This is a genomic window from uncultured Microbacterium sp. (assembly GCF_900078385.1).
Classification (GTDB): domain Bacteria; phylum Actinomycetota; class Actinomycetes; order Actinomycetales; family Microbacteriaceae; genus Microbacterium.
The window spans coordinates 503,466-550,281 of the sequence record NZ_FLQR01000006.1 but is presented as its reverse complement, the minus strand read 5'-3'; the positions used below and the strand labels follow the sequence as shown (position 1 = coordinate 550,281).

Sequence of the window (46,816 nt, the reverse complement as noted above, 5' to 3'; positions counted from 1 at the left end):
CGAGGCCTGCCCCGCACGCCCGGCGGCGAGCCATGGCCTCCCGCCGGCACCGTCGCGGCCCGCCGCGTCGCAGCGCCCGCCGCACCCGCAGAGCCGGCGGTCGACGCCGCTGTCGGCGCTCCCGCCGCCACAGCACCCGCCGCGCCCGCCACGTCCGCGACCGCCCCGACCGCAGCCACCGCGCCCGCGCCCACAGTCACCGCCACACCGACCCCCGCAGGCCCGCGTCCGCCGCTCACCGTCCCGCGCACCGTGTGGGCCGGCCGGGGTGCGACGCGCCGCCCCGCCGCGGCCGCGCCGCCCGCGCTCATCGGCCCGTTCACGAAGATCCAGTGGGCAGGCGCGGCCGTCGTCGTCGGCGCGGCGCTCCTCATCCTCGCCGGCATGGCGGTCGCGGCGGTCCGCTTCGTGCTCTCGCTCGAGGCGATGCAGGACTTCCTCACGACCTACCCGGGCGAGTACCACCTGCCCGAGGGTGCGCCCGTGGGCTTCCCGGCCTGGGTCGGCTGGCAGCACTTCTTCAACGCGTTCCTGATGGTCCTCATCATCCGGACGGGCCTGCAGATCCGCACCGAGAAGCGGCCCGCGGTCTTCTGGACGCCCCGGCGCGACCCGAAGGGCAAGACGAGCCTGACGATCTGGTTCCACCAGTCGCTCGACATCCTCTGGCTCCTGAACGGCGTGGTCTTCGTCGTGCTGCTCTTCGTCTCCGGACAGTGGATGCGGATCGTCCCGACCAGCTGGGAGGTGTTCCCGAACGCGCTCTCGGCCGTCCTGCAGTACGTGTCGCTGGACTGGCCCACCGAGAACGGCTGGGTCAACTACAACGCACTGCAGCAGCTCGCCTACTTCACGACCGTCTTCGTCGCCGCGCCGCTCGCGGCCATCACGGGCTACCGGATGAGCGGGCTGTGGCCGAAGGGCAGCGCGCGCCTCAACCGGGCGTACCCGATCGAGTGGGCGCGGAAGCTGCACTTCCCGACGATGCTGTACTTCGTGGCGTTCATCTTCGTCCACGTCGCGCTGGTCTTCGCGACCGGGGCGCTGCGGAACCTCAACCACATGTACGCGGCGCAGGGGTCCGTGGACGGCGTCGCGTACGCCGACAACTGGACCGGGTTCTGGATGTTCTTCGCCTCGCTCGTCGTCACCGCCGGCGCGTGGGTCGCGGCCCGTCCGCTCGTGCTCGCGCCGGTCGCGCGGCTGTTCGGCACGGTCAGCGGGCGCTGAGCACTCAGGATGCCGTCAGCCGACGGCATCCGCTCACTCCGACCCTGCTCGGGTCAGCGGACGAAGCGGACCTCGGTCAGCGTCTCGCCCAGGAACGGCTCGGTGTGCGTCGCGCCGTCGAGCGCGAACCCGTTGCGCGTGTAGAACCGGTGCGCGCGGGGGTTGTCGTCGGCGACCCACAGGTACAGCGGCTCGTCCGGCTCCACCGCGGCGTCGAACAGGCGCTGACCGATGCCCGTGCCGTGGAACTGGTCGAGCAGGTAGATGAAGTAGAGCTCGCGCGTGCGCGGAGCGTCGCGATCGCGGGCCGGACCGGATCCGACGAAGCCGACGATCTCTCCGCCGACGAGTGCCGCACGCATCTTGAACTCGGGTCCCTGGACGGCCCAGTGGCTCCAGAGGTCGGCCAGGCGTTTGTGCGAGACATTCTCGAGCGCGGCCTTGCTGATCAGGTGGTCGTACGTCTCGTGCCAGCACGCCGCATGCACGCGCCCCAGGGCCTCGGCATCCACGTCGCGAACCGGACGGACGACGATGTCGGTCTGCTGTTCGGCTTCCATGTGGCGACTCTACGCACGGCCCCTGCAATAGTGAAATCCGCGCCAGCCGTGACAAAAGGTCCCCTCGGCGCCGACAATCCGTGACCGCCCCGACTGTCGTCATCCGACAACCGATTCGCCCTCCGCATGCACGGAAGCGCTAGCATCGCGCTTCGTGAACGTATGGTGGCGGACCCTGCTGACGATCCTGCGCGCCAAGACGATGTTGCGCCGTCGCGGCCCCATCCCGCCGACCAGTGTCGGCCGGGTGCGGCTGCGGACGCTCCCCACCGACATCGACCTGCTCCGGCATATGAACAACGGGCGCTACGCCTCCCTCTTCGACCTCGGCCGGTTCGACCTGCTCATCCGCACCGGCATCTGGGATGCCATGAACGAACGCGGCTGGTACGCCGTCGTCGCGAACGAGACCATCAGCTTCCGGAAGTCGCTCGAGCTGTGGCAGCCGTTCACGGTCGAGTCGCGCCTCTACGGTCACGACGACAAGGCGGTCTACCAGATCCACCGCGCCGTGGTCGACGGCGAGGTGTACGCCGAGATGATCGTGCGAGCCCGTTTCCTGCGCCGCACCGGGGGCGTCGTGCCGATCGAGGAGCTCTTCTCCGCCCTGCACCGCCCCGACGACCTCCCTCCGCTGCCCGACTGGGTCGAGGCCTGGGTGACCGGGTCCGCGCTGCCCTCGACGAAGGCCGCCGCGCCGAGCCTCTGGGACTGACCTCGCCGGGCAGGCGCTCCGCGGGGCGCTAGCGTAGGGCCGTGCTGACGATGCTGCGGACTGCGGGGCGACTGGTCCTCAGCCACGGTCCGCTGCTGGTCGCGATCTACCTCGCGGGGAACCTCCTCCAGTACGTCGCCATCGAGGCGTTCGGATTCGTCGGCGCGTACTCCGCCGTCGTCGGCGCGCTGCTGTTCCCGCTCGTCATCGTCGTGCGACTCGTTGCGCTGGTGTCGATGCTGCTGGTGCTCCGCAGCGGCCTGCGCACGCTCGGCGTCATCGCGCCGCTGCCGGATGAGCCCGCGGCGCGCCGCCGCGCCTTCACCGACGCCCTGCTCGGCTCGATCCTCGTGTTCGTCGCGTTCTACGCCGCCTGGGGGTACCTGCGCGATGACGCCAACGCGTATTACTCGCGCGTGCTGGAGATCAACTCGGGACTGATCGCGAACGAGAGCATCCTCGGCCTCGAATCCGGCGGCGACGGGGCCGCCGGCGAGCTGTCGTTCTCGCCGCTGACCGTCGGCATCATCGTCGCCGCATTCGTGCTGCGCTGGGCGTACGGGCGGTACAAGGGCCGCCTCTCGAAGAGCATCGTGGTGCTCGCGGTGTACCTGGAGGCCCTCTGGGTCGTGTGGTCGGCGCTCCTGCTGTCGCAGGCGTTCGACGCCGTCGGGTCGTGGGTCGACTCGCGGCAGGCCATGGTCTGGCTCGCGGATCTCCGCGAGTGGCTCGCGGCCCAGGTCGCTCCCGTGGCATGGGTCTGGGATGGCGTCGAGTGGCTCCTCGGCGAGGCCGGCGGCATCCTCCTCCTGCCGCTCGCGTGGCTGGCGGTCGCGGGCGTCATCTTCGGCCAGGCCGTCGCGCCGCCCCCGGCGCGCGTGCGGGGCGCGATCGTCGACCGCGCGCGCACCCGCTTCGGCCGGCTTCCGGCGTGGACGCGCCGCCGCTCGAGCGACCTGTGGGGCCAGATCGTCGCCCGGTTCCGCCCCATCGTGCAGGCGGTCGTGCTGATGTGGCGGGCCGGGCCCGCGCTCATCGGCGGCTACGTGCTCCTCTTCACGATCGTGCTGGCACTCGATTCCCTCCTCGGCATCGCGCTCACCCGTCTCGTGGGGCCCCAGTCGTTCGCCGAGTTCTGGCTGCCCGCCTCCACGATCGTGTTCTCGGTGCCCGCTCTGCTCATCGAGCCGCTGCGGCTCATCGTCGTGGCCTCCGCGTACGACCGTGTCGTGGGGCGGCTGACGGCGCCCGAACTCGTCGCAGCCTGAGTCAGGGTTCGACGCGCAGGCGGGCGAACTCCGGCAGCGCATCCGCCCAGGTGAGGTCGACGTGGAAGGGGCCGGTCGCGTCCGCCGGCACGAGATAGCTCGTGACCAGGGTGAACCAGCGTCCGGCATCGGTGGGACAGGAGGTGGGGCGAGCCGTGTCGAAGGAGTCCAAGCCGAGCTCCAGCGCCGACTCGCGCCACGAGCGCTGCAGGCCGTCGGTCTCCCGCAGCACGGGGGAGAGGCACGACATGTCGTCGCCGTGCGTGTCGACGGGGAGGTGCACCGTGACGACACGGGTCCCCCGGGGAGCGCTGTCCATCCTCTCGAACTCGGCGGTCGCCGGGCCCACCGTGATCCCGGCGACGTCGACCGACCCGGAGGGCCCCGCCGTCACGGCATCCGAACCGGATCCCGCGAGGGCGGTGCGCTCGTGCTGGCTGATCCCGATCCCGCCGACCGGCACGAGCACCGCCAGCACCAGGAGGGCGATCCCGTTGCGGCGCCACCACGCGTTCACGGCCGGGCCCATTCGCGGGGGTGCAGCTCCGCCTCGGCGGAGCGCTCGATCTCGGCCATGGGCACCGGGAGCTCGATGACCGAATCGAGACGGGTCTCGCCCAGCGTCGCGAGACGCAGCACGGCTTCCTCCGCCTCGAGGTCGGCCGGCAGCTCGAAGGCGATGCTGCCGCGGCGGGGCACGCCGGCCGTGAGGCCCTGCTGGTAGAGCGAGCCGTCGGCGCGCTCGGTCGCGGCGAACGTGCGGTCGCCGACGCGGAGCGTCGCGTGGGCGAGGGTGCGGGGGCTCACCCGCGACGAGATCGACAGATCGACGACGAGCCAATTCCCCTCGGCCGACCAGCCTCCGTCGATCAGCGTGTCCGCGCGCCGGAGTCCCTCGACGGTCGCGACGATGTCGCGACCGGTGGCCTGCTCTCCGACGGATGCCGTGACGACGAAGGGCGCCTCGCGGGCGTCCTCCGGCGGCGTCGCGAACGCCACGAACCATGCGCCGACCACGAAGGCGACACCGAGGGTCCACGTCAGCCAGGGCTTCATTGGTCCCCCGGGCGGTACTCGACCGGCAGGGTCACCTGGGCGATCGGAACGGGGTCGTCCCACCACTGACCGCTCGTGACGGCCTGGCCGGTTCGCAGGGTGGGATCGCTCACGGTCACCGTGACGTCGTCGCCGTCGGCCAGCGCGTCGTCCGGGATGAGCCAGGCGACCGCCAGCTCCGCGGGAACGCCGGGCTGCAGTCGCGGGTTCGTCGTCGCGTCGTCGATCCGAGCCATCGACGTCAGCTCCGCACCGGGCGCCGCGATCGACAGCGTCTCGCGCATGCCGCTGAACCCCTCCGGCGCGGTCCACACGTTCTCCACCGTGATCCGCAGCGCCAGCACGCGCTGTCCCTCCCCGGGGTACGCGCCGGCCTCGGCGAGCTCGTCGAAGAGGAACGCACGGTCCACCGACAGCGCGTACAGCGGCCCGGTGTGCGTCTGCCCGACCTCGAGTTCGGCGACCGGCTCGGCCGCAGCGGTCGCGAGTCCGCCGAACGCCGCGGTGGCCGCGAGGAAGAGTCCCGTCGCGATCGCGGCGAACCATTTCGTGGGCACCCGGTCGGCCGCGGCCCGCAGTCGCGAGAACGACGAGACGCGCGGGCGGGCGGGGGGCTCCGTCGTCGTCACACGCACAGCCTAGGTGGACGCGTTCCTCCGTAGAGTTGTCGCCATGCCCAACACCTCTTCCGTGGCGCCACAAGCGCCCCACGCGGACCTGGCGACGCGAGCCATCGAACTCGCGCAGCGCTGGGTCGCCGAATCCGCCGACGCCGATGTCGACCCCTCCGCCGAACGCCTCGCCGGCGTCCTGAAGGATCCGAACGGACTGCCCTTCACGATCGGGTTCGTGGACGGGGTCATGCGCCCCGAGAGCCTGGCGGCGGCGGCATCCAATCTTCAGCGCGTCGCCCCGCTCGTCCCCGGCTTCCTGCCCTGGTTCCTGCGCGGCGCGGTCCGCGCGGGAGGCGCGGTCGCCCCGGTGCTGCCTGCGCCGACCGTGCCGATCGCGCGCCGCGTCCTCCGGGAGATGGTCGGACACCTCGTCGTCGACGCCCGCCCGGACAAGCTCGGCCCGGCGATCGCGAAGATCCGCGAGTCCGGGGCCCGACTGAACCTCAACCTCCTCGGCGAGGCCGTCCTCGGTGAGGGCGAGGCGCTGCGCCGGCTCGACGGCATCCACGACCTCGTCCGTCGCGACGACGTCGACTACGTCTCCGTCAAGGTCTCCGCCATCGCGAGCCACATCTCGATGTGGGCGTTCGACGAGGTCGTCGACGCCGTCGTCGAGCGCCTGCTGCCGCTGTACGTCACGGCATCCTCCGACGGGACCTTCATCAACCTCGACATGGAGGAGTACCGCGACCTCGACCTGACGATCGCCGTCTTCACGCGCATCCTCGAGGACCCCCGTCTGCAAGGACTCGAGGCGGGCATCGTGCTGCAGGCGTACCTGCCGGACGCGCTCCCGGCCCTGCGTCAGCTGACGGCCTGGGCGCAGAGCCGCGTCGCGGCCGGTGGCGCACGCATCAAGATCCGGCTCGTGAAGGGTGCGAACCTCGCGATGGAGCGGGTGGATGCCGTGATGCACGGCTGGCCGCTCGCCACCTACGGGTCCAAGCTCGACTCGGACGCCAACTACGTGCGGTGCCTGGACGAGGCGCTGCGGGCCGAGAGCACCGCCGCCGTGCGGATCGGGGTCGCGGGGCACAACCTGTTCGACATCGCCTATGCGTGGCTGCTCGCCGGTGAGCGGGGTGTCCGCGACGACATCGAGTTCGAGATGCTGCTCGGGATGGCGCAGGGCCAGGTCGAGGCGGTCGCCCGCGAGGTCGGGCACGTCCTGCTCTACGTGCCGGTTGTGTCGCCCGACGAGTTCGACGTCGCCATCAGCTACCTCGTGCGCCGCCTCGAAGAGAACGCGTCGAGCGACAACTTCCTCTCCGCCGCGTTCGACCTCGTCGAAGACCCGCGGATGTTCACCCGCGAGGAGCGGCGCTTCCTGGCCTCGCTGGAGCGCGCCGCTGACCCCGCCCTGACGACGGGCCCGCACCGCGTGCAGGACCGCACCGAGGTGACGGCCGCGGCCGACGCGCCTCGACTCACCCGCGACGCGCCGGAGGAGTCCGACCTCACGCAGGCCGTGCTGGGCATCGCGCGCTCCTCGACGGCGGAGGAGGCCGCGGAGCCCGGCGACACCCAGCCGCTCGAGCCCGCCGCGCACGAACTGCTCTTCGGGGGTGAGGCGTTCGTGGAGACCGCCGTCTTCGCGACGCGGGAGACCCGCGCCGCTGCGGGTGCACCCGGATTCGACAACGCCCCGGACTCCGACCCCTCGCTCCCGGCGAACCGGGCCTGGGCCCGCGACATCCTCGCCCGCGTCGCCACGTCGACGGCCGGGGATGCCACGATCAGCGCCGCCCGGGTGGACGACGAGGCCGCCCTCGAGGCCGTCGTCGCGCGGGCCCGATCCGCCGCCGAGACGTGGGGTGCCACTCCCGCCGCCGACCGTGCCGCGGTCCTCCAGGCCGCCGCGCGCGCCCTCGAGGACCGGCGCGGCGAGCTCATCGAGGTCGCGGCGTCGGAGACCGGGAAGGTCTTCGCCGAAGCGGACGTGGAGATCAGCGAGGCCGTCGACTTCGCGAACTACTACGCCGCGACGGCGCGCGAGCTCGACCGGGTGAGCGGCGCGGTGTTCGTCCCGGCGCGGTTGACCGTCGTCACGCCGCCCTGGAACTTCCCGATCGCGATCCCCGCCGGTGGCGTGCTCGCGGCGCTCGCCGCGGGTTCCGCCGTCGTGTTCAAACCGGCGCCGCAGGCGCGCCGGTGCGCCGCCGTCGTCGCGGAGGCGCTGTGGGCGGCCGGTGTGCCGCGCGACCTCCTGGCCCTCGTCGACATCGACGAGGGCGGCCTCGGGCAGCAGCTCCTCTCGCACCCCGATGTCGATCGCGTCATCCTCACCGGCTCGTGGGAGACGGCGGCCCTGTTCCGCTCGTGGCGGCCCGACCTCCCGCTCCTCGCGGAGACCAGCGGCAAGAACGCGATGATCGTCATGCCCTCCGCCGACCTCGACCTCGCGGCATCCGATCTCGTGAAGAGCGCGTTCGGCCACGCCGGCCAGAAGTGCTCGGCGGCGTCGCTCGCGATCCTCGTGGGACCCGTCGGCCGCTCCCAGCGGTTCAAGCGGCAGCTCGTGGATGCCGTCCGCTCGCTGCGCGTCGGGCCGCCGAGCGACCCGCTGAGCGAGGTCGGCCCGGTCGTCGAGCCGCCGCAGGGCAAGCTGCAGTGGGCCCTGACGACACTCGAGCCCGGCGAGGAATGGCTCGTCGCCCCGGAAGAGGTCGCGGCGCCCGGACTCGAGGGGCGGCTCTGGCGTCCCGGCATCCGCGTCGGAGTGCGGCCCGGGTCGCGCACGCATCTCGAGGAGTTCTTCGGGCCCGTCCTCGGGGTCATGCACGCGACCTCGCTCGCGCACGCGATCGAGTTGCAGAACGCCGTCTCGTACGGACTCACGGCGGGGCTGTACACGCAGAACCCCGCCGACCTCGAGCGCTGGCTGGAACGCGTCGAGGCGGGGAACCTCTACGTGAACCGCGGCATCACGGGGGCGATCGTGCAGCGGCAGCCGTTCGGCGGCTGGAAGCGCTCGTCGGTCGGTCCGGGCACGAAGGCGGGCGGCCCGAACTACCTGATCGGGCTCGGATCCTGGCGCCCGTCGACGGGGGCGACGTCGTCGTCGACGCTGCACCTCCGGGGTCTCGACTCGCGCATCACGGCGCTCATCGAGGCGGCCCAGCCGTCGCTGGACTACGAGGGCTTCGATTGGCTGCGCCGTGGCGCGCTGTCGGATGCCCTCGCCTGGGATCGGGAGTTCGGTCAGGTGAAGGACGTCTCGCAGCTCAAGGTCGAGCGGAATCTCTTCCGCTATCGCCCCGTGGACGTCGCGGTGCGCGCGACCGGCGACGCCCTGTGGCAGGGGGTTCTCCGGGTCGTCGTCGCCGGCCTCCGCGCCGGCTCCGCGCTGACCCTGAGCGCGCCCGTCGGGCTCCCCGCCGCCGTCCGGCGGACGCTCGGCGACCTCGGGATCCCGGTGTTCGTGGAGAGCGATGAGCAGTGGCTCGAGCGGATGACGGCGACAGGCGAGCCGCATCCGCCGCGGACGCGGCTCGTCGGGCAGCCGGAGTCGGTCGCGGCGCTGCACCGCGCCCTCGCGGAGGCCGTCGGTGGCGATCCCGACCTCGCGGTGTACGACAACGAGGTCACGACGGCGGGCCGCATCGAGCTGCTGCCCTTCCTGCACGAGCAGGCGATCACGATCACGGCGCACCGCTTCGGCAACCCCGATCGGTGGAGCGAGGGCATCATCTGACCCGGGCGCGGTAGGCGGCCTCCGGCGCCCGGTGTGCGGCATCCGGCGCCCGGCGTCCGGCGCCCGGCGTGCAGTGTCACAGAATGCGCGGGTGCCACCGCCGTGACCCGCGGATGCCGTGACACGCTGCCACGCGGTGTCACTCTTTGCGTGGGTCAGGCGGGGCACCACCCGCGTCGACTGTGACATGGAGAGGGCGCGACGGCGGAGATGCCGGCGGCGGGGCCCCGCGGCCGGCACCTATCCCAACGGCGGAGTCCTGGCGCGGCCAAGCCCCACGGCGGAGAGCGTGGCTGCGAGGTCGAGCGCGCCGCGAAGTCGGGGTGCTGCCGCCGCGACCCGCGGATGCCTTGACACCCTCCCGCGGGGGTTTCACGCTCCGCGCGGGTCGACCGACGCACCACCGCGCGAAGCGGGACACGGTGAGACGATGGACTGCGCTCCGGCGTACCGGAGCGGATCGGACGGGAGCTGCCATGACGGATGCCGGGACCAACTGGGCGGGCAACATCGCCTACGCGGCGGAGCGCCTCGTCGCGCCGCGGACGCTCGACGAACTCGTCGACGTGGTCACCTCGACGCCGAAGGTCCGCGTGCTCGGCAGTCGGCACTCCTTCAGCCCGATCGCCGACACGGACGGGGTGCTCGTCTCCCTCGCCGCCCTCGACGGCGCGCCGCAGATCGACAGCGCCCGCGGGACCGTCCGGGTGCCCGGGGGTCTGCGCTACGGCGACCTCGCCCCCTGGCTGCACGAGCGCGGCTGGGCGCTGCGCAACCTGGCGTCGCTGCCGCACATCTCCGTCGCGGGGGCCGTCGCGACCGGGACGCACGGCTCCGGCGAGCGGATCGGGTCGCTCGCGACCCAGGTCGCAGCCCTCGAGATCCTCACCGCCTCCGGCGAGATCGTGCGCCTCGCGCGCGGCGAGGACGACTTCGACGGGGCGGTCGTATCGCTCGGCGCGCTCGGGGTCGTCACGGCGCTCGAGCTCGATGTCGTCCCCACCTACGACATCGCGCAGACGGTGTTCGAAGGGGTGCGGTGGGATGCCGCGCTGCAGGGCTTCGACGAGCTGCAGCGCGCCGGCGACTCCGTGAGCCTGTTCACGACGTGGCGATCCGCGGACGTCGTGGACCAGGTCTGGGTGAAGGGGCGCGGCGTCGCGCCGGACCTCGCCGCGTTCGGCGGATCCCCGGCGCAGGGCCCCCGGCATCCGCTCCCCGGCATCGACCCGGCACCCTGCACCGTGCAGGGCGGCGAGCCCGGCCCCTGGTTCGACCGACTGCCGCACTTCCGCCTGGATTTCACGCCCTCGGCAGGGGAGGAGCTGCAGAGCGAGTACCTCGTGCCCCGGGCCGACGCCGTCGCCGCCATCGGCGCGCTGCGCACCCTCGCGCCGCGGATCGCGCCGCTGCTGCAGGTCTGCGAGGTGCGCACGATCGCCGAGGACCGGCTGTGGCTGAGCCCCGCGTACGAGACCGACGCCGTCGGACTGCACTTCACGTGGCTGCGCGACGTGCCGGGCGTGACCGCGCTGCTGCCCGAGCTCGAAGCCGCCCTGCCCCGCACCGCGCGGCCGCACTGGGGCAAGGTCTTCACCCTTCCCGGCGCCGATGCGGCCGCGCGCTACCCGCGATGGGCGGACTTCGCCGCGCTCCGGAAACGCACGGACCCGCACGGCCGCTTCGGGAACGCCTTCCTCGGCGGGCTCGGACTGAAGTAGAGAAACAATTTATCTTTCTGGACGGGGCGACATATGCCGTGCAGAGGATGGAGGCGGAGCGTCACTGGGGGGCGCTCTACGGAGGCCATTCCAGCTCGGCTCACGCCGATGGCCGAACCACCGACACGCCGGGGGGAGTGTCGCTCCGGGGTCGAGATCTCAGCGTCTCGGTCCCGGAGACCCCGGGCGTCACGCCTGCGCCGCAGCCGTCTCGACAGGCACCATGAACTCGTTCACGAGGGCGCGGACACCGAGGGCGAACAGCGTCCAGCGCCCGGTCGGTGCCTCATGCTCGGCGGTGAAATCGAACGTCGGGTGGTCGATCCCCTCGATCGCGCGCACCGCGAACCCCTCGCCCATGGCGGCCATGGCCTCCGCGAAGTCGAGGACCGACAAGCCGGTCTTCATCCGCATCCCGTACGACTCCATGAGCGAGCCGAGGAGATCCGCGAACGCCGCCATCGACTCGCGGTGCCGCTCGCGCCCCGCCTCCTTGAGCTCGGGCCACGTGTCCGCGGTCGTCCGCAGGGCCAGGGCGATCAGGAAGCCCTGGGCCTCGAGCGCCTCGGCTTCGTCGTCGGTGTCGCGCGTCGTGCTGCGGACATGCGAGAGGGCCGCCGCCCGGATGATGTCATCGCCCGGGGCGCCCGCGCGGACGAGATCCGCGACGGCCGCGCGCACGAAGTCGGTCGGGCCCGCGACCCGCATCCGCACCATCGCCACCGCGAGGTCGCGCTGATAGTCGGTCTGATCCCCCCAGAGGCGGTAGGCCGCACCGGTCGTGAGACCCGCCCGGCGCAGCACATCCTGCAGCCGGATGTGCTGCACGCCCGCCGAGACGCCGCGCTCGAGCAGCATCTGCACGCCCATCCCGAGGAGGAGCGCGCGCGTCTCCTCACCCGTCCGGCGACCCATGAGGAGAAATCTACCCACATCTCTCAGGTCCGCTGAGGGATGCGTCTGGCACAATGGATGCCGGCGTGCCCGAGTCGTCGGCTTCCCACAGCTCCGCCGGGCCTCTGGACAGCGTCCGCCGCCCCTTCCGACGAGGAGCGATATGTCCACGCAGAACCCCGCCGCCGCCACCACCACGGCAGCCCCCGCCCGCATCCAGCAGCGCCGCCGGTACCTCATGTGCCGTCCCGAGCACTTCACGGTGAGCTACCGCATCAACCCGTGGATGGAGCCGGCGAAGCCGACCGACACCGCGAAGGCCGTCGCGCAGTGGCAGACGCTTCACGACGCCTACGTCGCGCTCGGCCACGAGGTCGAGCTCATCGACGCCGTCCCGGGGCTGCCGGACATGGTCTACACCGCCAACGGCGGCTTCATCATCGACGGTCGCGCGCTCGGCGTGAAGTTCCGCGTCGACGAGCGCCGCGGCGAGGAGCAGCCGTTCATGGACTGGTTCGCCGCGAACGGCTTCGAGGTCATCCAGCCGGTCGAGGTGCAGGAGGGCGAGGGCGACTTCCTGCTCGTCGGCGACGTCATCCTCGCCGGAACCGGGTTCCGCTCGGTCGGCGACAGCCACCGCGAGATCGGCGCCGTGTTCGGCAAGGAGGTCGTCTCCCTGCGGCTCGTCGACCCGCGCTTCTACCACCTCGACACCGCGATCGCCGTGCTCGACCCGGTGGAGGGTGCCGGGGGCGCGGAGCGGGCGAACATCGCCTACCTCCCGTCCGCCTTCGACGAGGAGTCGCAGCGGATCCTCGCCGCGCGCTACCCCGACGCGATCCGCGTCTCGGACGAGGACGGTGCCGTCTTCGGCCTGAACTCCGCCAGCGACGGCCTGAACGTCTTCATCTCGCCGCGTGCGAAGGGCTTCGAGGCCCAGCTGCGCGAGCGGGGCTACAACCCGATCCTCATCGACCTGTCCGAGCTGCTGCTCGGCGGCGGCGGGATCAAGTGCTGCACGCTCGAACTGCGAGGGACCCGATGACCGCTCCGCTCCTGGATGCCGCGAGCGCCGGCATCATCGCCGCCGAAGACGCGCACGTCGCCCACAACTACCACCCGCTTCCCGTCGTCGTCGCGCGGGGCGAAGGGTCGTGGGTCACCGACGTCGAGGGCAAGCGCTACCTCGACCTGCTGTCGGCGTACTCCGCCCTCAACTTCGGCCACCGCCATCCCGCCCTCATCGCCGCAGCGACCGAGCAGCTCGGACGGCTCACGCTCACCAGCCGCGCGTTCCACAACGACCAGCTCGGCGCGTTCGCCTCCGCCCTGGCCGACCTGTGCGGCAAGAACCTCGTCCTGCCGATGAACACCGGCGCCGAGGCGGTCGAGACCGGCATCAAGGTCGCCCGCGCGTGGGCGTACCGCGTGAAGGGCGTGACGCCGGATGCCGCGACCATCGTGGTCGCCAACGGCAACTTCCACGGCCGGACCACCACGATCGTCGGCTTCAGCGACGACCCCAGTGCGCGGGACGACTTCGGCCCGTACGCCGCCGGTTTCGTGTCGGTCGCGTTCGGAGACGCCGCCGCGCTCGAGGCCGCCATCGACGAGAACACCGCGGCGGTGCTCGTCGAGCCCATCCAGGGCGAGGCCGGTGTCGTCGTCCCGCCGGAGGGCTACCTGCGCGCCGTCCGGGAGATCTGCGACCGGCACAACGTCCTGTTCATCGCCGACGAGATCCAGTCCGGGCTCGCCCGCGTCGGCACGACGTTCGCGTGCGACCGCGAAGGTGTCGTCCCCGACGTCTACCTGCTCGGCAAGGCGCTCGGCGGCGGCATCCTGCCCCTGTCGGCGGTCGTGGCGAACGAGGACGTCCTCGGCGTCATCCGTCCCGGCGAGCACGGCTCGACCTTCGGCGGCAACCCGCTGGCTGCGGCCGTCGGCCTGCAGGTCGTCGAGATGCTGGCCTCCGGCGAGTTCCAGACCCGTGCGCAGGCGCTCGGCGACCACCTCGCCGGCAAGCTCCAGGAGCTCGTCGGCCACGGCGTCACCGCCGTGCGTGTCGCGGGCCTCTGGGCGGGCGTCGACATCGACCCCACGGTCGGCACCGGACGGGAGATCGCCGAGCGGCTGCTGTCCCGCGGCGTGCTCGTCAAGGACACGCACGGGCACACGATCCGCATCGCGCCGCCGCTCGTCATCCGCGGCACCGAGCTGGACTGGGCCGTCGAGCAGCTGCGCGTCGTCCTCGAGGGCTGAGCAGCTCGGGGACCGAGCAGGCCGAAACACCTCGGCAACACGTGCCGGGCTAGGCTCGTCGGCATGGGCGACCTGTTCGACGGATACGGCTCCACGCTGGCGCCACGCAAGACCGCGTCCGGCGTGCCGGCGTTCGACGAGATGTTCGGCGCTCCCGCGCATGCGGGCGCCGCGGCCGAGTCGCGCGACGCCTACCGGGAGCTCTACCAGGCGCTCGCGCAGATGACGCAGGAGGAGCTGCGCGGGCGCACCGAGTCGCTCGCGAGCTCCTACCTCGCGCAGGGCGTGACGTTCGACTTCGCCGGCGAGGAGCGTCCCTTCCCGCTGGACGCCGTTCCGCGCGTCATCGAGTACGACGAGTGGTCGCGGGTCGAGAAGGGCGTGCAGCAGCGCGTCCGGGCCCTCGAGGCCTTCCTCGACGACGCGTACGGCCACCAGCACTGCGTGCGAGACGGCGTGCTGCCGGCCAAGCTCATCGCGTCGTCGCAGTACTTCTACCGGCAGGCCGCCGGCATCCGCTCCGCCAACGGCGTGCGCATCCAGGTCGCCGGCATCGATCTCATCCGCGACGAGCACGGCGAGATGCGCGTGCTCGAGGACAACGTGCGGGTGCCGTCCGGTGTCAGCTACGTCATCTCCAACCGTCGCGTCATGGCCCAGACGCTGCCGGAGCTGTTCGTCTCGATGCGGGTGCGCCCCGTCGGCGACTACCCCAACAAGCTGCTGCAGGCGCTGCGCGCGTCCGCCCCTCCCGGCGTCGACGACCCGAACGTCGTCGTGCTGACCCCGGGCGTGTACAACTCGGCGTACTTCGAGCACACGCTCCTCGCGCGCCTCATGGGCGTCGAGCTCGTCGAAGGCCGTGATCTGCAGTGCGTCGGCGGCAAGGTCTTCATGCGCACGACCCGCGGGCCGCAGCGCGTCGACGTCATCTACCGCCGGGTCGACGACGACTTCCTGGACCCGCTGCAGTTCCGCGCCGACTCGATGCTGGGCGCCCCGGGCCTCATGCTCGCCGCGCGCCTCGGCAACGTCACGATCGCCAACGCCGTCGGGAACGGCGTCGCCGACGACAAGCTCCTCTACACCTACGTCCCCGACCTCATCCGGTACTACCTCGCCGAGGAGCCGATCCTCAAGAACGTCGACACCTGGCGGCTCGAGGACCCGGGCGCGCTCGAGGAGGTGCTCGACCGCCTCGACGAGCTCGTCGTGAAGCCCGTCGACGGCTCCGGCGGGAAGGGCCTCGTCGTCGGCCCCGACGCGTCGCGGGCCGAGCTGGACCAGCTCCGCACCCGCCTGCGCGCCGATCCGCGCGGCTGGATCGCGCAGCCCGTCGTCATGCTGTCGACCATCCCGACCCTCGTCGAGGACGGGATGCGGCCCCGCCACGCCGACCTCCGCCCGTTCGCCGTGAACAACGGCGACGAGGTGTGGGTGCTCCCCGGAGGCCTGACCCGTGTTGCGCTCCCCGAAGGGCAGCTCGTCGTCAACTCCAGCCAGGGCGGCGGGTCGAAGGACACGTGGATCGTCGGCGGCGCGGCGCCCCGGCACGTCGAGTACGGGCAGGGAGACGGCCTCGCCGGCCTCGTGGCCGATCAGGCCTCCGTGACCGGGACCATCTCGATCGTCTACGACCCGCAGGACCAGCCCGACCACTCGCCGCAGGATCACCCGCGCCCGCACAGCGAGCAGCAGGAGCAGCAGCAGCAGGAGCAGCAGCAGCAGGCCGGCGAGGAGGCGACGCCATGCTGAGCCGGATCGCCGAATCGCTGTTCTGGATCGGACGCTACATCGAGCGCTCCGACGGCACGGCCCGCATCCTGGACGTCCATCTGCAGCTGCTCCTCGAGGATCCCTGGATCGACGAGGACACCGCCTGCCGCTCGCTCATGGGCGTCATGGGCTCGTTCCCCGCCGAGGACGAGCTCGCCCGCGTGACGCGCAGCGACGTGCTCAAGCGCCTCGCCGTGGACCGGACCAACCCGTCGAGCATCGCGTACGCGCTGCAGTCGGCGCGGGAGAACGCCCGCCGCGCGCGCGAGATCGTCTCGACCGAGTTGTGGGAGACGCTGAACACCACCTACTCCCGGATGCCGCGACGGCTCAACGACGAGAAGGTGCACGAGTTCTTCCAGTGGGTGCGCGAGCGCTCGGCCCTCGCGATCGGCATCACCGACTCGACCACCAGCCGCGACGAGTCGTGGCAGTTCTTCACGCTCGGGCGATCCATCGAGCGCACCGACATGACCGCACGCCTCCTCGCCACCCGTTCGCTGACGGAGGCATCCGGCCCGTCGTGGACGACGATCCTGCGCTCCTGCGGCGCGTACGAGGCCTACCTGCGCACGTACCGCGGCATGCCGAGCGCGAGCAACGCCGCCGAGTTCCTCCTCCTCGACCGCCTGTTCCCGCGCTCGATCATCCACTCCATCCAGCGCGCCGAGGAGTGCATGAGCGCGATCGACCCCGTCGCCGACCGCGTCGGTCACTCCAACGCCGTGCTGCGCGCGCTCGGCCGCATCCGCAACGACCTGGAGTACCGCCCGATCACCGAGATCATCTCCGAGCTGCCCGAGCACATGGAGCAGGTCCAGAAGGTGACACGTGAGGCGTCCGAGGCGATCCGGGGCCGGTTCTTCCCGACGCATGCCGAGCCGAGCTGGATCGGAGAGACCTCATGAAGCGCCTGCGGATCGAGCACGCGACCGGGTTCACCTATCAGGGCGACGTCGGCGCGTCCTACAACGAGGCGCGGATGCTGCCGAGTTCGACGGACAGCCAGTTCGTGCTGAGCTCGCAGCTCGACATCGAGCCGTCGACGAGCGTGAACCAGTACCTCGACTACTTCGGCACCCGCGTCGCCGCGTTCGACGTCATGGCCGGCCACGCGGCGCTGAGCATCACGGCGCGCTCCCTCGTCGAGGTGCGCCCGCGCCCCCTCGCGCACGGCGACGTGAGCTGGGACGAGCTCGCTCGGGAGGCCGAGCGCTCGATCTCGACGGTGGAGATGATGACCCAGACGCCGCGCACGGCGCTGCACCCCGAGGTCGCCGAGCTCGCGCGCTCGATCGCCGCCGAGAACGACCGACCGAGCCGCGCCGCGCTGGCGATCGCCTCCGCGGTCGGCGACGCGGTGGAGTACATGCACGGGATCACCGGGGTGCACTCCACGGCGAGCGAAGCGTGGGAGGAGCGCAAGGGCGTCTGCCAGGACATGGCGCACATCACCCTGTCCGCGCTCCGATCCGTCGGCATCCCCGCCCGCTACGTCTCCGGCTACCTCCACCCGCAGGCCGACGCGGAGGTCGGCGTGCCGGTGTCCGGCGAATCGCACGCCTGGGTCGAGTGGTTCGCGGGGGACTGGCAGGGCTTCGACCCGACGAACGGCACGGAGATCGGCGACCGGCACGTGATGGTCGGCCGCGGGCGCGACTACAACGACGTCCCACCGCTGCGCGGCGTCTACGCCGGCCCGTTCAAGAGCAATCTGCACGTGAAGGTCACGATCACCCGCGAGGCGTGACCCGTTCTCGGCGCCACGGCCTTCTGCGCGGCGGCGCCCAGAAACCACATCCGGCATGAGAAACCACGCGGGACGGTGATTCTCGCGCTGGATGTGGTTTCTCGGCGCCGCGGTCCGGAAGCGGCCCTTGTCGCCGTATAATCTTCGACATTGACAAAGACGTGGAATAAGTCCACACTGATGCTGTCGTGCGGCGCGGACAAGGGCGCCCACACGGTCCGCGCAACTGTGCGCTCTCCGATCGGCACCACTGGAAGGAACCTCAATGAAGAGCATCCGCTTGGGCGTGGCCGCGGCCGTCGCCGTGTCGGCCGTTGCGCTGACGAGCTGCGCCGCCGCGAGCGAAGGGGAGGACGCGACCGCGGACCCCGGCACGCTGACGGTCTGGATCATGGGCGACAGCTCGGAGCGCTTCGACGCGCTCGTCGCGCCGTTCGAGGAGGACAGCGGGATCGACGTCGAGACCGTCGCGATCCCGTGGGACAGCATCGACCAGAAGTTCACGACGGCGGTGGCGTCGGGGGACGGGCCCGACCTGCTGCAGATCGGCATCTCGAAGCTGCGCACCTTCGCCGACAGCGGCGCGCTCCTCACGCTCGACGAGGACGTCATCGCCGACTACCCGAATCTCGCCGCCTCGAACTTCATCAGCGGTGTCGCCGGGGATGCCACCGCCATCGACGGCGACGTCGTCTCGATGCCCTGGGTCGCCGACACGCGCGTGCTCTTCTACCGCACCGACATCCTCGCCGAGGCGGGGATCGACGCGCCGCCGGCCACGTGGGACGAGCTGCGCGCGGACGCCAAGACCCTCGCAGCGCGGGGAGACGGCCAGTACGGCTACTACATCCCGCAGTGGGACAGCGCCCTCCCGGTCGTCATGACCTGGGATCACGGAGCGGATGTCGTCGACGCGGACGGTCTCATCGACTTCGACACTCCCGGCTTCGAGGACGCCGTCGACCTGTACACCGGTCTGTACGCGGATGGCAGCGTTCCGACCAACAGCGACTTCGACCAGACGCAGGGCTTCATCTCCGGTATCGCACCGATGCTGGTGAGCGGACCGTACCTCGCGTCGGCCATCTCGGACGCCGCGCCCGAGCTCGACGGCAAGTGGAGCGTCGCGACCCTGCCCGAAGGATCGGACAACACGTCGCTCCTCGCCGGATCGAACCTCGGCGTATGGGGCGGGACGGAGAACCAGGACGGCGCGCTCGAGCTGCTCGACTTCCTCTCCGACCCGGCGACGCAGGTCGCCTGGTTCGAGGCGGACGGCCAGCTCCCGACGGCCACGGCGGCCCTCGAGGACGAGGTCCTCACCGCGAACCCGCTGGTCGAGGTGTACTCGGAACAGCTTGCGAACGCCCGCATCCTGCCGCTCGTGCCCAACTGGGACGGGGAGACCGGAAAGGCCCTCCTCGATTCGCTCAACGCGATCGTCCTGACCGGTGCGGATCGTGAGCAGACGCTCCAGTCCCTCGTGGAGGCCACGAAGGACACCTCGGTCAACTGAGCCCCCCGCGCGGCCGCGGCCGGTCTCACCGGCCGCGGCCCTCCTTCGCCTCGATAGGTTCGGCATGAAGACACGACTCACCGGATACGCGTTCATCACCCCGGCGATGCTGCTGCTGCTCACGTTCGGCGTCCTGCCGATCGCCGTCGCCGTCGTCGTGAGCTTCACGGACATGAACCTCGCGGGCCTCGGCGACTGGTCGCGGATCCGGTTCATCGGGACGGAGAATTACGACGAGCTCCTGCGAGACGGGTCCTTCTGGCAGGCCCTCGGCAACACCGGACTGTTCGCCGTGATGGGGGTGCCGACGGTGATCGTCCTCTCCATGGTGATCGCCCTCGCCCTGAACCGCTCGCAGAGCCGGTTCTTCCGGCTGCTGCGCAGCTTCTACTTCGTGCCGGCGATCACGGCGATCGTCGCCATCGCACTCGTGTGGGGATACCTCTTCAACACCCAGTTCGGTCTCCTGAACCATCTGCTCTCGCTCGTCGGCATCGCCCCGGTGCAGTGGCTCTCCGATCCGGTGATCGTGAAGTTCTCCGTCGTCCTGGTCGCGGTCTGGCGCGGACTCGGCCTGAACGTCATCATCTTCCTCGCGGCCTTGCAGGGCGTCCCGAAGGAGTACCTGGAGGCGGCCTCCATCGACGGCGCCTCGGAGTGGCGCAAGACGGTCTCCATCGTCATCCCGCTGCTGCGCTTCGCGATCTTCTTCGTCACGATCACGACCGTCATCGCCTGGCTGCAGTTCTTCGACGAGCCGTTCGTCCTCACGAAGGGCGGACCCCTGGGCGCGTCCACATCGATCTCGCTGTTCCTGTACCAGAAGGGGTTCTCGGCGAGTCAGTTCGGCTACGCGAGCGCCGGCTCGGTGCTGCTGTTCGCGATCATCGCGGGGATCACGCTCATCCAGCTGCGGTTGAGGAGGAGAGATGTCGAGTACTGAACGCGCGGTCATGCGACGTCTCGGCGCCGTCGAGGCACGCCCGGTCGAGCGCCGCCGCACCGCACGCGTGCGGCCCGGCACGATCGTCGTCGGCATCGTCCTCGCGGCAGGCGCCGTGGTCACGGCCTTCCCGTTCCTGTGGATGGTCTTCGCCTCGGTCAAGCCGCGCAGCGAGTCCGTCGCGTTCCCGCCCCGACTGCTGCCGGAGGAGCCCACCCTCGAATACTTCGTCGAGCTCTTCACGCGGCTCGACTTCGGGCGGTACCTCGTCAACACGCTCCTCATCGTCCTCATCTGCATGGTCGGGCTGCTGCTCATGGCGGCCGCCGGCTACGGCTTCGCCAAGTTCGACTTCCCCGGTCGTGACGTCTGGTTCTTCCTCGTCCTCGTCACGATGATGATCCCCGGCCAGGTGACGATGATCCCGAGCTACCTCATCCTCAACGGCCTCAATCTCACCAACACGCTCGTGGGGATCGCGCTGCCCATGCTCGTCTCCGGGTTCAGCGTCTTCCTCTTCCGCCAGTTCATGGCGACCATCCCCACCGAGATCGTGGAGGCCGCGCGCATCGACGGTGCGGGCGAGTGGCGGATCTTCTTCCGCATCATCCTTCCGATGTCGGGCCCGATCCTGGCCGTCCAGGTCGTGCTGACGTTCATCGCCGGGTGGAACAGCTTCCTGTGGCCGCTGATCATCGCCAACGACCAGAAGCTCTACACGCTGTCGGTCGGGGTGTCGCTGCTCAATCAGCAGATCGCCACCAACCCCTCGCTGCAGATGGCGGCCTCGACGCTCATGGTCGTCCCCATCCTGCTGGTGTTCGTCGTCTTCCAGCGCTTCGTCGTGCAGGGCTTCGCCCTCTCCGGGCTCAAGTAAGGACCGTCCCATGACCCCCACTCCCCGCACCGGCTTCGTGCGCGCCGAGGGCACGTCGCTCGTCGACGACCAGGGCCCGCTGCTGCTGCGCGGCGTGGGGCTGGGGAACTGGCTGCTCCCGGAGGGCTACATGTGGGGGTTCGGCGACGATCAGTCCTCACCGCGCCAGATCGAGCGGCAGATCGCCTCACTGGTGGGGCCGGAGCAGGCCGTGGCCTTCTGGCGACGGTTCCGCGACGTGTTCATCGCCGAGCGGGACTTCGCCCTGATCGCCGACGCCGGCTTCGACCACGTGCGCCTCCCCATCAACGCACGGATCGTCATGGACGACTCCGGTGCGTTCCTCGAGGAGGGATTCGCCCTGATCGAACGCGCGGTGGCCTGGAGCGAGAAGTACGGACTCCGCATCCTGCTCGACCTGCACGGGGCGCCGGGCGGACAGACCGGCACGAACATCGACGACTCGGAGCACGGCAGGCCGGAACTCTTCATGGACCCGACGTTCCGGCGGCACACGATCGCGCTGTGGGAGGAGATCGCCCGCCGCTTCCGCTCACGTGAGGCGGTGCTGGGATACGACCTCCTCAACGAGCCCCTCCCGAACGAATGGCAGCACGTCTACAACGACGAGCTCGTCGCGCTCTACCGCGACCTCACCGCCGCCATCCGCGCCGTCGACGACCGGCACCTGCTCATGTACGAGGGATCGCACTGGGCGACGAACTGGCTGCCGCTCGCGGAGCGGTACGACGACAACCAGGCGCTGCAGTTCCACCGCTATTGGTGCCCACCCGACGAGACGAGCATCGACGACTTCCTCGCGGAGCGGCGCCGGCTGGGCACCCCGATCTACATGGGCGAGGGCGGGGAGAACTCACCGGCCTGGATCTACGCTGCCACGCGCCTGTACGAACGGCATGACATCGGCTGGAACTTCTGGCCGTGGAAGAAGCTCGACACGCTCACGTCGCCGCTGTCCGCGCAGGCGCCGTCCGGCTGGGAGCGCATCGTCGACCCCGCCGCGACGCCCTCGGCCGAGGAGGCGGGGGCGATCCTCGACGGCTTCCTCGATGCCGTCGTCGCCGACCGCTGCACGCGTCGGCAGCCGGTGCTCGATGCGCTGTTCGGGCGCCCGCCGCTCACCCTCCCGGCATGGGCCGGGCTGCACGACGGGGGCGAGCGGTCCATCGACGAGATGGCCGGCGCACCGATCCCGGACGCGGCGTGGGCCAACCCGGAGGACACCGGAAGCGCCGCGCACCCCATCACCGTCGCCTTGACGGCCGGGTCGGTGCTCACCTTCGCGCTCGGCTCGGCGCCGAGCGGCTGGACGGTGCACGCGGACGATGCGCGCGATGTCGCCGTCACCTGGGAAGAGGGCGCCCTCGTCCTCACGGCGAGGGCGACGGTGGCCGTCCACGGTGTCACGGTGCACACGTGAGCCGCTACCTTCGGAGCATGACCGCACGCGATCCTCGGGGAGACATCGCTCCCGAGTCGCTCACCGTCGCCGATCTCCGGCAGCGCAACCGCGCCGCCGCCCTGCAGTTCGTCATCCGCGAGCGTGAGACGACGCGGGCGGAGATCGCGCGCCACGGCGGACTGTCGACGGCATCCGCGGCCAACATCGTCAGCGAACTGCTGGAGGAGGGACTCGTCGCCGAGCTCGGCACACGCGCCTCGCGCGGCGGGAGGCCGACCACGGTGTTCGGGCCGAACCGCGACGGGGCGTACGCGATCGGCGTCGACGTGGGCGAGCGCGGCGTCGCCGTCGAGCTGTTCGACCTCGGCCTGAACCGGGTGGACCGCGAGTTCCGCGGCGGCGACCGGCAGGAGGGCCCCGAGGACATCGAGCGCGATCTCCGGGAGGCGATCGCTGCGGTGCGGGAGCGCAACGCGCAGCGGTGGCCACGCGTCCTCGGGGTCGGGCTCGGCCTCCCCGGTGTCGTGGAGACCGACGCCGACGGTCGGCAGACGCTCTACGCGCAGAGCCTCGGATGGGAGCCGCATCCGATCCCCTCCGGTCTGGACGGCGGCCTCCCGGTGTTCGCGGAGAACGGCGCCAAGACCCAGGCGCGGGCCGAGCTCTGGTTCGGGGCCGCGCGCGGCGCGCATCATGCGCTGGTCGCCTTGCTCGGCCGCGGCGTCGGACTCGGCGTCGTCACCGACGGGGACCTGTATCACGGGGCGTTCGGCAGCGCCACGGAGTGGGGCCACACCAAGATCGCGTTCAACGGACGTCTCTGCCGCTGCGGCGATCGCGGCTGCGTCGAGGCCTACGTCGGCGCGGACGCGCTGCTGGACGCGTGGCGGGACGCGGGCGGCGCCTTCGAAGGAAGCGGGTGGACCGCGCTCGGCGCCCTGCTGGTGGCCTCGGAGACGGATCCGGTGGCCGCCCGCGTGGTCGACGACGGCATCGACGCACTCGGCGCGGCCCTCGGCAGCATGGTGAACCTCACCAACCCGCAGCGCATCGTCGTCGGCGGATGGGTCGGGCTCCGGCTCATGGAGAAGCACGCCGACCGCATCCTGGAGGCCACCCGCCGCAACAGCCTCCGCCGCTCGGCCGAGCAGTTCGAACTCGTCCCGGCGACCTTCGGCGGCGACACCGTCGCCCTCGGATCTGCGCTCATGCCGATCGAGGACCTCATCGCGCGAGGGCGGCTCTTCTCCGAGCGGCCTCTGATCAGCCGCTGACACCCGCGGCGAGCTCGGCGAACACGTCCGCCGCGTCATCGAACCGCGCGAGGGCCGCCGCCTGACCGGCCCACAGCGACTGCAGATCGCCGTCGCCACGGCGGTTCGCCTCGGCCCGGAGGGCGCCCACGACCCAGCTCTGGGCGGGGAACGGGGCGACCGCGCCGACCTCCTCGATGTGGTCGATGAGGCGGTTGCGGATGCCGCGGGCCAGGCGCCCCGTGACGGCGCGCGTGAGAACGGTGCCGTCGGCGGTGAGCCGGGCGAGCGCGTCGCGGTGGGCGGCGCTCGCGGCCGACTGGCGGGTGCGGAGGAACGCCGTCCCGACCTGGACGCCGGCGGCGCCGAGCGCGAAGGCCGCAGCCACCCCGCGCCGATCGGCGATCCCGCCGGCCGCGATGACCGGGATGTCGACGGCGTCGACGACCTGCGGGACGAGGGCGAGAGTGCCCACGAGCGACCGCTCGGCGGGCTGCAGGAAGCTGACCCGGTGCCCGCCGGCCTCGAACCCGCTCGCGACGACGGCGTCGGCTCCCGCGGCGGCCACCGCGACAGCCTCGGCCGGTGTGGTGGCCGCCCCGACGACGCGGATGCCGCGGGCCTGCGCCTCCGCGACGACGGCTGCCGCCGGCATCCCGAACACGCAGCTGAGGACGGCCGGCCGCGCGGCGAGCACGGCATCCAGCTGCTCGTCGATGGCGGGGAGGAATCGATCGGGCGTGCCGGCCGGTGCCTCGATGCCGAGCTCGTCGTACAGCGGAGCGACGGCCCGGAGCGCGGGGCCCGGATCCACATCGTCGGGCTCCGCCTCGTCGCCGGTCGGGATCCAGAGGTTGAGCGCGAACGGGCGGTCGGTCGCCGACCGGAGGTGCTGGGCCGTCTCGGCGATCCGCTCGGCGGAGTACCCGTACAGCCCGTAGGACCCGAGCCCTCCGGCATCGCTCACGGCCGCCGTGAGGGCGACGGAGCTCATACCGCCGAAAGGACCGAGGACGATCGGGACGTCGAGTCCGAGAAGTGCCATGCCCCCAGCATCCCGCGTCGGCGGCGTCCGGCGCGGTCACGCGTCGTCGCATTCCGGCCAGGCGGGGGATCAGGCCGGCGGCGCGTCCGGGTCGAGGGTCGCGAGCATATCCTCCTCGACGGCGTTGTCCGCCGACAGATCCTCCTCGGTGCCCTGGTCGCCGCCGAGCGGATCGTCGCCCGCCTGGTCGTCGGCGGGAGGGGCGTCGTCGGGTCGGGGGGTCGCGGTCATGCGGCCCACGCTACGCGCGCGCCCGCGCGGGCGGAAGGATCACGCCTGCGGGTCGTAGCGCCGGGGTGCGTGGGTCCGCGCGACGAGGTCGCGCAGCGCCTCGAGCGATCCGGTGACCAGACCCGCGGCCCGCGCCTGGACGAGGACGTTGCCGAGCGCCGTCGCCTCGACGGGCCCCGCGAGCACCGGCATCCCGGCGCGGTCGGCCGTGCGCTGGCAGAGGAGTTCGTTCAGCGCCCCGCCCCCGACGATGTGGATGCTCCGCACGTCGACGCCGCCGATGCGGCCAGCCTCGATCGCGGAGACCGCGAACGCCTCGGCGAGCGACTCGACGATGGAGCGCGTGTACTCCGCCCGGGTGCGCGGGCCCGCGATGTCGTTCTCGCGGCACCACGCGTCGATCCGGCCCGGCATGTCACCGGGAGCGAGGAACCTCGGATCGTTGATGTCGAACACGGGCACCGTCGCCGGCGGCACCTCCGCGGCCGCGTCGAGGAGCGTCGTGAGATCGATGCGGTGGCCCTCGCGCTCCCACCCGCGCACGGCCTCGCTCAGCACCCAGAGGCCCATGACGTTGTGCAGCAGGCGGACGCGGCGGTCGACGCCGCCCTCGTTCGTGAAGTTCGCGCGCAGTGCGGCGGGCGTCAGCACGAGGCGCTCGACCTCGACGCCGACGAGACCCCACGTGCCGCAGGAGATGTACGCGGCGGCGTCGGCCTGCATCGGGACGGCGACGACGGCGGATGCCGTGTCGTGCGAGCCGACGGCGGTGACACCGGCGCCCGGCCCGGCGCCCAGCGACGCCGCGACCTCGCTCGTGAGCGGCCCGAGGTGCTCGCCGGGGGCGATGAGGGCGGGCAGCAGATCGCGGGGCAAACCGAGGGCGGCGATGAGCTCGTCGTCCCACGTCCCGTCGAGCACGCGCAGGAGGCCCGTCGTGGAGGCGTTGGTCTGCTCGGCGCGGGCCTGCCCGGTGAGCCAGAACCCGAGCAGATCGGGGATGAGCAGCGCGGTGTCGGCCAGCGCGAGCACCTCGGAGTCCTCGGCGGCGAACTGGTACAGCGAATTGAACGGGAGGAACTGCAGGCCGTTGCGTTCGAAGAGCTCGGCGTGCGGCATCCGCGCGTGCACCGCCTCGACCCCCCGCGCCGTGCGCTCGTCGCGGTAGTGGAACGGGTTGCCGAGCAGCCGGTCGCCGCGCAGCAGGCCGTAGTCCACGGCCCACGAGTCGATGCCGATGCTCGTGATGCCCGGCTCCTGCCGGAAGGCTTCGCGGAGACCGCCGAGGGCTGCGCCGTAGAGGCCGAGGATGTCCCAGTGCAGCCCGTCGCCGGCGCGCACCGGATCGTTCGGGAACCGGGCGACGGACGTCGCCTCGAGCGTGTCGGGACCGACGTGGCCGACGATCACCCGCCCGCTCGTCGCGCCGAGGTCGACGGCGGCGACGGCACCCGCCGAGCCTCTGCGCCACGAGGCCCCGTGCGCCGCGTGCGCCGCATCGGGAGAGGGCGCGGGGATCATCGCAGGAAGGCGGCCGCGACGCCGGAGTCGACCGGGATGTGCAGGCCGGTCGTGCGTGTGAGCTCGGGCCCGGTCAGCACGTAGACGGCGTCCGCGACGTTCTCCGGCACGACCTCGCGCTTGAGGATCGTGCGGTTCGCGTAATACTGCCCGAGGTCCTCCTCCTTGACCCCGTAGGTCGCGGCGCGGTTGGCGCCCCAGCCGGCGGCGAAGATGCCCGAACCGCGCACGACGCCGTCGGGGTTGATGCCGTTGACGCGCACGCCGTGCTCGCCGAGCTCGACCGCGAGGAGCCGTACCTGGTGGGCCTGGTCGGCCTTCGTCGCGGAGTAGGCGATGTTGTTGGGGCCGGCGAAGACGGAGTTCTTCGACGAGATGTAGATGATGTCGCCGCCCATGCGCTGCGCGATGAGCGCGTGCGCGGCGGCCTTGCTGACGAGGAACGAGCCCTTCGCCATGACGTCGTGCTGCAGGTCCCAGTCCTTCTCGGTGGTCTCCAGCAAGGGCTTCGACAGCGACAGGCCGGCGTTGTTGACGACGAGGTCGATGCCGCCGAAGGCGAGGAGCGTCGCGTCGATCGCGGCCTGCACCCCCGCGGCGTCGGCGACGTTCGCCGCGACACCGATCGCGACGTCGGTGCCGCCGAGCTCGGCGGCGGCGGCCTGGGCCTTCTCGAGGTCGAGGTCGGCGACGACGACGCACGCGCCCTCCGCCGCGAGCCGCGTCGCGATGGCCTTGCCGATGCCGCTCGCGGCGCCGGTCACGAACGCGATGCGACCCTGGTGGGTCTTCGGCTTCGGCATCCGCTGCAGCTTGGCCTCTTCGAGCGCCCAGTACTCGATGCGGAACTTCTCGGCATCCGAGATGGGGGAGTAGGTGGACAGCGACTCGGCGCCGCGCATGACGTTGATGGCGTTGACGTAGAACTCACCCGCGACGCGCGCGGTCTGCTTGTTCGCGCCGTAGCTGAACATGCCGACGCCGGGGACGAGGACGATGAGCGGGTCGGCGCCGCGGATCGCGGGGCTCTCCGCGGTGGCGTGCGCGTCGTAGTACGCCTGGTAGTCGGCGCGGTACTCCTGGTGCAGCTCCTGCAGGCGGGCGATCGCGTCCTCGAGGGGAGCCCCGGCGGGCAGGTCGAGCAGGAGCGGCTTGACCTTCGTGCGGAGGAAGTGATCGGGGCAGCTCGTGCCGAGGGCGGCGAGGGCGGGCGCGTGAGCGGATGCCAGGAAGTCGAGCACGACGTCGCTGTCGGTGAAGTGCCCGACCATGGGCTTGTCGGTGGACGCGAGGCCGCGGATCGTCGGGGCCAGCGCCGCGGCACGGGCGTGCCGCTCGGCCTCGGGCAGGGCTTCGAAACCGGCGCGGACGGCGCCGAACGGGTCGGCCTTGCCGTGCTCGGCGATGTACGCGGCGGCGGTGTCGATGATCCAGAGGCTGTTGCGCTCGGACTCCTCGGACGTGTCGCCCCATGCCGTGATGCCGTGACCGCCGAGGATGCAGCCGACGGCCTGCGGGTTCGCGGCCTTGATCGCGGCGATGTCGAGGCCGAGCTGGAAGCCGGGGCGACGCCACGGGACCCAGACGACCTTCTCGCCGAAGATCGTCGTCGTCAGCGCCTCGCCGTCGGCCGCGGTCGCGATCGCGATGCCGGCGTCGGGGTGCAGGTGGTCGACGTGCGCGGCATCCACCAGGCCGTGCATCGCGGTGTCGATCGATGGGGCCGCGCCGCCCTTGCCGTGCAGGCAGTAGTCGAACGCCGCCACCATCTCGTCCTCCCGCTCGAGGCCCGGGTAGACGTCCACGAGCGCGCGCATGCGGTCCAGGCGCAGCACCGCGAGGCCCGCGGGCGTCAGCGTGCCCAGGTCGCCGCCGGAGCCCTTGACCCACAGCAGCTCGACCGGCTGGCCCGTGACAGGATCGGTCTCGGTGCCCTTGGCCGACGTGTTGCCGCCGGCGTAGTTGGTGTTCTTCGGGTCGGCGCCCAGGCGGTTGCTCCGGGCGATGAGTGCCGCTGCGGTGTCGTTGGTCATGTCGCGTTCGCTTTCAGTCGGTGTGGGCTGCCCGCGACCACGGAGCGGAGCTCCGCAGTCCGCGTGTCGTGGACACTCGGGAGGGGGGAAGGGGTCAGGCGCCCCAGCCGGCCTGGGTGCCGCCGACGCGGTCGGCGGCGATCCGGTCCTGATAGCCGGAGGCGGCGTACGCGGCCATCGGGTCGGCGGGGAGGCCCCGCGACTCGCGCCACTGCGCCAGCTGCGGGCGGACGTCGGTGTAGAACGCGTCCATCAGCACGGCGTTCGCCGCCAGCACGTCGTTGGCGCTCTGTGCGGCGTCCAGTGCCGCACGGTCGACGAGCAGCGCACGCGCCGTCATCTCCTGGACGTTGAGCACCGAGCGGATCTGGCCCGGGATCTTGTCCTCGATGTTGTGGCACTGGTCGAGCATGAACGCGACCTCGGGGTTGTTGAGGCCCCCGCCTCGGATGACCTCGAGGATGATGCGGAACAGCTGGAACGGGTCCGCCGCGCCCACGATGAGGTCGTCGTCGGCGTAGAAGCGCGAGTTGAAGTCGAACGAGCCGAGCTTGCCGAGGCGAAGCAGCTGCATGACGATGAACTCGATGTTGGTGCCCGGCGCGTGGTGCCCGGTGTCGAGGCACACGAGCGCACGGTCGCCGAGCGCGGCCACCTGCGCGTAGGAGGTCCCCCAGTCCGGGACATCGGTGTGGTAGAACGACGGCTCGAAGAACTTGTACTCCAGCACGAGGCGCTGCTCGCCCGACAGCCGGGCGTATATCTGCTGCAGCGAGTCCTGCAGGCGGTCCTGACGGGCGCGCATGTCGTTCTGTCCGGGATAGTTCGACCCTTCGGCGAGCCAGATCTTCAGGTCGCGGGAACCCGTGGCATCCATGATGTCGACGCACTCGAGGTGGTGGTCGATGGCCTTCCGGCGGATGCGCTCGTCGTGGTGAGTGAGGGCGCCGAACTTGTAGTCCTCGTCCTGGAAGGTGTTCGAGTTGATCGTGCCGAGCGCGACGCCCAGGTCTTCGGCGTGCCGGCGCAGCACGGCGTAGTCGTCGACCTTGTCCCACGGGATGTGCAGGGCCACCGACGGAGCCAGCGCCGTGTGCCGGTTGACCTCCGCCGCGTCGGCGATCTTCTCGAAGGGATCGCGCGGCGTGCCGGCGGTGGGGAACACGCGGAACCGCGTGCCGGAGTTGCCGAACGCCCAGCTGGGGAGCTCGATGCCCTGCTGTTCGAGGGTGGCGAAGTGGTCGGAGGTGAGGGTGCTCACGATGCGTCGCTTTCGTGGTCGGTGACGGATGCCGTCAGCTGGTCGTGCAGGTGGAAGATCTCGGTCAACGGGGTCGCGGCCTGGTCGGGGCGGCCGTCGAGGCCGACGAAGAAGGGCGCCATCTCGGCTTCCCAGCGCGTCGCGACCTCGGAGGCGGCGAGGTAGGCCTGCGCCGCGTCGTCGTCGTCGGCCTCGTAGTAGCCGATGAGGCGGCCGCCGTCGCCGAGGAACAGCGAGTAGTTGCGCCGTCCGGATGCCGCGATCTCCGCGAGCATCTCGGCGCGCACCGGGCTGTGGCGCGCGAGGTACTCGTCGAGCAGCTCGGGTTTCACCTGCAGCTGGAAGCACACCCGCTGCGGGGTGGTGGGGCTCGTCATCGAGGACTCCTGGGTGGAAGGTGCCGAGTTCGACACAGTGACTGAATCGTTTCACTGCGCTGTGACGAGAGTACGACAGATCGGTCTTCGATGCAAAGGCGACTCCTGTGCCGAGCGCGTGCGCCGGGCCGGGACGCTGCGGTCGCATGGCTAGGATCGGGCGAGCGGACAATCCGAAGGAGATCGTGTGGCTGCCAGCATCCGAGACGTCGCCGCCGCGGCATCCGTCTCCGTCGGCACGGTGTCCAACGTCCTGAACCGGCCCGGCAAAGTGGCCCCCGAGACGGTTGCGCGGGTGCTCGGCGCGATCGACGAACTGGGGTTCGTCCGCAACGACGCGGCCCGCCAGCTGCGCGTCGGGCGCAGCCGCAGCATCGGCCTCGTCGTGCTCGACGCCGGCAACCCCTTCTTCGCGGATGTCGCGCGCGGTGCGGAGAACCGCGCCGACGAAGCCGACATGGCCGTTCTGATGGGCAACGCCGACGAGGACCCGCTCCGCGAGGGACGCTACCTCGACCTGTTCCTCGAGCAGCGCGTCAACGGCGTGCTGATCACCCCCACGACCGACGACGTCCCGCGGCTGAAGCGGGTGCAGGATGCCGGGTCGCCGGTGATCCTCGTCGACCGGGAGATCGAGGGCTCGGGCTTCTGCTCCGTCGCCGTGGACGACGTCGAGGGCGGCCACCTCGCCGCATCCCACCTGCTCGCGGCCGGCCGGCGGCGGCTGCTCTTCCTCGGCGGGCCGCGATCGATCCGGCAGGTCGCCGACCGCCTGGAGGGTGCCCGCCGGGCGGTGGACGCCGTCGCGGGGGCGACGCTCGACATCGTCGAGATGCCTGCGCTCAGCGTGCTCCACGGGCGCGCCGCGGCGCTCGCGATGCTGGAGAAGCCGGCCGGCCGGCGTCCCGATGCGATCTTCGCCGCGAACGACCTGCTCGCCGTCGGCGCCATCCAGGCGCTCGCGATCATGTCCGGCGTCCGGATCCCGGAGGACATCGCGCTCATCGGCTACGACGACATCGACTTCGCGGCGGCCACGGTCGTCCCGCTGACCTCGATCCGTCAGCCGGCAGCCCTCATCGGCTACACGGCCGTCGACCTGCTCCTCAAGGAGCTCGCCGAGCCCGGCGGAGCGCACGAGCGGAACGTGCGCTTCCGGCCCGAGCTGGTCGTCCGCGAGTCGACGACCATCTGAGCCGCACGGAGCTCACCCGCCGCGGGGCGCCCTCGTCCCCATGTGCACCGACACCCAGGTCGCGGGGCCGAGATGGATGCCGGCGTGCCCGTCGCCGGCGACGATCCGCAGGCTGCGACCGTCGGTGTCGAGGTTCGCGACGAGCACGGCCGCGGTGTCGTCCTCGTGCCGACCGCCGAGAGCCCAGACGAGCCCGTCCGGGCTCCGCCCGTGCAGCAGCGTCGTGCCGTCGAGTCCCGCGAGCGCCGCGAACGCGGCGGCGACGGGGCGGTCGACGCCGTCGGAGTCGCGGAGACCGCGCGGCCCCCACTCCTCGAAGAAGGACAGGCTCGCGACACCGGGCACCGCGAGGGCGGCAGCGCTCGCCACAGTCCACGCCGCGAGCTCGTCGGCCCCCTGCCGCTCATCGTCGGCGTCCTCGAGTTCGGGACCGTATCCCGCGCGCAGGTCCTCGTGCGGTGGCCGGGGCGGACTCGTCGTGGCGACGTCGTTGAAGTGCGGACGCAGGGTGACCGGACCGACGTGGACGGGCGCGGCGCCGGCGATCCGGACCGCCTGCGCCGCGACGAGCCGCTGGACGGCGAGGGACTCGACGAGCTGCTCGGTGTCGCGGCTGTGGAAGAGGGGTGTGACGGCGAAGACGACGCCCTCGAGGTCGCGCGGCAGACGCCGCTGTTCCCGGTTGAGCTCGGTGAAATGCGATCGGGCTCCGCCGACGATCGGTGCGCTCAGGTCTGCAGCTGCGGCGGCCGCGCGCAGCAGCGCCGTCGCGGTCGCGTCGGACACGTGCCGTGCCGGCCCGGACGGCTGGAAGGCGGCGACCCGGGTCACATCGAGGCCGCGCAGCGCGGCGACCGCGGCGGCCACCGCCGAGGCGGGGTCGGCGTCGGGGATCACGACACGGACGTCCAGCGGAAGCCCGCTCGCGCTCGCGCGGGCCAGCGCCGCGGGCCATCCGGCCCACCCGAGGTCGAGTTCCACGAGAAGGCTCGCGCCGAGGGGAGTGACCGCGGGCGCGGGATCGGGGGCGGTCGAGGCGCCCGTGCCGATGGCGGGGAACGCGCCGCCCGCGCGCAGGTCGATCCGGTCGATCGGGGGGGCGGGCCGCGGCTCGCGCGCGACGTCGGCGGTCACGGTGATCGACTGCACGACGCGCTCGCCGGGCAGGACGCGGTACGGGAACGGGAGCGAGAGCGGCCGGCTGTAGGTCTTGTACGAGGCGTCGGTCCAGTTTCGCTGGTCCTCCATCTCGAACACGTCGCCCTCGAAGGCGATCGCGACGGCGACCCCGTCGTCATTCCATGCGAGGCGCGCGATGTCGCGCACGGGCTGATGCGGGCTGATCGCGGTCGGGAACGCGGTGTGCGTCGTCGTGCCGTCCGCATGGCCCACCTCGACCGCGGCCCCCGCCGCCTGCGGGGGATGCAGCACGACGATCCCGGTGCGGTTCGTGGCGAACTCCCGCTCGGACTCCAGGTCGGTCAGGACGACGAGGCGGTCGCCGCGCAGTTCGATGCGCACGATGCCGCGGAAGGACGATCCGAGGTCTGACGAGCGGACGTGCAGGGTCAGGCTCGCGTCGGTCGCCCGCACGCGGTCGACCAGGAGCGGCGCGGTGTTCCAGTCCTGGTCGCGGACGACGGCGCGGACGCTGCGGAGCACGCGACGGCCGCTGCGGCGGAGATCGGCGACCTCGTCGCCGCGCAGCGCGAAGGTCCAGTCGCCGAGCGTGCGCCGGCCGACGTCCTCCCGCTGCCACATGGTGTGCCCTGTCGCTCAGATCGTGGTCATGCCGCCGTCGACCGCGAACGTCGCGCCCGTCGCGAACGCCCCGTCGTCGGAGGCGAGGAAGACCATGGCGCCCGCGATGTCGTCCGGAGTGCCCGCCCGACCCAGCGGGATGCGCCCGATGATGGCTGCGCGCGACTCCGGGTCGGAGCTGATCGCCGTGACCAGGGAGGTCTCGGTGTAGGCCGGGACGACGGTGTTCACGCGGATGCCGCGATCGGCATATGCGGCCGCGACCGTGCGTGCGAGCCCGTGGATCCCCGCCTTGGACGCGCTGTATGCGGTGAAGTCGCGCCCTTCGCCGTTGAGGCCCGTCGGGCTTCCGGTGAGGATGATCGATCCGCCGCCGGCGGCGAGCATCGCCCGGACGGCGTGTTTGACGGTGAGGAAGGTGCCGGTGAGGTTCACGTCGATCGTCCGCCGCCAGACGTCGAGGTCGAGCTCGGCTGCGGGGGCGTCGTGTCCGAACAGCTGCACGCCGGCGTTGGCGACGACGACATCCGGCCGCCAGCCGTCGGCTGCCAGCGCCGAGAACGCCGCTGCGACGCTCGATTCGTCGGAGATGTCCATCACGGCGGCGCGGGCGCCCGCGCCGATAGCGGCGGCGGTGGCCGTGGCGGCCTCCCCATCGCGGTCGGCGATCACGACCCGTGCCCCCTCCTGCGCGAAGCGCTCGGCGACGGCGCGGCCGATCCCGGTGGCGGCACCGGTGATGAGCGCGGTCTTGCCCTGCAGTCTCGTCATCTCGGGTCTCCTCAGCGCGTGATGTGGTCGAGGTGGAGCATGCGCGCGAGGTTCTTGTCGAGCTCGTCGTCGCGGAAGATCTTCTTCCAGTCGTCCTTGATGATGCTCTCGCGACCGTAGTCCATCGCGATGAGGCATGCATCGCTGAACGGATTGTCGCCGCGCAGCCCGTTCGCGAGCGCCACCTGGGTGTGCCCGTACAGGATGCTCCGCGCGGCGGCCTCGGGGACGCCCATCGTGTGGATGGCCTCGTCCAGCGCTTCGTTCAGGAGCGAGCCGATCATGCAGGCCACGGTCTCCACCAGGGTGGGCTCGAGCTGGGCCAGCTGCTTGACGGTCACCCAGTGGACGTCGATGACGGGAGCGTAGATCGCGCGGACGGTTTCCTCGACGATGCGCTTCTTGTCCTCGTCGTCCGACTCGATGGCCGCGATCGCATCCTGCGGCGCGGCGATGCCGCCGAAGGTGTCCGCCCATTCCTCCTTCGTCGTCCGCTCGAGGAAGACCGACGGGTGGCACGGGTGCGCGACCGCCTGGATGACGTCCTCGCGCGTCGTGAGCAGGCCGGCGTAGGCCGCTGCCGGGTCGAGCGTCAGCACGATCGCGCCGGACTTGAGCTGCGGGACGAGGTCGGCCGTCACCGGCCCGAGCGCGAGGTCCGGCACGGCCAGGACGACGATGTCGGCGTCCGCGACCGCGGCGGCGACATCGGTCAGCTCGCGACCGGCATCGAGGGTGCGCCGGCGGCCGGCGGGCGAGTTCTCGACGTAGCGGACGGTGTGGTCGGTCTTGACGAGGTTGTCGGACACACGCATGCCCATCTTCCCCCCCGCTCCGACGACGGCGATCGTGTGGCTCATCAGGTGCTCCTCAGGTATTCCAGGGTGGCGCGGGTCCAGTCCCGCTCGGTTCGGACGGTGGTCTCGTGGTCTCCCTGCCAGGGAAGCCAGTGCTCGACGATCTCGTTGATGCCGCGATCGCGCGGGCGGACGGTCTGCAGGAGGTGGGGGTAGTCGTGCAGGCCTTCGCCCATCCGCGCGCCGGAGTAGGTGAAGCCCACCCAGCCGGGCTGCCGGTCGAAGGCGAAGTCCTTGACGTGCACGTTCGCGACGGCGGATGCGGCCTCGGCGACGCATGCGCGCGGCGACTCCAGGCGGGCGACGACGTTGGCGGGGTCGAGGCAGATCCCGAGGTGCGGGCTGTCGACGGACGCGACGAGCCCGACGAGGTCCGCGGTCGCGACCTGTTCGTACGTCTCGAGGGCGAGGGTCACCCCGGCCGCTTGGTACGCAGGCATCGCGGCCCGGAGCCAGGCCTCCGCCTCCTGGAGCGTCGGGCGCGTGTCCGGCCCCTGCAGCATGCTGCGCACGAGGCGCGCGTCGAAGACCTCCGCGAGGTGCAGGAAGCGGGCCAGCCGGTCGGGCTCGACGCCCTTCGTGCCGAGCTCGATCGTGAGGCCGAGTCGGCGCGCCGCGGTCGCGGCGTCGCGGAGGGACGCGCCATCCAGATGGTCGAGAGGTGCGTAGTCGCAGATCTGGAAGACGTCGACGCCGTGATCGCGCGTGCGCTCGAACGCGCCGATGAGGGAGAGCGGCTCGTCGACCCGGTCGGACTGCTCCCAGAAGAAGGCGTAGCTGCCGAGGCCGATCACCGCGCCTCCGCAGGGTGCGCGATCAGCGCGGCCGCCTCGTCGAGGACGCTGGCCAGCGCGTCGGGATCGTGCGCGAAGCGGCCGAGGAAGAGGCCGTCGACGTCGTCGGCCAGTCGGGTGAGGAGTCCGGGGCCGGCGGAGCCGCCGTAGATCACGGTCGAGCCGGAGCGGACCGGATCGCCCTCGAGTGCGGCGCGCAGCGCGCGGGTGACGACGGCGATGTGCGCGACGGGCGCGGGCTCCGGGGCGCCGATCGCCCAGACCGGCTCGTAGGCCACGACGACGCGCCCCGCGGGGGCGCCGACGAGGTGGGTGCGCAGCTGCGCGAGTGTCGTCTCGGCGGCGGCGCCGGCATCCTGCCGCTCGGCCTCGCCGATGCACAGCACGGGTGTCACTCCGTGACGGAGCGCGGCGGCCGTCTTGGCGGTCACGACCTCGTCGGTCTCGCCGAACTGACGGCGGCGCTCGGCGTGCCCGACCTCGGCGAACCGGATGCCGGACTCGGCGAGTTCGGCGGCGGTGATCTCGCCCGTGTAGGCGCCGGGCTCGTGCGCCGAGACGTCCTGCACGCCGAGCCGCACCGCGGTCCCGGAGAACGTGCCGAGGGCGTCCTCGATCTGCAGGTACGACGGGATGACGATGACCTCGACGTCGCCGGCGCGCACGCCGGGGTGCTCGCGCACGATCTCCGCCACGCGGCAGAACCAGATGCGCGCTGCGCGCCGCCCGAAGTACGCCTTCAGGCTCACTCCCACCGTCACCCGTGCCATCAGCAGGAGCCGGTGCTCTCGTACGTCCCGATCACCGCGACCTTCTCGGCGGAGGCGGACGACGGATCGAACCGGTAGGTCAGCCACTCGCGGACGAGCCGGCGGGCGAGCTCGATGCCGACGACGCGCTGCCCCATCGTGAGCACCTGCGCGTCGTTGGAGAGGACGCCGCGCTCGACCGAGTACGAGTCGTGCGCCGTGACGGCGCGGATGCCGGTCACCTTGTTCGCGGCGATCGCGACCCCGAGGCCCGTGCCGCAGATGAGCAGCGCCCGGTCGGCCTCGCCCCGCGCGACACGCTCGGCGGCCTCGATCGCGACCTTCGGGTAGGCGGTGTGCCCGTCGGCGTCCACGCCCACGTCGACGAGTGACGCCACGCCGTCGCTGGCCTCGAGGTCCTTCTTCAGGATCTCCTTGTAGTCGTAGCCGGCGTCGTCGCTGCCGATCACGATGCGCAGGGGCTCAGTCATGTGCGTTCCTCTCCTTCGCCGCGGCGAGCACGTCGCCGACGGCGGTCACGATGAGCGCGAGGGAGTGCGCGCCCGGGTCGGGGGTGCCGACGCTGTTCTGCCCATGCGTGCGGGCGCGGCCCATCCGGGGCAGGAGGTCGGCGGTCGCGGCGGCTGCCTCGGTCGCGGCGGCGGCGGCGAGGCGCCAGGCGTCCGCGAGGCGGGCGCCTGCCGCGACGCCGCGCGACAGCTCGGCGCTGAACGGCACGAGGGCGTCGACGAGGGTCTTGTCGCCGACCTCCGCCTTGCCGTACGCCATGACGGCGCGTCGCCCCTCGGCGACACCGGCCGCCACCGCGGCTGCAGAGGGTCGGCCGGCGTCGCCGAGCGAGGTCGCGAGCGAGGACAGGATGACGCCCCACAGCGCTCCCGACGTGCCGCCCGCACGATCGGACCAGGCGTCCGCCGCTCGGGCGAGCACGGTCTGTGCGCCCGCGCCCGCCGTGACGGCGGCCTCCGCTGCCGCGAGCGCGGCGTGCGATCCGCGCTGCATGCCAATGCCGTGGTCTCCGTCACCCGCGATCGCGTCGATCCGGCCGAGCTCGTCGGCGTGGGTGTCGACGGTCCGCACCAGGATGTCCAGGGCCGCACGGACGGTGGCGGCGGCGGCCACCGACGCGGCGTCGCCGGCGGCGATGGCCTCGGCGGCCGCCGCGACCGCGACGGCCGGGCCCGCGACGCGGGCGACGGGCGCGACGGCCCCCCGGCGGTAGGCGGGTGTGTCGACGGGCGTCTCCCACAGGCTCGCGAGCTCGTCGTCGAGCCAGAACAGGGTCAGCGACGTGCCCGCCATGTCGAAGCTCGTGCAGTACTCGCCCACGTGCGGGTCGACGACCTCGAGGCCCGCCTCGGCGAGGAGCTCGGCGATCTTCCGGTAGACGACGAACAGCTCTTCGTACTTGAGCGACCCGAGACCGTTCAGGAGCGGGATGACGCGCCCGTCGGCGCCGTCGGGGCGTTCGGCGAGCAGTGCGCCGACGAGGAGCGCGGCGAGGTCGTCGGCGGTGGGGATCTCGGTCTCGTCGATGCCGGGCTCGCCGTGGATCCCGAGCCCCACGGCCATGCGGCCCGCGGGCACCGTGAACAGCGGCTCGGGCGCCCCGGGCAGGGTGCACCCGGTGAACGCGACGCCGAACGACCGCGTGCGGTCGTTCGCGAGCCGGCCGACGCGCGCGACGTCGGCGAGGTCGTAGCCGGCCGCCGCGGCGGCCGCGGCGATGCGGAACACGGTCAGGTCGCCCGCGATGCCGCGGCGGCGATGACGCTCGTCGGGCCCGGCGCTGGAGATGTCGTCGGTGACGGCGACGGTCTCGCACGGCACGCCCTCGGCGCGCAGCCGCGCCTGGGCCGCGTCGAAGTTCAGGACGTCGCCGGCGTAGTTGCCGTAGGAGAGGAACACCCCGCCGCCGGCGTGCGCCGCGGTCGCCACGGCGTGCACCTGCTGGGCGGACGGTGAGGCGAAGAGGTTGCCCATGGCGGCGCCGTGGGCGAGCCCCGGGCCGACGAGGCCCCCGAACGCCGGGTAGTGCCCCGACCCGCCGCCGATGACGACCGCCACTTCGCCCGGCGGCACCGCGGTGCTGCGGACGACGCCACCCGTCACGCGCCGGACATAGCGCCCGTTCGCCGCGACGAAACCGGCGATCATCTCGTCGGCGAAGTCGACGGGATCGTTCCACAGCCTGGTCATGGGTGCTCCTCGGCGGCGTCGGCGGGTTCCGGAGCGTCGTCGGCGACGCCCGCACGAAGGGGGTGGCCCGCCCTCCGGTGGACATAGTCTGACAAACCGGTTGACCAATTGCAAGTGCGCGTCGCGGGGTGCGGAGTAGGTTGGTCCCATGCCCGCGTATCGTCCTGATGGCTCGCCCGACCTCGCGGCGGCGCTCGGGGCGCTGCCCACCGGTACGCCGGTGTCCGAGGTCGCGCGCCGGCTGCTCGACCTGTTCACGAGCGGCGAGGTCGCGCCGGGCACCCGCCTGCCGCCCGAGCGTCAGCTCTCCGCCACGCTCGGGGTCGGGCGCTCCGCCGTCCGTGAGGCACTGGCCGCGCTCGAGATCCTCGGAATCGTGGATGTGCGCGCCGGCAGCGGCACCTACCTGCGCGGCACCGCGAGCGAGCTCCTTCCGCAGACGCTGCGCTGGGGGCTCCTCATCGGCGAGCGCAACACGCAGCAGCTGCTCGAGCTGCGCGCGGGCCTGGAGATCTACGTGGCGCGCCTCGCCGCCGCCCGCACGTCCGGCGCGGACGCCGCCGAGCTGGAGGGGCATCTCGCGCGGATGCGCGACTCGGTCGACCGCCTCGCCGTCTTCGCGAAGGCCGACCTCGCGTTCCACCACACGCTCGCCCGGATGGCGCGCAACGACGTCCTCGTCGACACGCTGCATGTCGTGCGCTCCCTCCTCCAGGTCTACGCCGACCGTGCCGTCCACGACGAGCTGGCGGCCCTTCGCGCGATCGCCGAGCACGACGCGATCGCGCGCGCCGTCGCCTCCCGCGACGAGGATGCGGCCGCCTCGGCGATGGCGGCGCACATGGCGACGGCGACCGCGCGGCTGGCCGCCGAAGCCGCTCGGCGCTGAACCGCCGGGCGCTCGACTGCCCGGCGCCGGCGCGCCCGGCTCCTTCCGGCCGCAGGGGACGATGATCGCGCCGTCTTGCAAAACCACTGAACGTTATTTAGTCTTTAGGCGCCCGGTGGCTGCCGGATCCACATCGTCGAAGGGGACACGCCTCGTGCACGACCGCATCGCGGAGGAGCGCTCAGCCCCCCGGACGGGCACGTCCGTCCACACCGATGGCACGCCGTACCGCGACCTCAACCGCAACGGGGTGATGGACCCGTACGAGGACCCGCGCCTCCCCGTCGCAGCCCGGGTGGACGACCTGGTGGCGCGGCTCTCGCTCGCCGAGAAGGCCGGGCTCATGGTGCACTCCGTCGTCATGGTCTCCGCCGACGGCGCCGTCGACGGGACCCCGCTGCACGAGGGACGGCCACCGACGCGGGACTTCGTCGAGCGCCGGCTCGTCAACCACCTCAACGTGCACCGCATCCCCGATCCCCGCACGATGGCGCGCTGGGTGAACGACGTGCAGCGGCTCGCGGCGGAGACGCCGCACGGCATCCCGGTCACGATCTCCACCGACCCGCGGCACTCCTTCACCGAGAACTGGGGCGCGTCCTTCACCGCGGACTTCCTCTCCGCCTGGCCGGAGCCGCTCGGGCTGGGCGCGCTCGCGGACGAGGGCGTCGTGCGCGAGTTCGCCGACATCGCGCGCCGCGAGTACGCCGCGCTCGGCATCCGCTCCGCCCTGCACCCCACGCTGGACGTTGCCACCGAGCCCCGCTGGGCGCGCCAGTACAGCACCTTCGGGCAGGATGCCGCGACGGTCGCCCGCCTGGGCGTCGCCTACGTCGACGGGTTCGAGGGCGGCGCGCGTCTCGGGCCGCAGAGCATCGCGTGCATGGCCAAGCACTTCCCGGGCGGCGGCCCGGAGCTCGGCGGTGAGGACCCGCACTTCCCGTACGGCAAGGAGCAGGTGTACCCGGGGGGAATGTTCGAGCTCCACCTCGAGCCGTTCCGGCGGATCATCGAGCGCGGCATCCCCGCGATCATGCCGTCCTACGGCGTCCCGATCGGGCTGACTCTCGACGGCGAGGAGATCGAGGAGGTCGGCTTCGGCTTCAACCGGCAGATCATCACGGGTCTCCTCCGCGAGCGGCTCGGGTTCGACGGCGTCGTCTGCACCGACTGGAGCCTCATCACCGAATCGCGGATGCGCGGCCGCCAGCTGCCGGCGCGGGCCTGGGGCGTCGAGCACCTGTCCGAGATCGAGCGCGTGCGCGCGGCGATCGACGCGGGCTGCGATCAGCTCGGCGGCGAGGACGACCCGCAGTACCTCATCGACCTCGTGGAGTCCGGCGCGCTCACCGAGGCGCGGATCGATGCGTCGGTGCGACGGCTCCTCTCGGTCAAGTTCGAGCTCGGCCTCTTCGACGACCCGTTCGTCGACGAGGACGCCGCGCCACGGCTCGTCGGCACGGATGAGTTCCGCGCGGCGGGCCATCGCGCACAGGCGCGGTCCACGGTCGTGCTCCCCGGCGGCCGGGCGAGCGCGGCGCTGCTGCCCCTTCGCCCCGGCGCCGCGGTGCACTCCGCCGAGGTGGCACCCGCCGCGCTGCGCGCCGCGGGCCTGCGCCCCGTCGACGACCCTGCGGCCGCCGACGTCGTCGTCGTCCGGACGGCGGCGTCGTTCGAGCCGCGGGACCGGTACATGCTGGAGTCGGGCTTCCACGCCGGCTCGCTCGCGTTCCCCACCGACCTCGGCGATCGGCTGCACGCGCTCGCCGCCCACGCGCCGGTCGTGCTCGCCGTGCATCTGGACCGTCCGGCCCTGCTCGCGCCGCTGCTGCCCGACTGCGCCGCCGTCGTCGCGGAGTTCGGGGCGTCCGACGCGGCGCTGCTCGACGTCCTCACGGGGCGGACGCCCTCGGCCGGCATCCTGCCGTTCGACGTGCCGCGCACGGCGGAGGCCGTGGCGGCGTCGCTCCCCGACGTCCCCGGAGACACTCCGGACGCCCTCTTCCGGGCCGGGCAGCCCACGCTCGCGCCGCGGCGCCGACGGCGCACCTCCACGCAGGGGCGCGCGAGCCAGGAGCTCATCCTGGACACCGCGCTGGAGGTGCTCGAGCGACGCGGCTACAGCGCGACATCGCTGCGCGACATCGCGGCCGAGGTCGGCATGACGCAGGCCGGGATGCTGCACCACTTCGGCACGAAGGAGAACCTGCTCGTCGAGGTCCTGCGCCGCCGCGATGTCGTCAACCGCCGGACCCTCGCGGCCGAGCCCGGCGACGAGCCCATGTCGATCCGCGTCGCGCGGCACAATGCGCACGCGCCCGCCCTCGTGCACCTGTACGTGAGCCTGCAGGCCGCGGCGTCGGACCCCGGTCATCCCGGACACGCATTCTTCCGTGCGCGCGACGCCGAGATCACCGACATCATCGTCCGCGACATCCGGGTCCGGCAGCGCGACGGGCGCTTCGATCCGGACGTGGACGCCGAGCGGCTCGCGCGGGTGATCCTCGCCCTCTCCGACGGGCTCCAGGCCCAGTGGGGGATCGACCCCGACATCGACCTCGCCGGCACGATCGAGTGGCTGTGGCAGCGGTTCGCCGTGCCGGCCGCCGACGCGCCCGCCCAGCCCTGAACACGACATCCGGAGGCGACGATGCAGCAGATGGACGGCACGGCCGACACACCCGAGCTCGAGCAGCTCTACCGCGACGTGGATGCGAGCCACCTCGCGCCGCTGTGGACGCAGCGCGACGACCTCATGCCCCTCACCCCGCAGCCCGCCGCCGTGCCGCACGTGTGGCGCTGGAAGAGCATCTTCGACATCGCGGAGCGCTCCGGCGACCTCGTGCCGGTCGGTCGCGGCGGGGAGCGCAGGGCACTGGGCCTGCGCAACCCCGGCCTGCCCGGCACCGCCTATGCGACCCCGACGCTGTGGTGCGCGATCCAGTATCTCGGCGGCCACGAGACGGCCCCCGAGCACCGGCACAGCCAGAACGCATTCCGCTTCGTCGTCGAGGGGGAGGGTGTCTGGACCGTCGTCAACGGCGACCCCGTGCGGATGAGCCGGGGCGATCTCCTCCTCACCCCGGGCTGGAACTTCCACGGGCACCACAACGACACCGCCGCGCCGATGGCGTGGATCGACGGTCTGGACATCCCGCTGTCGCACTACACCGACGTCGGCTTCTTCGAGTTCGGATCCGAGCGCGTGACCGACGAGGCGTCGCCCGACGTGTCCCGCGCCGAGCGGCTGTGGGCCCACCCGGGCCTGCGCCCCCTGTCCGGCCTCGACGACAAGATCAGCTCCCCGCTGTCGGCCTACCGCTGGGAGCACACCGACGCCGCGCTCCGCGAGCAGCTCGCGCTCGAGGACGAGGGGTACCCGGCGACCGTCGAACAGGGCCATGCGGCCGTCCGGTTCGTCAACCCGACGACCGGCGGCGACGTCATGCCCACGATCCGCTGCGAATTCCACCGCGTCCGCGCCGGCGTCGCGACCGCGCTCCGCCACGAGGTCGGCTCCTCCGTGTGGCAGGTGTTCGAGGGCTCCGGCTCCGTCGTCCTCGGGGGCACCGAGCACCGGCTCGAGAAGGGCGACCTCTTCGTCGTCCCGAGCTGGGTGCCGTGGGAGCTGCACGCCGAGACCGAGTTCGACCTCTTCCGCTTCACCGACGGTCCGGTCATCGACCGCCTCGGCTTCACCCGCACCTACATCCCCGGCAAGGACGGCATCCGATGAGACTCGCGACCCTCCGCACGGCAGGCGCCACCGTCGCCGTCCGCATCGACGGCGACACGGCCGTCACGATCCCCGGCGTCGCCGACGTCGGCGCGCTGCTCGCGGACCCCGCCTGGCGGGCGGTCGCTGCCGCCGCGGACGGTCCGCGTCGCGAGGTCGCCGGCATCGCCGACCGCGACTGGGCGCCCGTCATCCCGGCCCCCGGCAAGATCGTCTGCGTCGGCCTGAACTACCGCACCCACATCCTGGAGATGGGGCGCGAGCTGCCCGAGCACCCCACGCTGTTCGCGAAGTACCCCGAGGCGCTCATCGGCCCGTACGACGACATCGTCCTCCCCGCCGTCGCGGCCGACGCCGTCGACTGGGAGGCCGAGCTCGCCGTCGTGATCGGCGCGACCGTCCGCAGGGTCGACGAGGACGCGGCGTCGGCCGCCATCGCCGGCTACAGCGTCATCAACGACGTGACGATGCGCGATTACCAGTACCGCAGCCCGGAGTGGTTCCAGGGGAAGACGTTCGAGGGCACGGCCCCGTTCGGGCCCGTGCTGGTCACCGACGACGACTTCGCCCTCGGCGGCGTCCTCCGCGGCACCGTCGACGGCGAGACGGTGCAGGAGACCCCGACCGACGACCTCGTCTTCGGCCCGGCCGCGCTCGTGTCCTACATCTCGCAGATCTTCACCCTGCGTCCCGGCGACGTCATCGCGACCGGGACGCCCGGTGGTGTCGGACACGCCCGGACGCCCCGGCGCTACCTCGCGCCGGGGGACGTGCTCGCGACGTCGGTCGAGGGCATCGGCGAGCTGCGCAACCGCATCGTCGCGGAGTGAGACCATGGCCGCCCGGACCGACGACGTCACCGACCCGCAGCTCGCGGCGTCGCTGCTGCTCATGCGGCGCGGGCAGGCCTACTGGGCGCGCCGGTTGAACGAGCTGCCGGATGCCGCCTTCGACGAGCCGTCGCTGCTGCCCGGCTGGACGAGGCGGCACCTCATCGCGCACGTCGGCTTCAACGCCCGCGCGACCGCGCGGCTCGTGGACTGGGCGCTCACCGGCATCGAGACGCCGATGTACGAGTCCGACGGCCAGCGGGCGGAGGAGATCGCGTTCGGCTCGACCCTGCCCACCGAGGCGCTCCGGAACCTCTGCGCGCACGCCGCCGTGCACCTGAACGTCCAGTGGCGCGACCTGCCCGCGGCGGCGTGGTCGCACCCGGTCCGGACCGCGCAGGGACGCATCGTGCCGGTCTCCGAGACCGTGTGGATGCGCACGCGCGAGGTGTGGGTGCACGCGGTGGACCTCCGCAACGGCGGCAGCATCGCCGACTTCCCCGACGAGCTGCACGACCTCCTGCTGGCCGACCTCGTGCGGGTCTGGCGCCGCCGGCGCGGCGACGACGACCGGGACATCGTGCTCGCTCCGACCGACCGCGCCGACGTGCACCGCATCCTCCCCTCCGCCGATGACCCGCTCATCGTCCACGGCACCGCCGCCGACCTCGTCGCGTGGGGGACCGGCCGCGGCGCGCGCGGCGTCACGACCCCCGACGGCGCCCCGCCGCCCACCGCACCCGTGTGGCTCTGACCGCCCCGACCCCGAAGGAGACGCCCGTGTTCATCGACGCCGCCGACCTCGACCCCGCCGCGACCTACCGACTGCTCGTCGGCTCGGTCGTCCCGCGCCCCATCGCCTGGGTCACGACCGGCCGCGCGCCGAAGCCCGTGAACCTCGCCCCGTTCAGCTCGTTCGCGTGGGTGAGCCAGCATCCGGCGATGCTCGGGATGACCATCAACACACGCGCGAGCGGGCCGAAGGACACGGCCCGCAACATCCGCGAGGACGGGCAGTACGTCGTCAACATCGCGCGCGACGACCTGATGCAGAAGCTCCACGCCAGCTCGGAGTGGATGGACCCAGAGGTCGGCGAGGCGGAGGCGCTGGGCCTCGCGACCTCCCCGTCCCGCGTCATCGACGTCCCCCGGTTGCGGGACGCCCCGGTCAGCATGGAGTGCGTGTACGACCGCACGATCGTCTTCAGCCCGACCGGCGGCGAGTTCATCGTCGGGAGCGTCGTCGGCTGGCACGTCGACGAGGCCGTCCTGGTCGACGGACGGATCGACACCGAGCTGCTGCGACCGCTGGCGCGCCTCGCCGGTCCCCGGTACACGACACTCGGCACGGTGACCGAGCTGCCGCCCGTCCCCGGGGGCTGAGCGGACGGGGTCAGTCCTCCAGGCGCGTGAGCCGGAGCGCCATGAACTGCCGGCCCGGCAGCTCGACGCGCACCTGCCCGCGCTGGACGCCTGGGAGCGTCTCCACCGTCATGCCCCACGTGTCGATGACCTCGATGCGCCAGCCGCCGTCGTCGAGGATGAGGTTGCGGAACCGGGGGCGGTTGAAGCCGAAGTAGCCCACCTTGACCTGACCCTCGGCGCCGCCCCACGGCATATCCCAGTCGCTCGGCAGCGGGTCCCACACGCCCTCCGGCGCCTCGGACTGCAGCTGCTCGAGGAACCGGATGCGGTCGGGGGAGGTACCGTGCAGGACGCCGCCCTTGGACCACCAGAGGACCTCGCCCTCGAGCCCCAGCGCCGGCGGGTAGTAGGTCTCGCCGTGGCCGACGTAGCCGCCGCGGACCGCGCCCTCCCAGAACCGGCGCACCATCTCCTCGCCGGTGATGTTGCCCCAGCCCTGGTCGATGTCGCCCTCGTAGGCGCACTCGTCGATGACGACCGGCTTGCCCCACTGCTCGCGCCACTGGTCGGTGTTCTCGGCGGTGCGGTAGACGTCGACGCGCTGGATGCTCACGTGCGTGATCCAGGGCTTCGCGTAGTCGTACACGGGGCGGCAGTTGTGGATCGAGTTGAGGTGGCCGAACGGGTCCTCCTCGCCGACGACGGCCGCGAGCCGCTCCCAGTCGTCGATGTCTTTGGACCACAGCAGGTCGTACTCGTTGGCCATCGACCACCACACGTTGGCGAAGCCGGCGAGCCGGCGCACCACGTGGCGGAGGTACCGCTCGTCGACGGCCGGGCCGAGGTCGGCGAAGCCCCAGCGGTCGTACGCGTGGAACAGGATGATGTCGGCCTCGATGCCGAGCGCGCCGAGCTCCGCGACGCGCTGCTCGAGGCGCCGGAAGTGCGCCGGGTCGAACCGGGTCAGGTCGAAGCCCTCGGCGAGGCTCCCGACGAACGGGAAGTCGTCCGGCTCGTCGGCGTTGTAGAGGTACGACTTGGGGAAGACGCACATGCGGAGCTTCGCGAACGGCGCGTCCGCGAGCGTCGCGAGCGTCTGCTGCTGCAGCGCCTCGGGCTGGTGCGTCCAGGCGTACGCCGTCGTCCCGAGGGGCCGGTGGCGGGTGCCGTCCGCATGCCGGAAGTGGAAGCCGTCCACCTGCACCGGTCCGTGTGCGCCGTCCCGCGCGGCGACGACCTCGACCGTTCCGGTGATGCCGTCGAGCGAGCGGGCCGTCGAGCGCGTCTGGAACGACCACGGACCCTCCGTGTCGGCGAGCGCCCGCACGACGTAGACGCCGTCGCCGTCGTAGAACCCGCCGACGCGCACCTGGCCGCTGTCGCGCGTGAACACCGCCTCCAGCTCGACGTCGACGAACGGGTTCCCGTGCGACGGGCCGGCGAAGCGCAGCTCGAGCGGCTCCCAGAGCGGCGTCGGGCCGGGGAGCGTCGCCGGGGCCGAGCCCCGCGCGACGTCGTCGGGCTCGTACGCCGGGTCCGGCGCGATCGCCGGGTCGTACGGCGGTCGCG

The 46,816-nt window shown here is 72.1% G+C and carries 41 protein-coding genes (1 of these 41 running past the window's edge); 22 read left to right on the top strand and 19 right to left on the bottom strand.

Annotated elements, in window-relative coordinates; all coding sequences use genetic code 11:
• Window positions 1-1,230 (top strand): cytochrome b/b6 domain-containing protein (locus QZL85_RS07665; protein WP_295575627.1); only part of this gene is annotated, 1,230 nt, incomplete at its 5' end.
• 53 nt (window positions 1,231-1,283) lie between these two features.
• On the opposite strand, the gene QZL85_RS07660 is transcribed toward QZL85_RS07665, so the two are convergent.
• Entirely contained in the window at window positions 1,284-1,790 is a 507-nt protein-coding gene (locus QZL85_RS07660) for a GNAT family N-acetyltransferase (protein WP_295575625.1), read from the bottom strand.
• A 154-nt stretch (window positions 1,791-1,944) separates the two neighbouring features.
• Between QZL85_RS07660 and QZL85_RS07655 the strand changes: the two genes are divergently transcribed.
• Window positions 1,945-2,505 (top strand): thioesterase family protein, encoded by a 561-nt coding sequence (locus QZL85_RS07655; protein WP_295575621.1) that lies wholly within the window; start codon window positions 1,945-1,947, stop codon window positions 2,503-2,505.
• Window positions 2,506-2,546: 41 nt separating this feature from the next.
• A complete protein-coding gene (locus QZL85_RS07650; protein WP_295575619.1) occupies window positions 2,547-3,773 on the top strand; it encodes a hypothetical protein in 1,227 nt (408 codons plus the stop codon).
• 1 nt (window position 3,774) lies between these two features.
• On the opposite strand, the gene QZL85_RS07645 is transcribed toward QZL85_RS07650, so the two are convergent.
• Genes QZL85_RS07645 through QZL85_RS07635 form a run of 3 tightly spaced genes read right to left on the bottom strand, consistent with a single transcriptional unit; the run spans window position 3,775 to window position 5,458 of the window.
• Window positions 3,775-4,290, bottom strand: coding sequence for a hypothetical protein (locus QZL85_RS07645; protein ID WP_295575615.1), 516 nt, complete (start codon window positions 4,288-4,290; stop codon window positions 3,775-3,777).
• Window positions 4,287-4,829, bottom strand: coding sequence for a hypothetical protein (locus tag QZL85_RS07640; RefSeq protein ID WP_295575613.1), 543 nt, complete (start codon window positions 4,827-4,829; stop codon window positions 4,287-4,289). Before QZL85_RS07640 ends, QZL85_RS07645 begins: the two co-directional genes overlap by 4 nt.
• On the bottom strand, window positions 4,826-5,458 hold the full coding sequence (locus tag QZL85_RS07635) for a hypothetical protein (RefSeq protein WP_295575610.1): 633 nt from the start codon (window positions 5,456-5,458) through the stop codon (window positions 4,826-4,828). The genes QZL85_RS07640 and QZL85_RS07635 overlap by 4 nt, the downstream gene beginning before the upstream one ends.
• A 43-nt stretch (window positions 5,459-5,501) precedes the next feature.
• Here QZL85_RS07635 and QZL85_RS07630 point away from each other — a divergent pair, with 43 nt between their 5' ends.
• Window positions 5,502-9,197, top strand: coding sequence for a bifunctional proline dehydrogenase/L-glutamate gamma-semialdehyde dehydrogenase (locus tag QZL85_RS07630; protein WP_295575607.1), 3,696 nt, complete (start codon window positions 5,502-5,504; stop codon window positions 9,195-9,197).
• Between the two features lie 476 nt (window positions 9,198-9,673).
• On the top strand, window positions 9,674-10,918 hold the full coding sequence (locus tag QZL85_RS07625) for an FAD-binding protein (protein ID WP_295575605.1): 1,245 nt from the start codon (window positions 9,674-9,676) through the stop codon (window positions 10,916-10,918).
• 189 nt (window positions 10,919-11,107) lie between these two features.
• On the opposite strand, the gene QZL85_RS07620 is transcribed toward QZL85_RS07625, so the two are convergent.
• Window positions 11,108-11,833, bottom strand: coding sequence for a hypothetical protein (locus tag QZL85_RS07620; protein WP_295575601.1), 726 nt, complete (start codon window positions 11,831-11,833; stop codon window positions 11,108-11,110).
• Between the two features lie 142 nt (window positions 11,834-11,975).
• Between QZL85_RS07620 and ddaH the strand changes: the two genes are divergently transcribed.
• The 10 genes from ddaH (at window position 11,976) to QZL85_RS07570 (ending at window position 23,633) form a co-directional block, all read left to right on the top strand.
• Window positions 11,976-12,857 (top strand): dimethylargininase, encoded by an 882-nt coding sequence (gene ddaH, locus QZL85_RS07615; RefSeq protein ID WP_295575598.1) that lies wholly within the window; start codon window positions 11,976-11,978, stop codon window positions 12,855-12,857.
• Window positions 12,854-14,074, top strand: coding sequence for an ornithine--oxo-acid transaminase (gene rocD, locus QZL85_RS07610; RefSeq protein ID WP_295575595.1), 1,221 nt, complete (start codon window positions 12,854-12,856; stop codon window positions 14,072-14,074). The genes ddaH and rocD overlap by 4 nt, the downstream gene beginning before the upstream one ends.
• Window positions 14,075-14,137: 63 nt before the next feature.
• Window positions 14,138-15,829, top strand: coding sequence for a circularly permuted type 2 ATP-grasp protein (locus tag QZL85_RS07605; RefSeq protein ID WP_295575592.1), 1,692 nt, complete (start codon window positions 14,138-14,140; stop codon window positions 15,827-15,829).
• Window positions 15,823-16,758 (top strand): alpha-E domain-containing protein, encoded by a 936-nt coding sequence (locus tag QZL85_RS07600; protein ID WP_147049725.1) that lies wholly within the window; start codon window positions 15,823-15,825, stop codon window positions 16,756-16,758. The genes QZL85_RS07605 and QZL85_RS07600 overlap by 7 nt, the downstream gene beginning before the upstream one ends.
• Entirely contained in the window at window positions 16,755-17,600 is an 846-nt protein-coding gene (locus QZL85_RS07595; protein ID WP_295575589.1) for a transglutaminase family protein, read from the top strand. The genes QZL85_RS07600 and QZL85_RS07595 overlap by 4 nt, the downstream gene beginning before the upstream one ends.
• 265 nt (window positions 17,601-17,865) lie before the next feature.
• Complete coding sequence (locus tag QZL85_RS07590; RefSeq protein WP_295575587.1) at window positions 17,866-19,116, top strand: extracellular solute-binding protein; 1,251 nt, start codon at window positions 17,866-17,868, stop codon at window positions 19,114-19,116.
• Window positions 19,117-19,180: 64 nt separating this feature from the next.
• Window positions 19,181-20,059, top strand: coding sequence for a carbohydrate ABC transporter permease (locus QZL85_RS07585; RefSeq protein ID WP_295575585.1), 879 nt, complete (start codon window positions 19,181-19,183; stop codon window positions 20,057-20,059).
• On the top strand, window positions 20,046-20,936 hold the full coding sequence (locus QZL85_RS07580; protein WP_295575582.1) for a carbohydrate ABC transporter permease: 891 nt from the start codon (window positions 20,046-20,048) through the stop codon (window positions 20,934-20,936). Before QZL85_RS07585 ends, QZL85_RS07580 begins: the two co-directional genes overlap by 14 nt.
• A gap of 10 nt (window positions 20,937-20,946) precedes the next feature.
• Entirely contained in the window at window positions 20,947-22,377 is a 1,431-nt protein-coding gene (locus tag QZL85_RS07575; protein ID WP_295575580.1) for a glycoside hydrolase family 5 protein, read from the top strand.
• Between the two features lie 17 nt (window positions 22,378-22,394).
• A complete protein-coding gene (locus tag QZL85_RS07570; RefSeq protein WP_295575578.1) occupies window positions 22,395-23,633 on the top strand; it encodes an ROK family transcriptional regulator in 1,239 nt (412 codons plus the stop codon).
• Here QZL85_RS07570 and QZL85_RS07565 read toward each other — a convergent pair.
• The 6 genes from QZL85_RS07565 to QZL85_RS07540 form a co-directional block, all read right to left on the bottom strand.
• On the bottom strand, window positions 23,623-24,657 hold the full coding sequence (locus tag QZL85_RS07565; RefSeq protein ID WP_295575576.1) for a nitronate monooxygenase family protein: 1,035 nt from the start codon (window positions 24,655-24,657) through the stop codon (window positions 23,623-23,625). The genes QZL85_RS07570 and QZL85_RS07565 overlap by 11 nt on opposite strands.
• 69 nt (window positions 24,658-24,726) lie before the next feature.
• On the bottom strand, window positions 24,727-24,888 hold the full coding sequence (locus QZL85_RS07560; protein WP_295575574.1) for a hypothetical protein: 162 nt from the start codon (window positions 24,886-24,888) through the stop codon (window positions 24,727-24,729).
• A gap of 39 nt (window positions 24,889-24,927) precedes the next feature.
• Window positions 24,928-26,409: a rhamnulokinase family protein gene (locus QZL85_RS07555; RefSeq protein WP_295575572.1), complete on the bottom strand. Its 1,482-nt coding sequence runs from the start codon at window positions 26,407-26,409 to the stop codon at window positions 24,928-24,930.
• Window positions 26,406-28,442, bottom strand: a complete 2,037-nt coding sequence (locus QZL85_RS07550; RefSeq protein WP_295575569.1) for a bifunctional aldolase/short-chain dehydrogenase — start codon at window positions 28,440-28,442, stop codon at window positions 26,406-26,408. The genes QZL85_RS07555 and QZL85_RS07550 overlap by 4 nt, the downstream gene beginning before the upstream one ends.
• A gap of 94 nt (window positions 28,443-28,536) precedes the next feature.
• A complete protein-coding gene (gene rhaI / locus QZL85_RS07545) occupies window positions 28,537-29,703 on the bottom strand; it encodes an L-rhamnose isomerase (RefSeq protein WP_295575566.1) in 1,167 nt (388 codons plus the stop codon).
• Window positions 29,700-30,080, bottom strand: a complete 381-nt coding sequence (locus tag QZL85_RS07540; protein WP_295575563.1) for an L-rhamnose mutarotase — start codon at window positions 30,078-30,080, stop codon at window positions 29,700-29,702. Before QZL85_RS07540 ends, rhaI begins: the two co-directional genes overlap by 4 nt.
• Before the next feature lie 187 nt (window positions 30,081-30,267).
• Between QZL85_RS07540 and QZL85_RS07535 the strand changes: the two genes are divergently transcribed.
• A complete protein-coding gene (locus tag QZL85_RS07535) occupies window positions 30,268-31,275 on the top strand; it encodes a LacI family DNA-binding transcriptional regulator (protein WP_295575561.1) in 1,008 nt (335 codons plus the stop codon).
• Window positions 31,276-31,287: 12 nt separating this feature from the next.
• Here the strand turns inward: QZL85_RS07535 and QZL85_RS07530 are convergent, their stop codons facing one another.
• Genes QZL85_RS07530 through QZL85_RS07500 form a run of 7 tightly spaced genes read right to left on the bottom strand, consistent with a single transcriptional unit; the run spans window position 31,288 to window position 38,427 of the window.
• Entirely contained in the window at window positions 31,288-33,036 is a 1,749-nt protein-coding gene (locus QZL85_RS07530) for a hypothetical protein (RefSeq protein WP_295575558.1), read from the bottom strand.
• A 15-nt stretch (window positions 33,037-33,051) separates the two neighbouring features.
• Window positions 33,052-33,807 carry an SDR family NAD(P)-dependent oxidoreductase gene (locus QZL85_RS07525; protein ID WP_295575555.1) on the bottom strand — a complete coding sequence of 252 codons (756 nt, stop codon included), beginning with the start codon at window positions 33,805-33,807 and terminating at the stop codon, window positions 33,052-33,054.
• Between the two features lie 11 nt (window positions 33,808-33,818).
• A complete protein-coding gene (locus QZL85_RS07520) occupies window positions 33,819-34,667 on the bottom strand; it encodes a phosphogluconate dehydrogenase C-terminal domain-containing protein (protein WP_295575552.1) in 849 nt (282 codons plus the stop codon).
• Window positions 34,667-35,458, bottom strand: a complete 792-nt coding sequence (locus QZL85_RS07515) for a sugar phosphate isomerase/epimerase (RefSeq protein ID WP_295575549.1) — start codon at window positions 35,456-35,458, stop codon at window positions 34,667-34,669. Before QZL85_RS07515 ends, QZL85_RS07520 begins: the two co-directional genes overlap by 1 nt.
• Complete coding sequence (locus QZL85_RS07510; RefSeq protein WP_295575546.1) at window positions 35,455-36,228, bottom strand: triose-phosphate isomerase family protein; 774 nt, start codon at window positions 36,226-36,228, stop codon at window positions 35,455-35,457. Before QZL85_RS07510 ends, QZL85_RS07515 begins: the two co-directional genes overlap by 4 nt.
• Window positions 36,228-36,698: a ribose-5-phosphate isomerase gene (locus QZL85_RS07505; protein WP_295575542.1), complete on the bottom strand. Its 471-nt coding sequence runs from the start codon at window positions 36,696-36,698 to the stop codon at window positions 36,228-36,230. Before QZL85_RS07505 ends, QZL85_RS07510 begins: the two co-directional genes overlap by 1 nt.
• Complete coding sequence (locus QZL85_RS07500) at window positions 36,691-38,427, bottom strand: dihydroxyacetone kinase family protein (RefSeq protein ID WP_295575540.1); 1,737 nt, start codon at window positions 38,425-38,427, stop codon at window positions 36,691-36,693. Before QZL85_RS07500 ends, QZL85_RS07505 begins: the two co-directional genes overlap by 8 nt.
• 148 nt (window positions 38,428-38,575) lie before the next feature.
• Between QZL85_RS07500 and QZL85_RS07495 the strand changes: the two genes are divergently transcribed.
• From QZL85_RS07495 to QZL85_RS07465, 6 genes are all read left to right on the top strand, one after another.
• Window positions 38,576-39,316: a FadR/GntR family transcriptional regulator gene (locus QZL85_RS07495; protein WP_295575538.1), complete on the top strand. Its 741-nt coding sequence runs from the start codon at window positions 38,576-38,578 to the stop codon at window positions 39,314-39,316.
• A 154-nt stretch (window positions 39,317-39,470) separates the two neighbouring features.
• Window positions 39,471-41,945, top strand: a complete 2,475-nt coding sequence (locus QZL85_RS07490; RefSeq protein WP_366208649.1) for a glycoside hydrolase family 3 N-terminal domain-containing protein — start codon at window positions 39,471-39,473, stop codon at window positions 41,943-41,945.
• A 21-nt stretch (window positions 41,946-41,966) separates the two neighbouring features.
• Window positions 41,967-43,052, top strand: coding sequence for a cupin domain-containing protein (locus QZL85_RS07480; protein WP_295575536.1), 1,086 nt, complete (start codon window positions 41,967-41,969; stop codon window positions 43,050-43,052).
• The gene (locus QZL85_RS07475; protein WP_295575534.1) at window positions 43,049-43,882 is read left to right on the top strand and encodes a fumarylacetoacetate hydrolase family protein; all 834 of its coding nucleotides are present in this window, start codon (window positions 43,049-43,051) and stop codon (window positions 43,880-43,882) included. The genes QZL85_RS07480 and QZL85_RS07475 overlap by 4 nt, the downstream gene beginning before the upstream one ends.
• Window positions 43,883-43,886: 4 nt before the next feature.
• Entirely contained in the window at window positions 43,887-44,636 is a 750-nt protein-coding gene (locus tag QZL85_RS07470) for a maleylpyruvate isomerase family mycothiol-dependent enzyme (protein WP_295575532.1), read from the top strand.
• A 26-nt stretch (window positions 44,637-44,662) separates the two neighbouring features.
• A complete protein-coding gene (locus tag QZL85_RS07465; protein WP_295575531.1) occupies window positions 44,663-45,265 on the top strand; it encodes a flavin reductase family protein in 603 nt (200 codons plus the stop codon).
• Window positions 45,266-45,275: 10 nt separating this feature from the next.
• On the opposite strand, the gene QZL85_RS07460 is transcribed toward QZL85_RS07465, so the two are convergent.
• Window positions 45,276-46,816: the 3' portion of a DUF5605 domain-containing protein gene (locus QZL85_RS07460; protein ID WP_295575529.1), read on the bottom strand. Its footprint extends 217 nt past the window's final position; 1,541 of the gene's 1,758 nt are visible here — the last part of the coding sequence; the start codon falls outside the window, past its right edge; it ends in the stop codon at window positions 45,276-45,278.

Excerpts from the sequence above, each read along its gene's own strand:
- QZL85_RS07660 (WP_295575625.1), bottom strand. The coding sequence starts at position 1,790 with ATGGAAGCCGAACAGCAGACCGACATCGTCGTCCGTCCGGTTCGCGAC.
- QZL85_RS07640 (WP_295575613.1), bottom strand. The coding sequence starts at position 4,829 with ATGAAGCCCTGGCTGACGTGGACCCTCGGTGTCGCCTTCGTGGTCGGC.
- QZL85_RS07630 (WP_295575607.1), top strand. The coding sequence starts at position 5,502 with ATGCCCAACACCTCTTCCGTGGCGCCACAAGCGCCCCACGCGGACCTG.
- QZL85_RS07625 (WP_295575605.1), top strand. The coding sequence starts at position 9,674 with ATGACGGATGCCGGGACCAACTGGGCGGGCAACATCGCCTACGCGGCG.
- QZL85_RS07620 (WP_295575601.1), bottom strand. The coding sequence starts at position 11,833 with ATGGGTCGCCGGACGGGTGAGGAGACGCGCGCGCTCCTCCTCGGGATG.
- ddaH (WP_295575598.1), top strand. The coding sequence starts at position 11,976 with ATGTCCACGCAGAACCCCGCCGCCGCCACCACCACGGCAGCCCCCGCC.
- rocD (WP_295575595.1), top strand. The coding sequence starts at position 12,854 with ATGACCGCTCCGCTCCTGGATGCCGCGAGCGCCGGCATCATCGCCGCC.
- QZL85_RS07605 (WP_295575592.1), top strand. The coding sequence starts at position 14,138 with ATGGGCGACCTGTTCGACGGATACGGCTCCACGCTGGCGCCACGCAAG.
- QZL85_RS07600 (WP_147049725.1), top strand. The coding sequence starts at position 15,823 with ATGCTGAGCCGGATCGCCGAATCGCTGTTCTGGATCGGACGCTACATC.
- QZL85_RS07595 (WP_295575589.1), top strand. The coding sequence starts at position 16,755 with ATGAAGCGCCTGCGGATCGAGCACGCGACCGGGTTCACCTATCAGGGC.
- QZL85_RS07590 (WP_295575587.1), top strand. The coding sequence starts at position 17,866 with ATGAAGAGCATCCGCTTGGGCGTGGCCGCGGCCGTCGCCGTGTCGGCC.
- QZL85_RS07585 (WP_295575585.1), top strand. The coding sequence starts at position 19,181 with ATGAAGACACGACTCACCGGATACGCGTTCATCACCCCGGCGATGCTG.
- QZL85_RS07580 (WP_295575582.1), top strand. The coding sequence starts at position 20,046 with ATGTCGAGTACTGAACGCGCGGTCATGCGACGTCTCGGCGCCGTCGAG.
- QZL85_RS07575 (WP_295575580.1), top strand. The coding sequence starts at position 20,947 with ATGACCCCCACTCCCCGCACCGGCTTCGTGCGCGCCGAGGGCACGTCG.
- QZL85_RS07570 (WP_295575578.1), top strand. The coding sequence starts at position 22,395 with ATGACCGCACGCGATCCTCGGGGAGACATCGCTCCCGAGTCGCTCACC.
- QZL85_RS07565 (WP_295575576.1), bottom strand. The coding sequence starts at position 24,657 with ATGGCACTTCTCGGACTCGACGTCCCGATCGTCCTCGGTCCTTTCGGC.
- QZL85_RS07560 (WP_295575574.1), bottom strand. The coding sequence starts at position 24,888 with ATGACCGCGACCCCCCGACCCGACGACGCCCCTCCCGCCGACGACCAG.
- QZL85_RS07555 (WP_295575572.1), bottom strand. The coding sequence starts at position 26,409 with ATGATCCCCGCGCCCTCTCCCGATGCGGCGCACGCGGCGCACGGGGCC.
- QZL85_RS07550 (WP_295575569.1), bottom strand. The coding sequence starts at position 28,442 with ATGACCAACGACACCGCAGCGGCACTCATCGCCCGGAGCAACCGCCTG.
- QZL85_RS07540 (WP_295575563.1), bottom strand. The coding sequence starts at position 30,080 with ATGACGAGCCCCACCACCCCGCAGCGGGTGTGCTTCCAGCTGCAGGTG.
- QZL85_RS07530 (WP_295575558.1), bottom strand. The coding sequence starts at position 33,036 with ATGTGGCAGCGGGAGGACGTCGGCCGGCGCACGCTCGGCGACTGGACC.
- QZL85_RS07525 (WP_295575555.1), bottom strand. The coding sequence starts at position 33,807 with ATGACGAGACTGCAGGGCAAGACCGCGCTCATCACCGGTGCCGCCACC.
- QZL85_RS07520 (WP_295575552.1), bottom strand. The coding sequence starts at position 34,667 with ATGAGCCACACGATCGCCGTCGTCGGAGCGGGGGGGAAGATGGGCATG.
- QZL85_RS07510 (WP_295575546.1), bottom strand. The coding sequence starts at position 36,228 with ATGGCACGGGTGACGGTGGGAGTGAGCCTGAAGGCGTACTTCGGGCGG.
- QZL85_RS07505 (WP_295575542.1), bottom strand. The coding sequence starts at position 36,698 with ATGACTGAGCCCCTGCGCATCGTGATCGGCAGCGACGACGCCGGCTAC.
- QZL85_RS07500 (WP_295575540.1), bottom strand. The coding sequence starts at position 38,427 with ATGACCAGGCTGTGGAACGATCCCGTCGACTTCGCCGACGAGATGATC.
- QZL85_RS07495 (WP_295575538.1), top strand. The coding sequence starts at position 38,576 with ATGCCCGCGTATCGTCCTGATGGCTCGCCCGACCTCGCGGCGGCGCTC.
- QZL85_RS07480 (WP_295575536.1), top strand. The coding sequence starts at position 41,967 with ATGCAGCAGATGGACGGCACGGCCGACACACCCGAGCTCGAGCAGCTC.
- QZL85_RS07475 (WP_295575534.1), top strand. The coding sequence starts at position 43,049 with ATGAGACTCGCGACCCTCCGCACGGCAGGCGCCACCGTCGCCGTCCGC.
- QZL85_RS07470 (WP_295575532.1), top strand. The coding sequence starts at position 43,887 with ATGGCCGCCCGGACCGACGACGTCACCGACCCGCAGCTCGCGGCGTCG.